The sequence below is a fragment of the Streptomyces sp. 8K308 genome (genome assembly GCF_004348315.1).
Classification (GTDB): Bacteria; Actinomycetota; Actinomycetes; order Streptomycetales; family Streptomycetaceae; genus Streptomyces.
In genome coordinates, this window is sequence record NZ_SMKC01000012.1 from 1 (window position 1) to 47,439 (window position 47,439).

The following is a 47,439-nucleotide window of genomic DNA, read 5'->3' on the forward strand; positions in this document are numbered from 1 at the left end:
CCCGAGCCCCGCCCCGCGCCGGCCGGCGCCCCTGACCCGCTGCCCGAGCCGGCCCGCGCCGAGCTGCGCCTCGAGACCGTGCTCGGCGCGCTCAGCGACCCGCTGCGGCTGCGCATCGTCCGCACCCTGCTGCTGGAGTCCGAGGCCTTCGACCACCCCTGCGGCTGGTTCGGCATCGACCGCCCCAAGTCCTCGCTCACCCACCACTTCCGCGCGCTGCGCGAGGCCGGCCTGATCCGGCAGCGGCAGTACGGGCTCGAACGGCGCAGCCACGTCCGGGTCGACGATCTGGAGGCACGCTTCCCCGGGCTGCTGACGCTCGTCGCCGCCTGGCGACAGCCGGCGCCCTGACGGGTTGACTTGGCGTGTGCTCCAACTCCTAGCGTGAACGCGTTGTCACACCCGCGACGGAGTCTTGGGAGAGAGCCGTTATGAAGACCGTGGAACTCGGCCGCACCGGCGAACAGGTCAGCCAGCTCGCGCTCGGCTGCATGAACATGGGCACCCTGACGGACGAGGCCACCTCGTTCGCGATGCTCGACGACTACCTCGAGGCCGGCGGCACCTTCCTTGACACCGCCAACTGCTACGCCTGGTGGAACGACCGCGGCAGCCACGGCGGGCACAGCGAGGAGCTGCTCGGCCGCTGGTTCGCGCGCGGCGGCGGGCGGCGCGAGAAGGTGTTCCTGGCCACCAAGGGCGCGGCGGCGGTGCCCGACCTGTCACGGGTCTGGGGCGAGGGCGACGAGCCGATCTGGGAGGCCGCGCACGACGGCGGCTTCGAGGGCGCAGGAGCCGAGACGCTGCGCCGGGCCGTCGACGACAGCCTGCGCCGCCTCGGCACCGACCACATCGACCTGTACTACGTGCACGTCGACGACCTGTCGACGCCGCTCGAGGAGACGCTGGAGGCCCTGGCCGGCATCGTGCGGGCCGGCAAGGTCCGCTACCTCGGCTGGTCCAACGTGCGAACCTGGCGCCTGGAGCGGATCAGGCAGCTGTGCGAGCGCCACGGCTGGCCGGCGCCGGTCGCCCTCCAGCAGCAGCACTCGTACCTTCGGCCCAGGGCCGGCCTCGACTCCCGCTCGATCGCGGACGTCGAGCAGTTGGACTACCTGCGCGCCCACCCGGACCTCGGGCTCGTCGCCTACTCGCCCATCCTCAAGGGGATGTACGGCGACCCGGCCAAGCGCCGCGAACACCGGATGATGGCCTCCTACGCCGGGCCTGACGCCGACGCCAGGCTGGCGGCGGTCGACGATGTGGCGGCGGAGGCCGGGGTGACGGGCAACCAGCTGGTGCTGGCCTGGCTGCTGCACCAGGACGACCCGGCGGTGATCCCCCTCGTCGGCCCCCGCACGACCGAGCACTACCGCGCCGCGCTGCCAGCCCTCGACGTGAGGTTGAGCCGGGAACAGCTGGCCAGGCTCGACGCCGCGGGGGCCTGAGCGCTCCGCTGGGAGCGCGGGCAGGCGACCGGGGCCGTCCGCGGTTGGTCGCGCCCACGCGGGCGCAGCCGCCCAGCGTCACGGCCCCGCACCCCGGGGCCCCAGGGCGGCACCGGGACGCGACGGGGCAGCCGGGTCGCCGCGCTGCCCAGCCGCCCGGTCGGGGTTCCGGCGCCGTGTGGGCGCCGGAACCCGACCGGCGGAGGTCGCTCACCCCCGCCGGAGGGTCGGCGTCACGGACGCTGCGCCGGCACGTTCTGGTAGGCCTTGAACCGGTCGGTCTCCGCCACTGGAAGGATCACCTCGTCGATCCGGTCAAGCAGGTCCGCGTCCAGCTTCACGCCGGCCGCCTTGGCGTTCTCGCCGACCTGCTCGGGGCGGGAGGCGCCCACGATCGCCGCCGAGACGTTGGGGTTCTGCAGCACCCAGGCCACCGCGAGCTGCGCCAGCGAAAGCCCGGCCTCGTCGGCCAACGGACGCAGCCGCTGCACGGCCTCGAGCACCTCGTCCCGCAGGAAACGGCTGATCATGTTGGCGCCGCCCTTGGCATCGGTGGCACGCGACCCCTCGGGCGGCTGCTGGCCCGGCAGGTACTTGCCGGTCAGCACGCCCTGGGCGATCGGCGACCACACGATCTGCCCCAGGCCCAGCTCCTCCGAGGTGGGGATGACGTCGCCCTCGATGACCCGCCACAGCATCGAGTACTGCGGCTGGCTGGAGACCAGCGGAATGCGCAGCTCCGTGGCCAGCGCGTGGGCCCGACGAATCTGCTCGGCCGGCCACTCCGAGACGCCGATGTAGTGCGCCTTGCCGGAGTGCACGACGTCGGCGAACGCCGACATCGTCTCCTCGAGCGGGGTGAACCGGTCGTAGCGGTGCGCCTGGTAGAGGTCGACGTAGTCGGTCTGCAGCCGGCGCAGCGAGTTGTTGATGGACTCCATGACGTGCTTGCGCGACAGGCCCCGGTCGTTGCGGCCGGGGCCGGTCGGCCAGAAGACCTTGGTGAAGATCTCCAGACCCTCGCGCCGCTCGCCCTTCAGCGCCCGGCCGAGCACCGACTCGGCGCGGGTCTCGGCGTAGACGTCGGCGGTGTCGAAGGTGGTGATCCCGGCGTCGAGGGCCGCGCGGACGCAGGCGGTGGCCGCCTCCTCCTCGACCTGGGAACCGTGGGTGAGCCAGTTGCCGTAGGCGATCTCGCTGATCAGCAGGCCGCTCCGGCCAAGGTGTCGATACTCCATGGTTCCCAGACCCTATCTTCCCCGTCGGTTAATAGCTCGATTGGCTGGTCATCACGGACGTGAACTGTGTGGTGCGGTGATGTCACGGCCCCCTTCCCCTAACCTCCACGACGATGCGCGCGCTGACGATGTACGAGATCCCCGGCACCCCGGTGGTGGCCGAGCTGCCCGACCCCTCCCCGGCGGCCGGCGAGCTGCTGGTGCGGGTGGCCGCCGCCTCGCTCAACGGCTACGACGCCGCCCTGGCCGGCGGCATGATCCCCCACCCCGACCCGGACTTCCCCTTCGTCCTCGGCAAGGACTTCGCCGGCACGGTGGTCGCCGTGGGCGAGCGGGTGGGGCGCTTCTCGGTCGGCGAGGCCGTCTTCGGGGTGGTGACCGGCGCCTACCCCGGCACCGGATCGCTGGCCGAGTACGTCACGGTCGCCGAGGCGTTCGGGGTGAGCCGGATCCCCGCGGGGGTCACCCCCACGGACGCGGGGGCACTCGGCCTCGCCGGCACGGCCGCGCTCGACGCGATCGAGGCCATCGGCCCGGCGCCGGGCGACGTGGTCCTCATCTCCGGAGCCACCGGCGGCGTGGGCGCGTTCGCGCTCCAGTACGCGCTGGACGCCGGCGCCGAGGTGATCGCCACGGCCAGGCCGGGACCGCCGGCCGACTTCGTCCGGGGCCTCTCGGGCGACCGGGTCAGAATCGTCGACCACGCCGGCGACCTGCTGGCGCAGGTGCGCGCCATCGCCCCCCAGGGCGTCTCGGCGGCGCTGCACTTCGCCGGCAACGGCATGGAACTCGCCGAACTGGTCATGGCCGGCGGCCGGATGGCCTCCACGCTCGGCTTCGGCCCCGAACAGGCCGCCGGCCGCGGCTTCGGCGTCACGGCGGTCACGGCCTCACCCGGCATCGCCACCCTCAACCGCCTCGCCGCCGACGTCGCCTCCGGCCTGATCCGCGTCCCCATCACCCACACCTACTCCCTGGCCGAGGTGCCCCAGGCCCTCACCGACTTCAACCACGGCGCACTGGGCAAACTGGCCGTGGCCCTGCCGTAGCCGCGGGACGCCGGCAACGGAGACGGCCGTCGTCCCAACTGTTCGTGGCCCATCTCGCTGAGCGCCGCACGTTGTTCGGCCGATTCGACGGGCCCCTGTTCCGCTCCGTCTCGAACCGCGACCGCGGCCTACAAGAAGGCCGACTTCTTCGCCAGGTCCCTCACCGTCTGGCCTGCGCACGCCGCCCGTTCTACCTCCCCGAAGTCCACCCTGGGCCAGCTCCTGGCCGTCAAGAACGGCATCGACCACATGCTCGAACGACTCGACCCGACCCCGACGACGAACGCGAAGCTGTCGCCGCCCTCGCCGAATGACTCGCAGACACCCCTACGCCTGCCGGGGCTACCCCGAAGCGAACGTGCTGGCGAGGGCCCGCCGGACCTCCACGGCGGGGAACGGAGTGCGCTTGCCCTGCGTGAGGAGTCGGTGGTGGAAGTCGTCCAGGACGATGGAGTGCTGGGCGTGCCGGTCGATGATCGCACTGATGTCGGATGGAACACCGTCGGGTCGTCGCCCCTTCACCCACTCACGCAGAAAGGCCCCGTGTTCGCTGCCGCCCCGGACGCCGTCTGGCAAATGATGGCGAAGCAGGTGGCTCGGTGCATAGCAGCGGTCGTACACAAGATGATCTGCGAGGAAGTCGGCCTCCTCTGCGGAGAGTTCGAACTCGCGGCTCAACGCAAGGCCAAAGTCGGCGAAGTAGACCTGCTGGCCGTCGGTGAGCAGGTTGGCGAAGTGAGCGTCGAAGTGGACCAGCCCGTGCGCGCTCATGAACTCCGTCCCTCGCAGTAGCTCATCCTCGACCCACCCATAGGACGATGCGCCTGGTGTGTCCGGCTGGGTCGCATCACGCTTTTCGCCGAGCCAGCTGGCGAGCGTCTGAGGCACATGCTCCAAGAAGAGCACCAGACTGAAGGCGGACCGGCCGATGGCCACTAGCCGACGGCGCACGGCTGGTGACCCGTCCCAATGCGCGACGGCCCCGTCGACGCCCCCGAACTCGTCGGCGAAGCCAGCAGGAGGGCAGTCAGGCAAGACCCGCCAGTGATACAGAAGAGGGAAACCCGCGTACTCGTTCTTCAGGACCCAGCCTGTGGTCATGATGTGAGCGGCCAACTCACGCCAGGCGCCGAACCCCGTCGACCCCACCCCGTACTGGTAGAAGAGCGGAAGCTCGAACAGGTTCGCCGTCGACCGCAGGTGCTCCGGTTGCAACTCGATGTCCGTCAGTGGCACCCGCTTAACGAAGACGTGTCTCCCCTCGACTTCCATCTCCGCCGACCTACCGCCAATACCGGAGCGCAGACCAGGCGCGGCAGCCACGGCGTCCGCAAGTTGCCGATCGCTGAACAGGGACAGCCGTGCTCCCACGGTCGCGTAAGCGGACACTCGCGCCGTATGCCCTGATGCGTTCCCATCCATCGGCGGCTCCAGCGGAGCATCAACACGCATGCTGCTGATCATGCCAGGGGCAACCGTTGCTGATACGGCACTAGGCCGGCTCGTCTCCCGTGCGGACCGCGCCCAGGAACGCCTGCCATGCCGCAGGGGGAACGGTGATCACGCTGGAACGGTCCTTGGTGTCACGGACGGCGACAACGGCGGAGCGGGCCGCCTCCACGCAGTCGTCCCCGGAGTAGGAGGACTTCACCCAGTCGAGCTGCTCCATGCCACCACGTCCTCAATGCACTTCCGGCTCTCGTCGAACCTCATCGCCCGGTTCATCATGGCAGTGAAGGCATCGAACGCCCTAGAGAGATACGCATACCTGGTCGAATAGAACACGCCAAGCACGGTCTCGACATAGCCGACGAGGTGGATGACCGGCTCCCCGTCGCCTTCGAGCGCGGGCAACTCCCACAGCAGGCAGTGGTCGTCGAGACCCGGGGCCGCGAGGTGGTCAGGCCAGACCTGGACCCGAATCGTGTCCGGCCACCTGTCGATCAGCGCCAGCACGCACTCCAGTTGGACCCGATGCACTCGGGCGTCGCCACGCCCGGATCCGGCGAGCGGATCGCGCAGAGCGCGCTCGCCGATGATGAGTGCGCCCTGGTCAACGTCAGGCCGTCGCCTGGTGCGCGCTCGGCCTCAGCCGTCAGACGGTCTTCGAAGGCGACGCTGCGCCTGCTCCGCTTGCGCGTGCGCCACTCCACCTCGTAGGGCGGCAGGTACGGCTGAGCCGCGACGATGGCCGTGCTGGCGTAGTCGGCCGTGCGCAGCAGGCCGGGAATGGACAGCAGACTCCAGGACATGACCCCGACCGCGGCCCGGTCGAGCGTCGCCAGCTTGTCCAGGTTCGGGACACCGATCTCGGAGTGCTCGACCATTCCGACGTTCCCTTGGTCTGATGCCTGGATACCGCGAATCAATCCCTGCGCGTCCATGACCGAGCCTCCGAGTTCCATGAGTAACCGCCAGGTGACGCCCAGTATCTCTCTACTCCAGGGCGCAGGTTGGCGATCGGCGGAACTTTCCACACATTCGGTCATCTGGCGCGAGCCGTGCGGTTACCACACCAGGACCGGCTTGACCGTCCGGCCTGAACGCTGGTCGTCCACCGCCTGGTTGATGTCCTTGAAGGAGTAGGTGGTGATCAGCTCGTCGACGGGGAACCGGCCGGCGGCGTGCAGGTCGAGGAGTTCGGGGATGAAGCGCTGCGGCACGGCGTCGCCCTCTATGCAGCCGCGCACCGTCTTGCCGTTGAGCATCAGGTCCTGGAGGTCCAGGGTGAGTTGGGCCTCGCCGAGGCCGACCACCACCAGGGTGCCGGTGGGGGCCAGGGCGAGGGCCGCGTCGGCGACGACGGCCGGGATGCCGGTGGTGTCGAGCGCGTGGGTCGGGCCGCCGCCGGTCGCCTCCCGGACGGCGGCGACCACGTCTCCCGCCGCCGGGTCGATGACGGCCGTGGCGCCGAGGCGTTCCGCCAACGCCCGCCGCTCCGCGACGGGCTCGACCACCACCAGGCTCGCGGCGCCCGCGACCTTCGCGGCGAGCAGTGCGGAGAGGCCGACGCCGCCCGCGCCGTAGACCACGAAGCCGGCGTCCGGGCCAGGGCGCAGCACGTTGAGCACCGCGCCGGCGCCGGTCTGGAAGCCGCAGCCGAGGGGGGCCACGGTGGTCAGGTCGGCGTCCGGAGCGACGACCACGACGTTGTCGGTCGAGGCCAGGGCGTGCGTGGCGAAGCTCGACTGGCCGAAGAACGAGCCTGCCACCGGCACGCCGTCCTGCCGGATGGTGGCCGAACCGTCCACGCGCCGACCCGAGTTGTTCAGCCGCATGCTCTCCTCGCAGTACGCCGGGCGGCCGGCCAGGCACCGGCCGCACCGGCGACAGCTGCGGTAACTGAGGACGACCCGGTCCCCGGGATTGACCCCGGCGACCGCCTCGCCGACCTCCTCGACGACGCCGGCGCCCTCGTGGCCGAGCACCACCGGGCCCTGTTTCGGGGTGATGGCCGATCTGATGGCGAGGTCGGTGTGGCAGAGGCCGCCGGCCGTGATCCGCACCAGGATCTCGTCCTCGCGCGGCGGGTCGAGTTCCACCGTCTCCAGGGTGAAACCGGCTTCCGCGGCCCTCGACACCGCGGCCGTTATCCGCATCGCGGACTCTCCTCAGGCAATCTTCGGACAGCTTCGGATGGCGTCAGACTCGTTCGAGCAGGAAGTAGAAGTGCTGGCCATTGTGCAGGACCAGCTCGGATTTGCCGTTCATGATGCCCATCAGGGTCGTGTCGTCCACCCGCTTGAAGTGGTCGAGGTCCGGCCGGCCGTCGTACACCATGGTGGCCGTCACCTCGCCGCGGAACTCGATGTTCCACAGGCTGGCCTCGCCCCCGCCGAGCGCCACGTTGGAGAACAGCTCGCCGTTCTCGCCGTAGCAGATGAGGGGCTTGGCGTCGGTGACCGAGTTGAACGTCTTGCCGAACCAGCGGATGGCCGCGAGCCGCTGGTAGAGGCCGTGGCCGGTGGCGAACCCCTGCCCCTTCCAACGGCCCAGGATGTTCATGGCGGGCACCGTGTCGAGACAGGACCAGATCCGGTCGAGCTCCGCGCTCGACACCCCGTCGTTCCTCTTCCTCAAGTGGTGGAATCTCACCCGGGCTTCGTCGATGTTCATCAAGCGTCCCTTCCCCACCGGGGCCGGTTGCGGCGCCTTACGAACTCATCTGTTCTCGATCGCGACCGACCGTACGCCGGAGCCCGGGACGCGACAAGGTCGCCTTGGGAACGAGCCGGCGCGCTTCAGCCATCGCTGAAAATCTCGCCGCGCCCCGCCTTCGCCGCCAACAGGGGTGGCGGGGCGAACCGTTCGCCGTGGGTCGCGCTCAGCCGGTCCGCGCGGGTGACGAGGGCCGGCAGGCCGCCGGGGTAGCCGTTGGCGAACTGGAGGGCGCCACCGGTCCAGCCGGGGAAGCCGGCCCCCAGCAGCGATCCGACGTTGGCCTCGGCGACCGAGGCGACCACGCCGTCGGCCAGGCAGCGCACGGCCTCGATCGCGGCGGCGAACAGCAACCGCTCGCCGAGCTCGGCCGGGTCGGCGGGGGCGGCGCCCGCGCTGGCGAAGTGTTCGCGCAGGCCCGGCCAGAGGCGGGTGCGCCGGCCCTCCGCGTCGTAGTCGTGGAAGCCGGCCCCGGCGGCTCGGCCCGGGCGGTCGAAGGCGTCGAGCATCCGGTCGACGACGGCGTCCCCCGGGTGCGGGGCCGCGCCGTCGCGGACGCGGCGGACGAGCGGCAGCGACACCTCGTCGAGCAGCGCCAGCGGCCCGGTCTCGTAGCCGGCCTGGGCGGCGGCCTGTTCGACGCTGGCGGGCGCGACGCCCTCGCCGACCATGGCCGCGCCCTCGGCGAGGTAGCGGACGAGGACCCGGGAGACGAAGGAACCGCCGTGGACGACGATCGGGGTCACGCCGAGCCACCTGGCCAGGTCGAGCGCGCGGGCCAGCGCCGCGTCGCCGGTGGCCGGGCCGCGCACGATCTCCACCAGACGCGCCTGGTCGGCGGGGTCGGGGAAGCGCAGCCCGAGGAGGTCGGCGGGGCGCCGCACCCGCTCGGCGAGCCGGGCCACGGGCACGGTCGGCCCGGTGGCGCACAGCAGGGCGTCGGGCCAGAGGGCGTCCGCCACGCGCTGGAACGCCTTGTGGTCGGGGTCGGGTTCGTCCGGGAGGGTCGCGATGACGACGTCGTGGTCGGCCAGTTCCTCGGGGGCGTCGGCGGCCGCCATGTCGAGGCCGGCGGCGGCGCAGGCCCGGACGATCGCGGCGGCCGGCTCGCCGGCGCCGACGACGGCCACCCGGCGGGCGGGCCGGGCCGGCCGGGCGGCGGCGCTCTGACGGGCCGCGACCGCGCGGGGGTCGAGGAAGAGCCCCTGGATCATGTTCTTCGACGTCTGGCCCGTGACCAGCTCGGTGAGGTAGCGGCCCTCGACCAGCAGCGCGGTCTCCAGGTCGACCTGGGCGCCCTCGACCGCGGCGGCCAGCAGCAGGCGCGGCGCCGGGAACGGGGCGCCGCGCAGCCGCTTCTCCAACTGGGCCGGGAAGGCGATGAGTCGGGGGGCTAGTGCGCGATCGCCGGGGGCGCCGCCGGGGATCCGGTGTCCCTCGGTGTCCCAGGGCTGCCTCGCGTCGGGGTTGGCGCGGACGAAGGCGCGGGCCTTGGCCAGCAACTCCTCGGGGTCGGTGGCCAGTTCGTCGACGAGGCCGGCGGTGAGCGCCTCGCGCGGGGTGTGCCGGCGGCCTTCGAGCAGCACAGTGGGCAGCGCGCCGGCCAGGCCGAGCAGCCGCACGGCGCGGGTGACCCCGCCGCCACCGGGCAGCAGGCCGAGGGTGACCTCGGGCAGCCCGATCTCGGAGCCGGGCACGTCGAGCGCGATCCGGTGGTGGCAGGCCAGGGCCAGCTCGTAGCCGCCGCCGAGCGCGCTGCCGCCCAGGGCGGCGACCACCGGGCGGCCCAGGGTTTCGAGGCGGCGTAGGGTGCGCTTGGCCACCAGGTTGCCGGCGAGGAACTCGGCGGCGCGCTCGCGGGTGACGGCGATCAGCTCGCGCAGGTCGGCGCCGCCCAGGAAGGTCTTCTTGGCGGAGGTGAGGATGACGCCGGTGGTGTGGTCGCGCTCCCGCTCCAGACGGTCGACGGCCCGGTCCAGGGCGGCGGTGAACGCGGCGTCGACGGTGTTGGCCGAGCGGCCCGGCGCGTCGAGGACGAGCGTGACGACGCCCTCCGCGTCCCGCTCCCAGCGGATGAGGTCCGGGGTGGTGGCGCTGGCCATGGCGGGCGGCTCCTGCTCTCTTGGGCGGGTGGTCGGAAAACGCTGTGGTCGGAGACGCCGTGGTCAGACGCGCTCGACGACGGTGGCGACGCCCATGCCGCCGCCGACGCACAGGGTGACGAGGCCGCGCCGCAGGTCCCGCCGCTCCAGCTCGTCGAGCAGGGTGCCGAGGATCATCGCGCCGGTGGCGCCCAGCGGGTGGCCAAGCGCGATGGCGCCGCCGTTGACGTTGACCCGGTCGGGGCCGAGGCCGAACTCGCGCATGAAGCGGAGCACGACGGCGGCGAACGCCTCGTTGATCTCGACCAGGTCGATGTCGTCGATGGTGAGCCCGGCCCGCGCGAGGGCCTTGCGGGTGGCGGGGGCGGGGCCGGTGAGCATGATGGTGGGCTCGGACCCCGAGACGGCGGCCGAGACGACGCGGGCGCGCGGCGTCATGCCGAAGCGCTCGCCGGCCGCCCGGCTGCCGATCAGGGTGAGGGCGGCGCCGTCGACGATGCCCGAGGAGTTGCCCGCGTGGTGGACGTGGTCGATCCGCTCGAGCCAGTGGTACTTCCGCAGCGCCACGGCGTCGAAGCCGCCGGCCTCGCCGAGGGCGGCGAACGACGGCTTGAGGGCGGCCAGGCTCTCGGCCGTGGTGCCGGGCCGCAGGTGCTCGTCGCGCTCCAGGACGGGGACGCCGGCCCGGTCGAGCACGGGCACCACGGAGCGGTCGAAGCGGCCGTCCTTCCAGGCCGCCGCGGCCCTGGCCTGGGACTCGGCGGCGTATTCGTCGACGTCCCGGCGGCTGAAGCCGTCGAGGGTGGCGATCAGGTCGGCGCCGACGCCCTGCGGGACGTAGCCGATGGCCATGCTGGTCATCGGGTCCTCGAACCAGGCGCCGCCGTCCGAGCCGATCGGCACCCGGGACATCGACTCGACGCCGCCGGCGACGACCAGCTCCTCCCAGCCGGAACGGACCTTGGCCGCCGCCAGGTTGACCGCTTCGAGGCCGGAGGCGCAGAAGCGGTTCTCCTGGACCCCGGCCACGGTGTCCGGCAGCCCGGCGGCCAGCGCGGCGACCCTGGCGATGTCGGAGCCCTGGTCGCCGACGGGGCTGACCACGCCGAGCACCACGTCGTCGACGGCCGCCGGGTCGAGGCCGGGAAGGCGGCGCAGCAGCTCGCCGATCAGCCCGGTGACCAGGTCGACCGGCTTGGTGCCGTGCAGCGAGCCGTTGGCCTTGCCGCGTCCACGCGGCGTGCGGATCGCCTCATACACATACGCTTCGGTGGTCACGATCCGCCTTCCGTCTCGTGCTGACCGGCCGGTGGCCAGGCGACGCGCCCGTCCCGCCGCCCTGGTCGGCGCGGCAGTGTGCCGGCGGGCGCCGTCCCGTACTGAACGGTAGTTAACTCCCGCCGAGAACGCCAGAAGCACCCCTCGGGCCGGTCAAGACGCGGACCGGCCGTCGTAGGCCGCCTCCAGGGCCGCGATGTCCAGCTTCTTCATGCCCAGCATGGCCCGCATGGCGTCGGCGACCCTGGCCCGGTCCGGCGAGGAGAGCAGCTCCGTCATCCGCCGCGGCACGATCTGCCAGGACAGGCCGTACTTGTCCCTGACCCAGCCGCAGGGCCCCTCCGCCCCGCCGTCCGCCGTGAGCCTGGCCCACAGGTCGTCCACCTCGGCCTGGTCGGCGCAGTCGACCTGGAGCGAGATGGCCTCGCTGAAGGTGAACTCGGGGCCGCCGTTGAGGCCGACGAAGCGCCGGCCGGCCAGCTCGAACGTCACGGTCATGACCGAGCCGGGCTCGCGGGGGCCGGCCTCGGTGTAGCGGGCGACCTCCACGACACGGGAGTCGGGGAAGATTCCGGTGTAGAAGGCGGCGGCCTCCTCGGCCTGGTCGTCGAACCACAGGCAGGTGGTGATCTTGTCCATGACGGGCTCCCTCGCCGGTCGGTGTCGTGCCGTCTGGTGAGGTAGACCCGAGGGGGCGGCGGAACTCATCGGTGCCGACCGAGGGGGCTCAGCGGGGCACGATCGGCGGGGGCTCGTGGGCCCGCACCGGCGGTGGCGGGCCGGTCAGCCGCTCGACGGCGACCCGGGTGTGCTGGCCGGTACAGCCCTGGGCCAGCCGCGAGGTGCCCAGGTCGGCGGTGAGCGCGTTGGGCCGGGCGAACCTGCGGTCGGCGAGCGGGGCGGCGAGGCGGTCGAGGAAGAGCCGGAACGGGGCAGTGGCGGCGGTGCGCAGCGCGGGCAGGTCGGCGGCGGCGAGCTCGCGGTCCTCGGCGAACACCCGGCGGAACCAGGCGAGTTCGAGGTCGGCGTGGAGCAGCGGGAGGACGTCGGCCCGGAAGTCGAGGCGGGGGCGTGCGGCCAGCTCCGCGACCCTCTCGGGCGTCAGGTGGGCGACCGGGGTACGCGCGCCCGGGGTGTCGACGCGGGCGTGGAACGGGACGCCGCGCCGGCTGGTGATCCAGATCCTGGGCTCCCGGCCGCTCGGCCGGTACCCGGCGGGCGTTAACCGGCCGCCGCGCCCCTCGGTCAGCAGGGCCAGCACGTCGTAGGCGTTGAGCCCGCCGCCGCGCAGCAGCACCTCGGCGCCGGGGGCTACGGCGGCCAGGTCGTAGTCGGTGGGGTGCCCGCCGGGCAGCAGGACCTGGCCCTCGGCGGCGGGCGGGGCCGGCGGCCTGTCGAGGTGGCCGGTGGCGAGGACCACGGCGGCGGCGGTGAGCCGGCCGCCGGAGGCCGGGCGCACGCGGTAGCGCCCGTCGGCGGTGACGGCTATGTCGGTGGCGGAATCGGCGAGCACCCGGAACGGAAGCCGGGCCCGCACGGTCTCCAGGGCCTCGGCGAGATATGCGCCGTAGACGCGGCGCGGCGCGTAGTCGCGTTCACCGGAACGCCGCGCGAACTCCGCCGATGCGGGATCCTATGGCCTTCCACGGCTATCAGGCGCAGCCATTCGAGAAATGTCGGCGACCCGTTTCGCCGGGTGAGTCGAGCCGCACCGAGGCGTCGGGGAAGACGGTGTTGTCGGCGGTCATGGTGTTCGTCAGCAGCTCGGCCGGCTGCCGCTGCCGCTGCCGCTGCCGCCACACCTTGCCGGCGCCCGGCGGATGCGGCTCGACCAGCGCGATGCGCGGGTGGTCGAGCCGCCGGGGCCAACGCGGGCCGCGACGCGCTCCAGCACGGAGAGCCCACGCGGACGTTGCCGACGACGAGATGGACTTCGTCGTCCGGTACGGCAGCTGTATGGGGCATGGTGCTTTCACGGTCAAAGCGGCGGTGTCGGGACGGTCGGGCGGCCGGTCAATGGGGAAAGGCCGGACCGCCCGACCGGGTCTCGGTGATCGGGAAATCTGCCCGGGAGCACGGCCCGCAGTCAAGCCTGTTCCATTCACTGGACAAACGCGGCGGCACATTCTTCCGAAAGTCCCGCGCCTTTTACCGGAAACCTGTTGCATCAGCTTTCGGTGGTCGGGGAACAGGATGCCCGGACCGCGAGTTGGCCTCGTCCGTACGGCACACGCCTGCTGCATCAGGCCCTAAGGTATGTCGTTCGTCACATCGACCGACCGCGACGGGAGCCGCCGCACCGTGTCAGAGACCCCGGCCTATCTGCGGGTGGCCGCCGAGCTGCGCCGTCGGATCGTCGAGGGCGAGCTGCCGCCCGGCGCCCGCCTGCCCTGCAGGGCCGCCCTGGCCGAGGCGCACGGCGTGGGTCCCAACGTGGCGAACTCCGCGGTGCGGCTCCTGATGCCGAGGGCCTGGTGCACGGGCGGGCGGGCAGCGGGGTCCTCGTCCGGGAGCCGACCGCGCTGCGGGCCGTCGTGCGGTCCTGGTATGACGAGCGCCTCGGCGGCACCCTCTACGTGCCGGACGACGGCACGGGGCGGGCGGCGGACGGCAGCCCGAGCCACTCCACCGCCGTGCTGCCGGCGCCGGTCGAGATCGCCGAGCGGCTCGGCATCGACCAGGAAGCGCCTGTGGTGCGCAGCGAGTACACGTTCCTGGCCGGCGGCGAGGCCGGCATGCTCTCCACCAGCTGGGAGCCGCTGGCGCTGACCGAGGGCACGCCGGTGGCGCTGCCGGACGCCGGGCCGCTGGCCGGCCACGGGGTGGTGGCGCGGATGGCGCACATCGGGGTGGCGGTGGACCGGGCCACCGAGTCGGTGACCGGCAGGGCCGCCACCCCGGAGGAGGCCGAGCGGCTCGGCCTCGCGGCCGGCGCCCAGGTCCAGGCCCTGCAGCGCACCTACTACGCCGGGGACCGGGCCGTGGAGACGGCGGACCTGGTCATCCCGGCGAGCCGCTTCCGGCTCGTCTACGAGTTCCCGGTGGACGGCTGAGCCGCCACCGGGGTGGGCAGGGTGGCGAGGAAGTCGGCGAGGGCCGCGTCGACGTCGGCCGGCCGCTCCAGGTTGGGCAGGTGGCCGGCGCCCGGGATGACGGCGAGCCGCGCCCCCGCCACCCGCACCTTGATGTCCTGCGCGTCGATGACCGGCGTGAACTCGTCGTCGGCGCCCACCAGCACCAGCGTCGGCACCGCCACCCCGGCCAGGGTGGCGCGGTAGTCGGGCCGCAGCGCCCGACCGCGCAGGGCGGCCGCGGCGCCCTCGGGGTGGGTGCCGCGCATCATCCGCAGCACGTGGGCGGCGACGGAGGGCAGCGCCTGGACGTTGTAGGGCGCCATCATCCGGGGCAGCGCCTCGTGGGCGTAGCCGTCCATGCCCTCGGCGAGCAGCCGGTCGGCCAGTGCGCGCCGCCAGGTCTTCCCGTCCTCGGTCTCGGCGGCGGCCGAGGTGTCGGCGAGCACCAGGCCCGCGGCGCGTCCGGGGAAGAGCCGCTGGAACTCCATGACGATCTGCCCGCCCATGGAGAGCCCGCCGAGCACGGGACGCTTGACGCCGAGTGCGTCGAGCAGCGCCGCGATGTCCCGCGCGTGGTCGGTGAGTGTGACCACGCCGGGCACCACCGTGCTCTCGCCGTAGCCGCGCAGGTCGGGGGCGATCACCCGGCGGCCGGTCGCGGCGACCGCCGCGAGCTGGGGTGCCCACATCGACCGGTCGAAGGGGTGGCCATGGACGAGCACCAGCGGGGCGAGGTCCGCGCGGTACGCGCCGGTGTCCTCGTAGCCGACGGTGATGCCGTTGACGGTGACTTCGCTGCTCATCGCGGCGTCCTTTCGTTCCGTGCGCCTTGACGCCTCGATGCTATGCACCGCATCATCTCAGTGCAATATCCAGAATGCGCTCGGAGCAATTTCGGGGGAACGGAGGCGGTCTTCGATGGAGGACTACCGGCGGATCGCGGACCGGATCGGCGCCGACATCGCCGCCGGGCGGCTCCGCCCCGGCGAACGGTTGCCGCCGCAGCGGCGGTTCGCGCGGCAGCACGGCATCGCCGGCTCGACCGCGGCCCGGGTCTACGGCGAGCTGGTGCGGCGCGGGCTGGCCGTGGGCGAGGTCGGCCGGGGCACCTTCGTCAGGGCCGGCGCTCCGGCCCCCGAGCCGGCGCTGGCCGAGCCGGGCGCGGCCCGCGTCGACCTGGAGGTCAACTTCCCCGTGCTGCCCGGCCAGGCGGCGCGGCTGGCCGCCGGCCTGGCCCGGACGGCGCGGCCCGACGTGCTCGACGCCGGCCTCAGGCCCACCACCGCGGCCGGCACGGCCCGGGCGCGGGAGGCGGCCGCCGCGCACCTGTCCCGCGCCGGCTGGGCGCCGGAGCCCGAGCGGCTGCTGTTCGCCGGCAGCGGCCGTGGCGCCCTGGCCGCCGCGCTCGCCGCGCTCGTGCCCACCGGCGAACGGCTCGGGGTCGAGCGGTTCACCTACCCGCTGGTCAAGGGGATCGCGGCCCGGCTGGGCATCACCCTGGTGCCGCTCGCCATGGACGAGCACGGGCTGCGGCCCGACGCGCTGTCCGCCGCTCCCCCGCTGCGCGCGGTGTACCTCCAACCGGCCGTGCACAACCCGTTGGGCATCACGATGCCGCCCGAACGCCGCGCCGAACTCGCCGCCGCCCTACGGCGGTCGGGCCTGTACGCGGTCGAGGACGCCGTCTACGGCTTCCTCCGCGCCGACCTGCCGCCGCTGGCCGCCCTGGCGCCGGAGCGTGCGGTGGTCGTCGACAGCCTCTCCAAGCGGCTGGCCCCCGGCCTGACCGCGGGCTTCCTGGTCGCCCCGCCGGGCGACGCGCCGCGCTTCGCCGCCGCCCTGCGCTCCGGCGCCTGGTCGGCGTCCGGCTTCGCGCTCGAGGCGGCCACCCAGTGGCTGACGGACGGCACGGCCGCCACCATCGAGGCCGCCAAGCGGGCCGACGCGGCCGAGCGCCAGCGGCTCGTCGCCGACCGGCTCGCCGGCCTCGCCGTCCACGCCGACCCGCACTCCTACCACTGTTGGTGGGAGCTGCCCGCGCCCTGGCGCGCCGAGACCTTCGTCGCCGCCGCGGCCCGCCACGGCATCGCCATGGCCCCCGGCGCGGCCTTCACCGTCGACCCTGCCCACGCCCCCAACGCGGTGCGCCTGGCCCTGGGTTCGCCACCGCACGACGTGCTGACCGGTGCCCTCGACACGCTGGCGACGCTGGCCCACGGCACGCCGGAGGACCTCACGCCGGAGTGACGCCGGCCGCCCGTCCTCGCCCGGTTCACCCCCGGGTCCGACGGTGCCGCCACCATCGCCCCAGGAACTCGATGTTGAGGAACAGCACCACGACGCCGACCATCAGGGCGGTGACGAGGAGCTCGCCCGAGCCGCCCCGCCGCAGGTCGAGGACCCCCGCGTAGCCGAAGCAGGCGAGGACGCCGTCGAAGACCACGACGAAGATCCACTCGGCCGCCCTGGGGCGGCCCGTGGGATCGGGTTCCGGCGCCCGGTGGCCCCGCCACTCCCGGACGTCCGCGACCAGCAGCACCACGAGCGGCCCCAGGAACACCACGGCGGACAGGACGGCGAGCGACCCCGTCACGGGGTCGTCGGCGTGGCCGGCCAGCACCACGGAGCCCACGCCCGCCGCGGCCACCCCCAACCGCAGCCCGATCTCGCTCGCCGGCAACATCGGCGCTCCCCCCTTCCGGTGGCCGTCCGCTCGGGCCATGGAAGCCGCCGCGCGCCGGGACCCCTCCCCACCCGCCGGCGGCCGGGTCAGATCACGCGGAAGAGGTCGGCGGCGGCGTGGACGTCGGTGAGGTCCTCGATGGAGCGCAGGTTGTCGCACAGGGCCTCGAGGACCGAGTCGGCCGCGGCGGCGCGCGGGGCGCCGACGGCCACGCCGAAGACGCGGAAGCCCAACCGGCGCTTGGCGTCGTTCCAGCCGCGCATCCAGGTCTCGGTGACGCCGCACTCGTCGTCGGTGATCAGCACAATGTCGCCGCGCGTGCGGGCGGCCTCGTCGAACTCCGCGGCCAGCAGCTCGCCGGCCGCCGTCAGCGGCGTCTCGTAGCTGGTGCCGCCGCCGAGGAAGGTCTCGGCGAAGTCGAGGACCCGCGCGATGCCGGCGGGCTGGCCGGCCGGGAAGCGGAAGACCCGGATTTGGTCCTCGGCGGAGAACAGGATGCCGACGAACTCACGCCTGGCGTGCCGGGCCTGGTCGAGCAGCGCCAGGGCGCACGCCTTGGCCCACGCCTCCCTGCTGACGCCGCCGGGCCCCGCCTGGTACATGGAGTGCGAGGTGTCCACGCACGCGATGACGGCGCCCTGGCCGGGGGTCAGCTCGCCCTGGCTCTCGTAGAGCATCAGCTCCCCGGCGGCATAGCGGGCGGCGAACACCGCGCGCAGCTCGGGCAGGCCGAGGTTGGCCAGCTCGGAGGGGATGACGCGGGAGAGGTCGTCGCCGAGCGTGACGCCGACGAGCTCCCTGGCGGCGTTCTCGACCCTGCGGGCCCGCTCGCCGCTGGCCATCTGCCGGAAACGGCCGATCAGCTCGGCCCACCGCGCGAGCCGGCCGGTGCGCAGCCGTTCGGCCAGCCGGGCGCGCCGGTCGAACGGCATCCGCTCCAGTTCGCCAGGCGCGACGCCCCAGGCCCGCATCAGCGCGGCCTCCTCCCGCACGGCCTCGGCGGCCGTCGCCGCCGCGTTCCGCGCGGCGACGCGGATGCCGGGGGCCGCCGCGGCCAGCGCCCGCGCGGCGGCCTCGGCGGCCTCGGCAAGGTCGGCGGCGTCCCGCTGGGCCCGCGCCGCCCGTTCGGCCCGTTCGGCCCGTTCGGCCCGCTCCTGGGCCTCCCGGGAGCGGTCCAGCATCCCGCGCAGCGCGGCGGCCTTGGCGAGCACGGCCATGGCGGCGGCGTAGGGATCGCCGGCCGTCTCCCGGCGCAGCTCGGCGAACTCGGGCGACTCCACGAGTGAGGCGATGACCTCGTGGTTGACCAGCCGGGAGGTGGCCATCTCCGCGCGCTCGCGCAACCGCGGGCGGACCTGGTAGGCGGCCAGGAACACGTCGGTCAGGAGGTCGGTGGCATGGCGGTGACGCCCGGTGAGTTCCGCCGCGAGATCGCGCAGTCCGGCCGACTGCTCGTAGGTGTCGTGCCACGTGATCCGGTCGAACCGGTCGGCTACCACGGCCGCGGTGTGCCGCTCGGGGGCGGCGGCGGACGGGCCCGGCCACTCCCCGGGCCGGCTCGGCGGCTCGTCGGCCTCGTGCGGTGTCCTGCCCATGGTCGTGTCCCCCCGGGTGTTCAGAGCTGGTGCCGCACCGTGCTCGCGTCCACGCCGAGTGCCTCGGTGAGCACGCGGGCGCGGACGGCGCGCTGGCGGCCGGTGACCCGGTCGATCGCGGCGGTGGAGCGGCCGGCGCTGACCGCCTCCGCGCGCAGCCGCTCCAGACGCTTCCCCGCCATGGCCAGCCTGTTGTGGGCCTTCTTGATGACCCACTCGCTCAGCGCCTCGCGGGACTGCCCGGCCATGGCGTCGAGCTGGGCCTCCAACTCCTCGATCGCGTCAGCCAGGTCGAGCGCCTCCCGGGCGTCCGGGTTGACCAGGTGCAGCACCTCGCGTTCGACGGTGGGGCGTTCGGCGGGCGAGTCCCACAGCACGTGGGTCAGCACCGACAGGTCGGTCTCGGTGACCGCCGGGCGGCCGTCGAGGTACGCGGACGCCTGGAGCAGGCGGACCGACTGCCGCCAGCGGCGGTCGGAGGCGACGAGTTCCCTGCGGCGCAGGGCGGCCCGCAGCGTGCACACCGCGTCCACGATCGGGTCCGGGACGTCCACGGCCGGGACGGCCTCGGTCACGGCGTGCCGCAACGCGGCCAGCTCGACCGTGGTCCTGGTCGGTGCCTCCGGGCGGCGGACGGCGGAGCGGACCAACGCGGCGAAGTTCGAGGGGTCTTCCAGGTATCCGACCTCGATCCGCACCAGCAGCCGGTCGTAGATCGCGGCCGAATCCTCGCCGGCGGGCAGCTCGTTGCTCGCCGTGATGGCGCCGATCAGGGGGCAGCGGATCGGCTCGCCGCCGCTCTCCGGGTGGTAGATCCGCTCGTTGAGGTAGCCCAGCGTCTCGTTCAACGCCGCCGTCGAGCACTTGAAGATCTCGTCGATGAACGCGACATGCGCGGTCGTGGCGCGGCCGTCGTAGACCTGGCGGTACTCGCCCCGGGCCAGGGCGGCGACGTCGACGGGGCCGAACATCCTCGTCGGCGCGGTGAACTTGGACAGCAGGATCTCCCAGTAGGCGGCCCCCTCGATCCGGCCCGTGAGTTCCCGGGCCATCGCGGACTTCGCCGTTCCCGGCGGGCCGAGCACCAACGAGTGCTGCCCGGCCAGCAGCGTCACCACCAGCGTCCGCACCACGTCGGCCCGCTCGTAGAAGCGGTCCGCCAGCTCGTCGCCGATCGCCCGCAGCCTCCTGGCCGTGTCCCGCGGGTCCTGTGCGTTCATCTTCAACTCCTTGCCCGGGCCGACGAGATGACAAGGTAGCTGAGGGTGATATCCGCATCCGCCGGGCCGCCGTCGAGGCCGCGCCGACCGGTTGGGAGGATGGGCGCGTGCGGATCCTCAGGGAAGCGGCCAGAGTCGCGGTGCTGGCCCCCGACGGGGCGGTGTTGCTCCTCCGGTACGACAACGAGGAGGTCGGCGTGCACTGGGCGATGCCGGGCGGCGGCCTCGACCCCGGTGAGTCGCGGCTCCAGGCGGCCGCGCGCGAGCTCCGCGAGGAGACCGGCTGGGCCGATGTCCCGCTCGACGGCGACCGCGTCCTCTGCACCTGGATCCACGACTTCACGCGGGCCGGGGTGCCGGTGCGCCAGCACGAGGTCATCTTCCTGGCCCACGGCCCGCGCCGGGAGCCGATCGGCGACCTGACCGCGTCGCACGCCGGCGACGGCATTCTGGCCTGGCGCTGGTGGTCGCCGACCGACCTGTCCGACCCCGCGGCCGAACCCGTGTGGCCCCCGCGGCTCCGCCAACTTCTGGCCGAGGGGCCGCCCCGTCCCCCGGTCGACCTCGGCTACGTGCCGGTCGCGTCGCCCGGCCCGCCGCCCGCGACGCCTCCGGGGTGACCCGAGGGCCTCAGTCGTGCGTGCCCCGCCACTCGTAGTGCCGGTTGTCGATCTCCGGATTCGACCCGAGGGACGAGGTGTGGACGTCCTGGCTCACCGGGCTGGTCCGCAGGTAGGTGCCGTAGCTCATCTGCCGGATGGTCCCGTTCTCGGCCTCGTAGTGCCAGAGTTGGCCGAGACCACCGCACGAGGACAGCCAGACGGAGTTGGTCGCCGTCTCGTTGTCGGTCGTGAGGCACTCACCGGTGGCCCGGTTCTGGATCCTGCTGTAGTCGCCGCTGCTGCTGAGGAAGTCCCACTGCTGACGGCCACCGTTGTCGGTGTCGCACCTGCTGATCCAGACGTTGCCGCTCGGTTCTCCGGTGAGACACATGCCGTACTCCGCGACGTTCTCGAACTTCCAGTAGGTCGCCGCCGCCGCGGTGGACAGGGTGCCGCTCACCGTGAGTGCCAGTGCGGCGCCGGCGGCGACGAACGCCGACCGCCTGGCCCACCCGCGCCGCGAAGCAGCGGCCGAACCGGTCGCGGACACCTTCTTCATACTGATCACATCAAGCCCCTTCCGTCGCCAACGACCGTAGAAAGGGCCCTGCCCGCAGACCACCGCGCACGGTGCTCAGTTCGGTGCGCCGCCTGTGCACGGTGCTCCGGTCGTGCCCAGGCGTGGCCGGACCGCGGCCGGTCCTGGGCGGAAGCCGCCCTCACGTCACGGCCGGGTCCGGTTCCGCGATGTCGACGGGGAGGCCGCCCGCAAGGGAGCGGGTCGCGGCGATGGTGATCGCCGCGGCGTCGAGGCCGGCCGCCACGTCGGGGGCGCGGGGCGCCGGGGGGTCGGTCTCGTGAGGGCGGAACAGCGCGTGGAAGAGCCGGGCGTCGGCGTCGGTCGAGGGTCCGGGGATCGGCAGGTCCCTGGCCTTCCGCTCGCCGCGCCGTCGGAGGGTCAGCCGGTCGTCGCCCGTCAGCTCGGCGGTGCCCTCGGTGCCGTCGATCACCACCCGACGGCGTTCGCCCTCGGGGAGGCGGGTGTAGCGGAGCGTGGCGCCGCCCCGGTAGGTGACGGCCACGGTGAGCGGGAGGTCGTCGCCCGCGGTGGCCGACACCCGGGCCGGGACGTCGTCGAGCCACCAGTTGACGAGGTCGAAGTGGTGGGAGGCCTGGCCGAGCAGCGGGTCACGGCCCGAGGGCCAGTCGGCGCGCACGGCGGTGACCTCGCCGAGGCGGCCGGCGGCGATCAGTTCGCGGAGGGCCGCGTGGGCCGGCGCGTGACGCTGGTCGAAGGCGACCACGACGTCGCCGCCGCTCGCCTGGAGCGCGGCGGCGATGGCCCGGGTGCCGGCGGGGTCCATGGCCAGCGGGGGTTCCACGATCACGTCGGCGCCGGCGAGCAGCGCGCGGCAGGTCAGGTCGGCGTGGGTGGCGTCGGGGGTGGTGAGGATGACGCGGTCGATCTTCTGCTCGCCGATCATGCGCTCGAGGCCGCCGGCGCCATACCGCACGGGGGATCTGCCGTCCACGGCCAGCGCGCGGATGTAGTCCTCGAAACGGTCCAGGTGGAGGGAGACGGCGTCCAGCAGCGCGACGAGCTCGGCCGTCTCGCGGTGCTCGCGGAGCAGGGCCCGCACATAGGCGCGCGCCCGGTCGCCGGTGCCGATCAACGCGTACCGGGTCCTCCTCGTCACTGTGCGCCCCCTGGTCGGTGTGGTCGAACGGGTCGAGCTGGCCGTGTGCCGTTGGTCACGGTGCGGACGGCTGTCACCACTCTAGGCAACTTCGATAGCTTAGTGAAGTAACTCTGGGGGAAAATATGCGACGTTGACGGAGCGCGGCCCGCTCCGCCGTGCAGCTGGTGGCGATTTGTCCGCTTGGCACCGGCCGCGCGGCGGGGCAGGCTTGCTACTCGGCCAGCGTCGCCTCGATCGCGGCCAGCTCCTCCTCGCTGAAGTCGAGGTTCCGCACGGCCGCCACGTTGTCCTCCAACTGGGCCACGCTGCTCGCCCCGACCAGCGCCGAGGTGACCCTGCCGCCCCGCAGCACCCACGCGATGGCCAGCTGGGCGAGGCTCTGGCCGCGCTCGGCGGCGAGGTCGTTGAGCTTCCTGACCCTGGCCAGGTATTCAGGGGTGATGCCAGCGCGGGAGAGGAAGGGGCTGTCGCCCGCGGCGCGCGAGCCCTCGGGGACGCCGGTCAGGTAGCGGTCGGTCAGCAGGCCCTGGGCCAGCGGCGAGAACACGATGGAGCCGGCGCCGACCTCGTCGAGCGCGTCCAGCAGGCCGTCGTCCTCCACCCAGCGGTTGAGCATCGAGTAGGAGGGCTGGTGGATCAGCAGCGGGGTGCCGAGCTCGCGCAGGATGCGGGCGGCCTCCCGGGTCTGGGCCGCCGAGTAGTTGGAGATCCCGACGTACAACGCCTTACCCTGTCGGACCGCGGCGTCCAGCGCGCCCATGGTCTCCTCGAGCGGGGTGTCGGGGTCGGGCCGGTGCGAGTAGAAGACGTCGACGTACTCGAGGCCCAGCCGCCCCAGGCTCTGGTCGAGGCTGGCCAGCAGGTTCTTGCGGGAGCCCCATTCGCCGTAGGGCCCGGACCACATGTGGTAGCCGGCCTTGCTCGAGACGATGATCTCGTCCCGGTAGCGACGCAGGTCGGAGGCGAATATCCGGCCGAAGTTGCGCTCGGCGGCGCCGGGCGGCGGCCCGTAGTTGTTGGCCAGGTCGAAGTGGGTGACCCCGAGGTCGAACGCGCGCCGCAGGATGGCGCGTTGCGTCTCCAGTGGGTTGCCGTCCCCGAAGTTGTGCCACAGACCGAGGGAGACGGCGGGCAGCCGCAGCCCCGACCTGCCGCTTCGCCGATAGGGCATGTCCTCGTAGCGGGCCTCGACGGCGACGTAGGTCACGGGAGCTCCAGTCGATGTGCGATCGAATCGCGGCATCCTGTCATACGCCGTGTCAGCAACACAACCGGTTACGGGACCCTCGCGACACCCACGTCTCGATGGCGCAATCGGGTGGATATCCGGCATAAGTCGGTAAATATACCCGGAACGGGAAACTGACCCTGAGACACCCGAAGGGAAGGGGCCAGAGATGGGCACGCGGCGCTGGATCCAGGAGTGGCCGGTGTACCGGCAGCTGACCGGCGGTGATCCGCTCGGTCGCGGCGCCGCCGCGAAGTCCCGGGCGACCGAGCGGCTGCGGCCCCGCACCGCCACGGCCGACCGGGTGGTGTCGTCCGTCTGCCCCTACTGCGCGGTGGGCTGCGGCCAGCAGGTCTACGTCAAGGATGAGCAGGTCACGCAGATCGAGGGCGACCCCCACTCGCCGGTCAGCCGCGGCCGGCTCTGCCCCAAGGGCGCGGCCACCCTCCAGCTGGTCACCGGCGAGGCCCGCCGCCACCAGGTGCTCTACCGGCGCCCGCACGCCACCGACTGGGAGCCGCTTGACCTGGACACGGCCATGGACATGGTGGCCGACCGGGTGATCAGGACCCGCCGCGAGACCTGGCGCTGGGAGGAGAACGGCGACCGGGTGGCGCGCACCCTCGGCATCGCGAGCCTGGGCGGCGCGGTGCTCGACAACGAGGAGAACTACCTGATCAAGAAGCTCCTCACCGGCCTCGGCGTGGTGCAGATCGAGAACCAGGCCCGGGTCTGCCACAGCGCCACGGTCGCCGGCCTCGGCACCTCCTTCGGCCGGGGCGGCGCCACCACCTTCATGCAGGACCTGCAGAACTCCGACTGCGTGGTGATCCAGGGCTCCAACTTCGCCGAGTGCCACCCGGTCGGCTTCCAGTGGGTGATGGAGGCCAAGGCGCGCGGCGCCACCATCGTCCACGTGGACCCCAGGTTCACCAGGACCAGCGCCCTGGCCGACCTACACGTGCCCATCAGGGCCGGCAGCGACATCGCCTTCCTCGGCGGGCTGATCAACCACGTGCTCACCGAGGGCAAGGACTTCCGCGACTACGTGCTCGCGTACACCAACGCCGCCACGATCGTCGGCGAGGAGTTCCAGGACACCGAGGACCTGGCCGGCGTCTTCTCGGGGCTCGACGAGGAGCGCCGGCACTACGACCCCACCAGCTGGCGCTACGCGGGCGACACGGTGCGGGCACCGGCCGGCAGCCAGCAGGCGCAGCCGGGCGACGCCTCGGAGCTGGCCGCGCAGCAGCGGGCCGGCGGCGCCGAGTCGCACGGCTCCGGCGGCGCCCGCGTGCATCCGCACGTCGAGCGGGACGAGACGCTGACCGACCCGCGCTGCGTCTACCAGATCCTCAAGCGGCACTACGCCCGCTACACCCCGGAGATGGTCGAGCGGGTCTGCGGCGTGGACCGCGCCACCTTCGCCCGGGTCTGCGACGCGCTCACCACCAACTCGGGCCCGGAGCGCACCAGCGCCTTCGCCTACGCGGTCGGCTGGACCCAACACTCGGTCGGCGCCCAGTACATCAGGGCCGCCTGCGTGCTCCAGCTGCTGCTCGGCAACATCGGGCGCCCCGGCGGCGGCATCCAGGCGCTGCGCGGCCACGCCAGCATCCAGGGGTCGAGCGACATCCCGACCCTGTTCAACCTGTTGCCCGGCTACATCCCGATGCCGCAGGGGCACCTCCACCCCGACCTCGACTCGTTCGTGGACACGGTGCGCACCCGCAAGGGCTTCTGGGCCGAGGCGCGGGCGTACGTGGTGAGCCTGCTGAAGTCCTACTACGGCGCGGCCGCCACCGCGGAGAACGACTACTGCTTCGACCACCTGCCGCGGATCACCGGCTCGCACAGCACCTACGACACGGTGCTCGCGCAGCTGGACGGCGTCTGCAAGGGCTACTTCCTGCTGGGCGAGAACCCGGCGGTCGGCTCGGCCAACACCCGGTTGCAGCGGCTCGGCATGGCGAAGCTCGACTGGCTGGTGGTCAGGGACTTCTCGCTGATCGAGTCGGCGACCTGGTGGCGGGACGGCCCCGAGATCGAGAACGGCGAGCTGCGCACCGAGGACGTGGCCACCGAGGTGTTCTTCTTCCCGGCGGCCGCGCACACCGAGAAGTCCGGCTCGTTCACCAACACCAACCGCTGGCTGCAGTGGCACCACAGGGCGGTCGAGCCGCCGGGCGACGCGCGCAGCGACCTGTGGTTCGCCTACCACCTGGGGCGACGGATCAGGGAGAAGCTGGCCGGCTCCACCGACCCGGCCGACCGCCTCTTCCTCGACCTGGCCTGGGACTACCCGACCGAGGGGCCGACCCAGGAACCGATCGCCGACGCGGTGCTCGCCGAGATCAACGGGCGGGGCCCGGACGGCGCCCCGCTGTCCTCGTACACCGAGCTGCGAGACGACGGCTCGACCAGCTGCGGCTGCTGGATCTACTGCGGGGTCTACGCGGACGGTGTCAACCAGGCGGCGCGGCGCCGTCCTGGCGACGAGCAGGACTGGGTGGCGGCCGAGTGGGCCTGGGCCTGGCCGGCCAACCGCCGCGTGCTGTACAACCGCGCGTCGGCCGCGCCTGACGGCCGGCCGTGGAGCGAGCGCAAGGCGTACGTGTGGTGGGACCCGGCGGCCGGCCGGTGGACCGGGCACGACGTGCCCGACTTCCCCGCGACCCTGGCCCCGGACCACGTGCCGCCGGACGACGCCACGGGCGTGGCGGCGCTGCGCGGCGACGACGCGTTCGTCATGCAGGGCGACGGCAAGGGCTGGCTGTTCGCCCCGGCCGGGCTCGCCGACGGGCCGCTGCCGACGCACTACGAGCCGCAGGACTCGCCGTTCGCCAACCCGCTGCACCCCGAGCACGACCGCTCGCCGGTGCGGCTGACGTTCGCCCGCGAGGGCAACGAGTACCACCCGACGCCCGGCGAACCCGGCGCGGCGGTCTTCCCCTACGTGGTGACCACCTACCGGCTGACCGAGCACTTCACCGCCGGCGGGATGACCCGCTGGTCGCCCTACCTGGTGGAGCTGCAGCCGGAGATGTTCTGCGAGGTCTCCCCCGAGCTGGCGGCCGAGCGCGGCCTCGCCCACGGCGGCTGGGCCACCGTGGTCACCGCGCGCGGCGCGATCGAGGCCCGGGTGCACGTCACTCCCAGGATGGGCCCGCTGCGCGCGGACGGCGGGACGATCCACCAGATCGGGCTGCCCTACCACTGGGGGACAAACGGGCTCAGCCGGGGCGACGCCGCCAACGAGCTGACCTCGATCGTGCTCGACCCCAACGTCCACATCCAGGAGGTGAAGGCGCTGACCGCGGACATCCGCCCCGGCCGGCGCCCGCGCGGCCCCGAGCTGCGCGCCCTGCTCGACGACTACCGGCGGCGCGCCCGCGTCTCCCCGCGAACCGGACTGGAGGTCTGACCCATGACGACGGCCGAACGCGAGGGGCGGTGGCGCCGGCTGCTGTCCGGTCCCGAGCCCGAGGTGGCCGCGGACGCCGGGCACGCCGAGGCGCCGCCGCGCGTCGGGTTCTTCACCGACACGTCGGTCTGCATCGGCTGCAAGGCGTGCGAGGTGGCGTGCAAGGAGTGGAACGCCGTCCCGGCGGACGGCGGGCCGCTGACCGGGATGAGCTACGACAACACCGGCGGGCTCGGCGCCTCGACCTGGCGGCACGTGGCGTTCATCGAGCAGACCAGGCCGCTCGGCGGCCAGCGGTCCGGGGTCGAGCATCCGGACCTCGACGTGCTGGCGCTGGCCGCCCAGGGGCCCGACGGCGGCGACGCCGACGGCGGGCTTCGCTGGCTGATGGCCTCCGACGTGTGCAAGCACTGCACGCACGCCGCCTGCCTCGACGTGTGCCCCACCGGATCGCTGTTCCGCACCGAGTTCGGCACGGTGGTGGTGCAGGAGGACGTCTGCAACGGCTGCGGCTACTGCGTGCCGGCCTGCCCCTACGGAGTGATCGAGCAGCGGGAGGGCGACGGTCGGGCCTGGAAGTGCACCCTCTGCTACGACCGGCTCGGCGCCGGGCAGGAGCCGGCCTGCGCCAAGGCCTGCCCCACCGACTCCATCCAGTTCGGCCCGCTGGACGAGCTGCGGGAGCGGGCGGCGGCCAGAGTGGCGCGGCTGCGGGAGACCGGGGTGCCGGACGCCAGGCTCTACGGGGCCGACCCGGCGGACGGGGTGGGCGGCGCCGGCGCGTTCTTCCTGCTGCTCGACGAGCCGGAGGTGTACGGCCTGCCGCCGGATCCGGTGGTGACCACGAGGGACTTGCCGGTGATGTGGCGGCACGCGGGGACGGCGGCGCTGGCCCTGCTCGGCGGCCTGGCGGCGGCCTTCGCGGGCCGCCGCCGGGCGGCGCGGCCCTGAGGGTTGAAGGACAGGAGACGGAGGACGGCATGAGTGAGGCGGAAGTCAGGCGCGACGGTCTCGCCGGGGTGCGCCCCGGGCGGGAGGCGCTGTTCGCGTCGGATGCCGTCGGCCGCGCGGCGCCGCGGCGGGCGCCGCGCGGCCGACGCCCGCCGAGTCCTACTACGGCCGGCCGGTGATCAAGGCGCCGGCCTGGGAGCCAAGGGACATCGCCGGCTATCTGTTCCTCGGCGGGCTCGCCGGCGCCGGCTCGGTGCTGGCGGCGGGGGCCCAGCTGACCGGCAGGACGGCGACCGCGCGGGCGATGAAGCTGAGCTCGCTCGGCGCGGTCTCGCTGTCGGTGGTGGCGCTGGTCAACGACCTGGGCAGGCCGGAGCGGTTCGTCAACATGCTGCGGGTGCTCAAGCCGACCTCGCCGATGAGCGTCGGCTCCTGGCTGTTGGCGGGCTACGGCCCGCTGGCCGGCGCGGCCGCCCTGAGCGAGCTGACCGGCCGGGCGCCCCGTGCCGGTCGGGCCGCGACCGCGGGCGCCGCCTGCCTCGGCCCGGCGGTGGCGGCCTACACCGGGGTGCTGATCGCGGACACGGCGGTGCCGGCCTGGCACACGGCCCACCGCGAGCTGCCGTACGTGTTCGTCGGCTCGGCCGCGGCCGCCGCGGCCGGGATGGCGCTGATCGCAGGACCGCGCGCCGAGAACCGGCCCGCCAGGCGGGCCGCCGTGCTGGGCACGGTGACCGATCTCGCGGTGCTGCGGACCGTCCGGCGCCGGGCCGGCGTGGTGGCCGAGACCTACGAGGGCGGCACGGCCGGTCGGCTGCTCGACGCGGCGCGGCGGCTCGGCGTGGCGGGCGCGGCGGCCGGCTGGCTGTTCGGCGGCCGGAGCAGGACCGTGGCGGCGGTGTCCGGGGCCGCGCTGCTGGCGGCCTCGGCGTGCACCAGGCTCGGGATCTTCCACGCCGGCCTGGCCTCGGCCCGTGACCCCCGGTACACGGTGCTGCCGCAGCGTGCGCGGATGGCTGCCAGGACCGGCCTGGCCGAGCAGGCGGCCGGGGTGCGGCGGGCGGCCGGCGACGGTGAGGTCGCCGGGCCGAACCCCGGCGCATAAAATAGAACAAAGTACTTATATCGAACCCCACGCCCGGGGAGGTAGCTGATGAAGGCGGTCGTTTACCACGAGCCCTACTCGGTGTCCGTCGACGAGGTGGCGGACGCGCGGGTGGAGGCCACGACCGATGTGGTCATCCGCATCACCACGAGCGCGATCTGCGGCTCCGACCTGCACATGTACGAGGGCAGAACGGGCGCGGAGTCGGGCATCGTCTTCGGCCACGAGAACATGGGGATCGTCGAGGAGGTCGGCTCGGGCGTGGCCACCGTCAAGAAGGGCGACCGCGTGGTCCTGCCCTTCAACGTGGCGTGCGGGTTCTGCAAGAACTGTTTGGCCGGGAGAACCGGCTTCTGTCTGACCGTCAACCAGGGCTTCGCCGGCGGCGCCTACGGCTACGTCTCGATGGGGCCCTACCGGGGCGGCCAGGCCGAGTACCTGCGGGTACCGTTCGCGGACTTCAACTGCCTCCAGCTGCCCAAGGGCAACGAGCACGAGGACGACTTCGCGCTGCTCGCCGACATCTTCCCCACCGGCTACCACGCCACCGAGCTGGCCGATGTCCAACCCGGCGACTCGGTCTGCGTTTTCGGCGCCGGCCCCGTCGGACTGATGGCCGCGTACTCGGCGCTGCTGCGCGGCGCCTCGCGGGTGTTCGTCGTGGACCGGCAGCAGGACCGACTGCGGCTCGCCGAGCAGATCGGCGCCACGCCGATCGACTACTCGCGCGGCGACGCGGCCGAGCAGATCAAGGAGCACACCGGCGGCGAGGGCACCGACAAGGGCATCGACGCGGTGGGCTACCAGGCCACGGTGCGCGAGGGCGAGGAGCAGCCGGCGATGGTGCTCAACACCTTGGTCGAGGCCGTCAGGCCGACCGGGATGCTGGGGGTGGTTGGGCTCTACGTGCCCGCCGACCCCGGCGGCCCGAATGAGAGCGCCAAGCACGGCGAGTTGCTGTTCGCGATGGGCCACTTCTTCGAGAAGGGTCTGCGGATGGGCACCGGGCAGGCGAACGTCAAGGCGTACAACCGGCAGCTGCGGGACCTGATCATCGCCGGTCGGGCGACCCCGAGTTTCGTGGTCTCCCACCGGCTGCCGCTCGATCAGGCGCCGCTGGCGTACGACCGGTTCGACAAGCGGGTGGACGGCTGGACCAAGGTCCTGCTGAAGCCGGACCTGCACGGCTGACCCGCCCCGGGAGGAGGCGAAATGTCGAGCACGCCGGAGGACGAAATGGGCGACGAGGTCTACCAGCCGCCGCGAGCCGACGACGACCAGGACGACAACCCCGTCGACGTCGACCTGGACAACGCGCTCGACGAGCCGCAGCAGGACGAGACGCTGGACCAGGGGTACTCGCCACCGGAACGGCCGTTCGCGGCGAGCCGGTACGGCACGACGGCCAGGGAGCAGCACGACCGCGAGTCGCTCGACCAGCGGCTCAACGAGGAGCTGCCCGAGGTCGCGGAGCCCGAGGGCGACGGCATCGGCGACCAGCCGGGGATGGCCGGCGAGCCGGTGGACGACGAGGTCGGCGACGCGCGCGCGGGGCGTCTCGTCAAGGTGGACGAGCGCTACCCGCTGCGTGGCGGCGACGGCCCCTCGGCCCAGGACATGGGCATCGACGGCGGCGCCGCCTCGGCGGAGGAGGCGGCGGTCCACGTCATCGCGGAGCTCGGCCCCGAGCAGTCGCCGGAGGAGGGCGACTAGGTCGTCCCGTCCGGTCGGCGAGGCGCTCGCGGCTGCGAACGATGCGCAGCTAATAGATGCATGCGTGCGCTCATATGCACATAATGGGAGGGGCACGCCCGGTGTCCACCTCCGCCGAGCAGGGCGGCGCGTCGAAAGGGCTCGCTGTGAGCGCATCGCACACCCATGACCACGCACATGACCACGACCACGAGCACGGCGGTGGGCGGCTGACCCGGCTGTGGCACGAGCTGACCCACCTGGTCACCCCGCACTCCCACGAGTCCGCCGACAAGGTCGACCACGCGCTCGAGTCCTCGACCCGCGGCATGCGCGCACTGTGGATCTCACTGGTCGTACTCGGCGTCACCGCCGTCTTCCAGGTCGTCATCGTCGTCATCTCCGGCTCGGTCGCGCTGCTCGGGGACACCATCCACAACTTCGCCGACGCGCTGACCGCCGTGCCGCTTGGCATCGCCTTCCTCCTGGGCCGCCGCGCCGTCACCCGCCGCTTCACGTACGGCTACGGCCGCGCCGAGGACCTGGCCGGCATCGTCATCGTGCTGACGATCACCGCCTCGGCCGCGCTCGCCGCCTGGACCGCGATCGACCGACTGATCGACCCGCGGGACATGGACCACGTCCCCGCGGTGGCGGCGGCCGCCGTGGTGGGCTTCGTCGGCAACGAGTGGGTGGCCCGCTACCGCATCCGGATCGGCCGGGAGATCGGCTCGGCCGCGCTCGTCGCCGACGGGCTGCACGCCCGCACCGACGGCTTCACCTCGCTCGCCGTGCTCCTGAGCGCCGGCGGGGCCGCGATCGGCTGGCAGCTCGCTGACCCGATCGTGGGCCTGCTGATCACCGCGGCCATCCTGCTGGTCCTGCGCGACGCCGCCCGCGAGGTGTTCCGCCGGATCATGGACGCCGTCGACCCCGAACTCGTCGACGCCGCCGAGACCGCGCTGCACGAGGTGCCGGGCGTCGTCGAGATCGGTGAACTCCGGATGCGCTGGATCGGCCACCGGCTGCGGGCCGAGGTCGCCATCGTGGTGGACGGCCAGCTCAGTGTCCGCGAGGCGCACCGGGTGGCCGTGGCGGCGGAGCACGCCCTGCTGCACGCGGTCCCCCGACTCACGGCCACCCTGGTGCACGCCGACCCCACGCCGACGCCCGGCGTCCCCGACCCGCACGCGGAACTGGCACACCACGCGGAGGCACGCCGCTGAGGGCGGGGGAGCCGCCGGGTGGTCGGCCCGGGCCCCGCAGGGGGGCGCGGGCCGACCAACGCCGGCGAGCGACGCATCACCGCACCGGAGAAAACTCGACAATCAGTATCCTTTCCGTCATGACCCCACAATTCCGGCACGCGGGGTACGGCGCGCAGGCCGGGAGCCGACCCGGAGAGACGCCGCCCATGACGACACACGAGTACACGCCCACCACCGGGGGCTCGCCGGCCACGCTGGAGGAGGGCTACCACCGCGGCCTCGGGAGCCGCCAGGTGCAGATGATCGCCATCGGCGGCGCCATCGGCGTCGGTCTCTTCATGGGTGCCGGGGCCAACATCGCCAAGGCGGGGCCCAGCCTCGTCCTGATGTACGCGCTGGCCGGCTGCGTGGTCTTCGTGATCATGCGGGCGCTCGGCGAGCTGTTGCTCTACCGGCCGGTCTCCGGCAGCTTCGCCGAGTACGCCAGGGAGTTCCTCGGCCCGTTCTTCGGCTACGCCACCGGCTGGACGTACTGGCTGCTGTGGGTGGTCACCGGCATGGCCGAGCTGACGGCCGCCGCCATCTACGTCCACTACTGGTTCCCCGAGATCCCCCAGTGGGTGAGCGCGCTGGTCTTCCTGGTGCTGCTCTTCGGGGCCAACCTGCTCTCGGTGCGCCTCTTCGGCGAGATCGAGTTCTGGTTCTCGATGGTCAAGGTCACCGCGATCATCGGCATGATCGTCGTCGGCCTCGGGGTGCTCACGTTCGGCTTCTCGCAGGCCGGCGAGACGGCCACGGTCTCCAACCTCTGGTCGCACGACGGCTTCTTCCCCAACGGCATCGGCTCCAGCCTGATGACCCTGCAGGGCGTGATGTTCGCCTATATCGCGATCGAGCTGGTGGGCGTCACGGCGGGCGAGAGCGCCGACCCGCGGCGCTCGCTGCCCCGGGCGATCAACACGTTGCCCTGGCGGATCGCGCTGTTCTACGTGGGCTCCCTCACGGTCATCCTGGCCGTGGTCAGGTGGACCGAGTTCGACGCCGGGATCAGCCCCTTCGTCGCCGCGTTCGCCGCGATCGGGCTGCCCTTCGGCGCCGCCCTGGTCAACTTCGTGGTCCTCACCGCGGCCCTCTCCTCCTGCAACTCCGGCATGTACTCGACCGGGCGGATGCTGCGCGACCTGGCCGCCAACGGCGAGGCCCCGTCCCGCTTCGGCCGGCTCAACGGGCGCCAGTCGCCGGCGTTCGGGATCACCGTCTCGGTCGCGCTGATGGGCATCGGCGTGGTGCTGAACTACCTGGTGCCGGAGAAGGCCTTCGGCTATGTCACCTCCGTGGCCACCGCCTGCGGCCTGTGGACCTGGTCGATGATCCTGGTCAGCCACCTGCGCTACCGGCGCGGCGTGCTCGCCGGCCGGCTGCCCGTCTCGTCGTTCCCCGCCCCCGGCGGCGCGGTGGCGAGCGTGGTGGCGCTGCTCGCGCTGCTGCTGGTGGGCGTGTTGATGGGCGTCGACAAGGACGCCAGGATCTCGCTCTACGTGGGCGCCGCCTGGGCGGGCTGCCTGCTGCTCGGCTGGGGTGTCATGCGGCGCGACCCACGCCTGCCGACCGCCGGCGACCCACCTCAGGCAGAACTGGCCGCAAGGTAGGGGAAGTTGGGACCGCGGATCGCGTTGTTCCAATTTTGACGAAAGTCTGAGACCGTTCAGAGCGAGCCATGAGGCTACCCATGGGGCTGGGTGGATCTGTGTGATCTACGGCGGAGGAAAGCCATTCCCGCCGGTGCGTTTCGGGTTGTGACACGTTGTGACACCAGGAAGGCATTCCCACCATGGACCATCGACAGGTGCCCGAGATCCGGGCCTTATCGCACGCTCTGCGCCGTCTTGACGGCCACGACCGCCGGCTCTTCCGGGCCTTCGGTCAGGGCCCGCTGCGGCCCGTGCCCCACACGCACATCCACCACGCCTTCGAGGAACAGGCGGCGCTGCGGCCCCTGGCCATCGCGGCCGAACACGAGGGCGCGACCATCAGCTACGGGGAGCTCAACCGCCAGGCCGACCGGCTCGCCGCCCTGCTCGCCGGGCACGGCGTGGGCCCCGGCGACCGGGTCTGTCTCTTTCTGCGCCGCTCCGTCCCGATGCTGGTCGGGCTGCTCGCCACGCTGAAGGCTGGCGCCGCCTACGCGCCGCAGGACGTCGGGACCACCCCGGCCGCCCAACTCGCCCACGTGCGGCGGGCCACCGGGGCCCGGGTGGTGTTGACCGAGTCGCGGTACCGCGAGCTCGTGCCCGCCGACGGCGACGACCACACGGTCGTCGCCGTCGACCACGTGATGGCCGACGTCGTCTGCCGGGACCTCCCGCCACGACCGGCCGCCGACCCCGACGCCGGCTGCTACGTGCTCTTCACCTCGGGGACCACCGGCCGGCCCAACGGCGTGACCGTCACCCACCGCAACGTCTGCAACCTGCTGCTCACCCAGCCGGGCGACCTCGGCATCCGGCCGGGTGACCGGGTGGCGCAGATCCTCAACATCGCCTTCGACATGGCCGCCTGGGAGATCCTGGGGGCGCTCAGCCACGGCGCCACCCTGGTCATCAGGGGCCGGGAGATCGCCCGCGCCGTCCGGGACTGCCACGTGGTCATCGCCACCCCCACCATCCTCAGCGCCCTCGACCCCGACCGGTGCCGGCGGGTCAGGACCGTGGCGGTGGCCGGCGAGCCCTGCCCCCTGGCGCTCGCCGACCGGTGGGCGCGGACCTGCGCCTTCTACAACGGCTGCGGGCCGACCGAGACCACCATCGTCAACACGATGCAGCTGCACCGGCCCTCGGCCGCCCGGCTCACCATCGGCCGGCCGACCCCGAACAACACCGTGTACGTCCTGGACGAACGGCGCCGCCCCTGCCCGATCGGCGAGATCGGCGAGATGTGGGCCGGCGGCGACGGGATATCCGCCGGCTACCTGGACAACCCCGAGCTCACCGCCGAGCGCTACGCCCCCGACCCCTTCCTCGGCGCCGGGCGGCTGATGTTCCGCACCCGGGACCTGGGCCGCTGGACGTCCGACGGCGAGCTCGAACACCTGGGTAGGACCGACGACCAGGTCAAGGTCCGCGGCTTCCGGGTGGAGCTCGACTCGGTCTCCGCCGTGCTCGAGTCGATGCCGGGATGCGCCAGGGCCGCCACGGTCAGGCTGGACGACCGCACCCTGGTCTCCTTCGTCTCCCCCGGCGGGCTCTCCCCCGCCGCGGCCCGCCGCGCCGTGGCGGCGGCCCTTCCCTACTACTGCGTGCCGGAGGCCGTGTACGCGCTCGAAGCGCTCCCGCGGACCAGCCGGGGCAAGATCGACAAGACCGCGCTGCTGCGGCTCGCGGCGCACCTCGCCGATCCGGCCGCCCACCCCGCCGAGCTGCACGGGGCAGCGTCGTGACGGCCCCGGTGCGCGACGCCGCGGTCGTGACGCTGCCGCCGCTCATCCCCTGGCCGCGGCGGATACTCAAACACCCCCGGCTGATGCACTACAACCGGCTGGTCGCGCTGGTCTGGGCGGTCAACCTGGCGGCGCTCGGCCTCGGGCTCGCGGACGGCGACGGCCTCTCGGCCCGTTCGCTCTCCTACGCGGCGCTGGCCAACCTCACGCTCGGCGTGGTGGTGCGCCAGCAGTACGTCATCAACGCGCTGTTCAGGATCGCCACCAGCGCCCCGGTGACCTGGCCGCTCAGGATCCGCTGGACGCTGGCGAAGGTCTACCACTTCGGCGGGCTGCACGTCGGCGGCGCCACGGCCGGCACCGCCTGGTTCCTCGCCCTGCTGCCGGTCCTGGTGATCGACGGGGCGCCGGCGGCCACCGTGGCGGTGTCGATCGCGCTCAGCGCGCTGCTCGTGCTGCTGGTGGCCACCGCGCTGCCGCCGTTCCGCTCCCGCCACCACGACCGCTTCGAACTGATCCACCGCTTCGGCGGCTGGGGCGTGCTGCTGCTGTTCTGGGCACAGACCGCGCTGGTCCTGCGGGAGCGCGGCGGATCGCCGCTCGCGGCGCCGGAACTCTGGGCGCTGGCGCTGGTCACGGCGAGCGTGGCGCTGCCCTGGCTGCGGCTGCGCCGGGTGCCGGTGGCGATCGAGCGGCCCTCGAACCACGTGGTGCTGGCCCGCTTCGACCACGGCGTGACGCCGTTCGCCGGCTCGTCGACGACGATCAGCCGCCGCCCACTGTTCGAGTGGCACTCGTTCGCCAACGTGCCGTCGCCCGGCCGCAGCGGTTTCCGGCTGACCATCTCCCGGGCCGGTGACTGGACCGGCTCCTTCATCGACGACCGGCCCGACCGCGTCTGGGTGAAGGGCATCACCACGGCCGGGGTCGCCAACATCGAGACGCTGTTCACCCGGGTCGTCTACGTGGCCACCGGCAGCGGCATCGGGCCCTGCCTGCCGCACCTGCTGGCCCGCGAGGTGCCGTCGCTGCTCGTCTGGGCCACCCGCACCCCCCGGCTGACCTACGGCGACGCGCTGGTGGACGAGATCCTGGCCGTCCAGCCGGAGGCCCGCGTCTGGGACACCACCGAGCGCGGCAAGCCCGACATGGTGGCCCTGGCCTACGCCGCCTACCGCGACTTCGGCGCCGAGGCGGTCATCTGCATCTCCAACAAGAGCCTCACCTGGCGCGTCGTGCACGGCCTGGAGCGACGCGGCATCCCGGCCTACGGCGCGATCTGGGACTCCTGACCCGCACCCCCACGGAGGTAACCCTCATGCACCTCAACCACCTGAAGGTGGAACGGGACGAGCGCGTCGTCACCGTCCGCCTGCACCGCCCCGCCGTGCTCAACGCGCTCAACAGCGAGCTGATGAACGAACTCACCACCCTGCTCACCTCGTTGGACGACGACCCGGACGTCGGCTGCTTCCTGGTCACCGGCTCGGAACGCGCCTTCGCGGCCGGCGCCGACATCCGGGAGATGGCCGAGCGCACCGCGCCCGAGATGGCCGCCGACGACTACTTCGCCGGCTGGGAACGGCTCGGCGCGCTGCGGACCCCGAAGGTGGCGGCCGTCGCCGGCTACGCGCTGGGCGGCGGCTGTGAGCTGGCCATGCTGTGCGACACGGTGATCGCCGCCGACACGGCGGTGTTCGGGCAGCCGGAGATCAGGCTCGGCGTGATCCCCGGCATCGGCGGCACCCAGCGGCTCACCCGCCTGGTCGGCAAGGCCAAGGCGATGGACCTCATCCTCACCGGCCGCACCATGGACGCCGTGGAGGCCGAACGCTCGGGTCTCGTCGCCCGGGTGGTGCCGGCCGACCGGCTCCAGGCCGAGGCGTTCGAGATGGCCCGCACCATCGCCGCCCACAGCCGGCCGGCGGTGCGGGCGGCCCGCGAGGCCGTCGACCGGGCGCTGGAGCTCGGGCTCGCCGAGGGCGTCCGCTACGAACGCCGGGTGTTCCACGCGCTGTTCGCCACCGAGGACCAGAAGGAGGGGATGCGGGCGTTCCTGCAGAAGCGCCCGCCCGAGTTCACCGGCCGCTGAGCGGCCCGCCGGCCGGGCGCCGAGGGGCGCCCGGCCGGCGGCTCAGCCCTTGAGCCCGGTGAGCGTGATGCCCTCCAGGATCTGCCGCTGGGCCAGGAAGAACATCGCGATGACGGGGGCGATGACCACCGTTGAGGCGGCCATCAGATAGCCCCACTGCGCGGTGTAGACGCCCTGGAAGGCGGCCAGGCCGAGGGCGAGGGTGTAGCGGTTGCTGTCGGCCAGGTAGATCAGCGGGTTGAGGAAGTCGTTCCACACCCCGATGAAGGTGAACACGCCGACCACGATCAGCACCGGCTTGGACAGCGGCAGCACGATCCGCCAGAAGACGGTCAGCGGTCGTGCCCCGTCCATGTAGGCGGCGTCGTCCAGCTCGCGCGGGATGGAGAGGAAGAACTGCCGCATCAGGAAGATCGAACCGATCTGGCCGGCGCCGAGCCAGGCGGGCAGGGTGAGCGGCACATAGGTGTTGACCAGGCCGAGTTGCTGCCAGCCGATGAAGGTCGGCACCAGGGTCACCGTGTAGGGCAGCATGAGGCCGCTGAGCAGCACGGCGAACACCACGTTCCGGCCGCGCCAGCGCAGCCGCGCGAAGGTGAACGCCGACAGCGCGCCGACCAGCAGCACCCCGGGCACCACCACGGCCTCGATGGTGAGGGTGTTGAGGAAGTAGCGGCCGAAGGGGCGGGCCGTGAGGGCGCCGGTGAAGTTACCCCAGGCGAAGGGGTCTGGCAGCCACTCGGGCGGGGCGGTGAAGATCTGCCCGTCCTCCATCAGCGCGCTGCGCACCAGCCAGACGAAGGGGAAGAGGGTCACCAGGGCCCCGCCACACAGTACGGCGTACAGCAGGGCGCGGGCCGCCGGCCGGCGCCGCCGGCGCGTCGACACGGTCGTCGTGGTCATCGGCCGTCTCCCGTCTCGTAGTAGACCCAGCGGCGGGCCGAGCGGAACACCAGCGAGGTGGCCACCACCACCAGCAGGAACAGCACCCAGGCGAGGGCGCTCGCGTAGCCGAGGCGGCCCTCGGTGAAGGCGGTGCGGTAGAGGTAGAAGTTGTAGAAGAGGGTGGCGTTGTCCGGGCCGCCGGAGGTCATCACATAGGCCTCGTTGAAGACCTGGAAGGTGGCGATCAGGCTCATCACGAGGTTGTAGAAGATGGTCGGGGTCATCATCGGCAGCGTGACGAAGCGGAACCTGGCCCAGGCGCCGCCGCCGTCAACCTCGATGGCCTCGTGGAGGTGGCGCGGCACGCCCTGGAGGCCGGCCAGGAAGATGACGGCCGCGTTGCCGAAGCCCCAGGCGGACATGATGGCCAGCGATGGCACGGCGGATGACGAATCGTAGATCCACTGTCCGGTGGGGAGCCCCGCGCCGCGCAGCAGCTGGTTGAGCAGGCCGAAGTCGGGGTTGTAGATCCAGGTCCACAGCACGGCGCTGGCGACGCTCGGCACCAGCACGGGCAGGTAGTACAGCACGCGGAACACGCCACGGCCACGGACGTCGCGGTTGAGGAGCAGCGCCACGACGAAGCCCACGGCCAGGCCGAGCGGCACGGCGAGCAGGGTGTAGTAGAGGGTGACGCGCAGCGACTTCCAGAAGAGGTCGTCGTCGCCGAACATCACCCGGTAGTTGTCGAGACCGACCCAGTTGGTCTTGCCGCCGATGGTCCAGTCGGTGAGGGAGACGACGAACGAGGCGAGCATCGGGCCGGCCGTGAACAGCAGGAAGCCGACGATCGCGGGGAGCGCCAGGGCCACGCCCCAGCGCTGTTCCATGCGGGCGAGCCCGCCCCTGGCGGTGGTCGCGGCCATCACGCCTCCCTCCGCACGTCCGGGTAGACCCCCTGGAGGTAGGGAGTGACGCGCTCGGTGACGGCGCGCAGGTGGCGGGCTATCTCGTCCCTGCCGCGCACGTGGCCGAGCCAGATCGGGTCGAGCGCGGGGTCGAGCCGGGAGAACACCTGGGCGCTCTCCCTGATCCGGTAGGTGGGCTCCTGCACGGCGTGGTTGAGGAGTGGCTCGACGACGCTGTCCACGAAGTTGGGCGGGTGGATGTCGGTGTCGCTCCACAGCGCGAGGAGGTCGGGGTCGGTGTAGTAGCGGCGTTGCAGCGGCATCCACAGGCCCTGGGCGTAGAGCGGGCAGAGCTCGGGGTCGGCCATCTGCAGGTAGAACTCGACGGCCTGCTCCTGGTGGCGGCCGCGCCGGAAGACGCCGGTGGCGCCCGAGGTGATGGTGGTCAGCGGCTCGTCGCCGAAGCGGGGCATGACGCCCACGCCGTAGGGGAAGTCGGCGGCGGATAGGTCGAGCAGGTTCCAGTAGCCGTCGATGGCCATGGCGACCCGGCCCGAGCGGAGCATCAGCGAGAGCCCCGAGTTGAAGGAGGCCAGCTCGGTGGGGCTCGGCGCGACCCGGTGCTCGTAGATCAGGTCGGAGACGGCGGTGAAGACCTCGACGGCGGCGGCCGAGTCGACCACGCAGCGAGTGCCTGCCTCGTCGAAGAGGTCCGCGCCGTTGCCGCGCAGCAGGGCGTAGAGCGGCACGGACGACCAGGTCGGCGCGAGGGTGCCGAACTGCCGCACCTGGTCCGGGTCGAAGCCGGGCTCGGTGGGACGGCGGCCCTCGTGGTCGAGGGTGAGGCGCTCGGCGGTGGCCACGAACTCGTCCCAGGTCCAGGCGTCCGGGGAGCGACTCGGTGGCGCCGGCAGGCCGGCGGCGTCGAACAGCTCGGTGTTGTACCAGATGCTCATGACCTCGATGGCCGTCTGGAAGACGGCTGCCTCATCGTTCCAGTAGTGCACGGCCTCCGGCAGGAAGTCGTCGAGCTGCGGGAAGCGGTCTCGGTGGTCGAGCATGTTGACCAGCAGCCCACCCTCCCCCAGGCGCATGGACATGCCCATCTGGAGGTAGGCGATGTCGGGCTCCTGGCGGGCGGCGATCAGGGTGTTCATCTTGGTCTGGTAGCTGAAGTGGCTGACCAGTTCCGGATCCACCTCGCGGCCACCTGGCTGGCGGGAGAAGTTCTCGCTGACGGCTCGGACGCCTGCCTCCTCCTGGATCGACCCCCAGAACATGAAGGTCAGCGTGTCGGAGCGGTCGGCCGGCAGAAAGCCGCAGGAGGCCAGCGGCGCGGCCAGGGCCGCGCCGCCCAGGCCGCGCAGGAGCGCGCGGCGGCTGGGCGGCCCGGCGGATGGACCGGTCTTCCGTGGTCGGGTGGTCGGGATCGTCGGCACGGGCACCTCGCGGGTCATGGGGCGTTGTCGGGCGGGCCGCCCGCGCCGCGCCGCCGGCTATCCGGCGGTGGGCAGGAAGACGCGCATGGCGCGGTTGTCGCGGTTGGCCCAGGCGTAGTAGGGGATGGCGGTGAGGGTGAGGGGATCGCCGGCCGGTGCCGGGGTGCCGGCAGTGGCGGAGCGGTAGGGCCACCAGGGCGCGGACGCGGTGGCGTCCGGGCGTGGGCGGCGGTGGGCGGTGGCGGTCACGACCGTGACGCCGCCGAGGAGTTCGGGTCGGTCGACGGTGGAGAGGCCGGCGGTGAGGTCGACGGCCAGGTCATCGAGGCCGCTGCCGTCCGGCAGCGCGGGCTGGTCGTGGGCCTCGACGCAGTAGACGAGGGGGCCACGCTCAATGGCGGCGCAGCCGCGGACGGCGTCCACCCGGGGATCGGCCAGGGTGAACCTGGGTGTCAGGTCGAGGTCGATTACGACGGTGTCGCCCTCGGCCCAGGGCCGGTCGAGGCGCAGCCAGCCGTCCGCGAACTCGGCGACGCCGTCGGCGGGTTCCGTGCCGTTCACGGTGATGGGCCAGGCGTCGGCCGACCAGTGCGGGACGCGCAAAGCCATGGTCCAGGGGGCCTCGCCCGTGGCGGTGACGGTGAGGGCGATCCGGCCGTGCCTGGGGTAGTCGGTCTCCACGCGCAGCGCGACCTGGCCGCCGGTCAGCGGGGCGGAAACGGTGCCCTCGGCGTACTGGTGGACCTGGAGCGCGGTGCCGTCGGCCGAGGCGGTGGCCAGGTAGTGGGGCAGCGAGGCGAGCAGCCGCATCAGGTTGGGCGGGCAGCAGGCGCAGCGGAACCAGGGCACCCGGCGAGGCTTGTCGCCCTCCTGGTCGGCGTGGCCGTCGCGGACGTGCAGCGGGTTGTCGTAGAGGTAGCGGTCGCCGGAGAGCGAGACGCCGCACAACACGCCGTTGTAGAGGGTGCGTTCGATCAGGTCGGAGTACTTGGCCTCGCCGGTGAGCAGCGCGAGCCGCCAGCTGAACTGCACGGAGGCGATGGCGGCGCAGGTCTCGCAGTAGGAGCGGTCGGCGGGCAGTTCGTAGGGCTGTCCGAACGCCTCGTCGGTGTGGTGCGCGCCGACGCCGCCGGTGATGTAGGTCTGCCGGGCGGCCATCTCGGCCCACAGCCGCTCGACGGCGGCCCGGAGTTCGGCGTCGCCGGTCTCGGTGGCCACGTCGGCGGCGCCGGCCAGCAGGTAGAGCTGGCGGACGGCGTGTCCGGTGACGGCGGCGGCCTCGCGCACCGGCACGTGGTCCTGGAAGTAGCCGGGGCGGTCGAACCCCTTGTCGCCGGTCAGGCCGAGGGCGCCGCCGTGCCGGTCGACGAAGTAGCCGGCCAGCTCGGCGTAGCGTGGTTCGCCGGTCTCCCGGGCGAGTTCGACCAGGGCGGTCTCGATCTCCGGGTGGCCGTCGACGCTGTCGTGCGGCCGGCCGGAACCCTCGGGGCCGAAGCTGTCGCCGATGTGGTCGGCGAACCGTACGGCGATGTCGAGGAGTTCACGCTCCCCGGTGACCCGGTGGTGGGCGACGGCGGCCTGGATGAGGTGGCCTGCGGTGTAGAGCTCGTGGCCCCACTTCAACTCGGTGAAGTGCGGCACCTCGGGCTTGGCCACCTGGTAGTAAGTGTTGAGGTAGCCGGAGTCCTCCTGGGCACCCGCCAGCAGCTCGGCGAACTCGCGGATGTGCTTGGTGAGTTCGTCCCGGCTTTCGGCGTCCGTCGCCGGGTCGCCGAGCTGCCAGGCGGCGGCCTCGAGCCACTTGTGGACGTCCGAGTCCTGGAAGGGGAAGGCGCCCTGGAAGCCCTCGGTGGCCCGCTCGGCGGCCAGCCGGAAGTTCTCCAGGTTGCCGGCCTCGGCGAGCCGCTCGGGCCCCTGCGGGATGCTGACCTCCGCGTTGACCCGGCGGCGTTCCGCCCAGAAGCCGGCGGTCACGGTGGCCCGCGCGGTGGCGTGCAGCGCGGCGTGCGCGGCCGGGCCCGGGCGTACCGGGCCCCCAGGGAGGGGTGCTGGGGTCTTGGCGGACTGGGCGGCTGTCATGCGTGACTCCGTTTACGGGGTGGGAACTGACGTCAGTGGAGCTTGCGGGTCGCGCCGAACGCCGGGTGCGGCGTTGGGAAACCCTTTTCCCGGCCGCTGACGCTAGGAGGCGGGGAGAGGACCGTCAAGACCTCGGACCGCGTCGTTTTCGACCACTCCTACCCCTGGTCCCATGGTCGCCGGCGTGGCATGATGACCGGCTCGGGGCGGCCGGGCCGCCTGAAGTCGAGTAGGGCCGAGAAGAGGCAAAGGGTTTCCCAATGACCGTGACGCCACGCGGAGAGGCCGGGGCAAGGGCCGTCACTATCAGCGACGTCGCCGCGCTCGCCGGGGTCTCGCCCGGCACCGCCTCCAAGGCGCTCAACGGGCGCGGCCGGCTGCGCCCCGAGACCAGGGAGCGGGTGCTCGACGCCGCCCGCAAGCTCGACTTCCGGCCCAACGCGATGGCGCAGAGCCTGCTGTCCGGGCGCAGCTTCACGGTCGGGCTGATCACCACGGACAGCGTGGGCCGGTTCAGCCTTCCGGTGCTCCTCGGCGCCGAGGACGCGCTCGGCGCCGGCCGGATGTCGGTGTTCCTGTGCGACACCCGGGGCGACCGGATCCGTGAACAGCACTATGTGCGCACCCTGTTGGAGCGCCGGATCGACGGCCTGATCGTCACCGGCCGCCGCACCGACCCGCGCCCGCCGCTCCTCCTGCCGTCCCCGGTGCCCGTGGTCTACGCGCTCGGTCCTTCGACCGACCCGGCGGACGTGTCGCTGGTCCCGGACGACGCGGGCGGCGCCCGGCTCGTCGTCGACCACCTGCTGGCCACGGGCCGGCGCCGCGTCGCCCATCTGACGGGCCCCGCCCACCACGCGGCGGCGGCCGTCAGGGCCGAGCACACGAGGCGCGCGCTGCGCGAGGCGGGGGCCGAGCTCTCGGGTGGCCGCGTCTACTTCGGCGAGTGGAGCGAGGCGTGGGGCCGGCAGGCGGCGCTGGTGGCGCTGCGCGCCGACCCCGAGGTGGACGCGCTGTTCTGCGGCAACGACCAAGTCGCCAGGGGCGCGGCGGACGCGCTGCGCGAGGCCGGGCGCCGGGTGCCGGCCGAGGTGGCGATCGCCGGCTACGACAACTGGGAGGTCATGGCCGAGGCATCCCGCCCCCCGCTCACCACCGTCGACATGAACCTCACCGAGCTGGGGCGGACGGCGGCGCTCCGCCTGATGGACGCCATCGACGGCCGCCCGGCCAGCGGCCTCGAGGAACTGCCCTGCCGGCTGGTCGTCCGCGAGTCCACGGGCGCCCCCACGTCGGACGGGCGGCCGCGATGAACCCCGAGGCGCCGCTGGCCCGCCTGCTCACCAGGCTCGCCGACCTGGTGGCGGCAGGGCTGCTGTGGACGGTGGCCAGCCTGCCGCTGGTGACCCTGCCGGCCGCCACGACCGGCCTGTGCGCGGTGGCCGACGGCTGGGCGCGCGGCGAGAGCCCGCCGGTGCTCCGCACCTTCTGGGAGGCGTTCCGGCACCGGCCGGCGCGCGGCCTCGCGGTGGGCGGCGCGCTGGCCGCGGGCGCGCTCGTCGCGGTGGTCGACGTCTCCTTCGCCCTCGGCGCGGACGGCGCGCCGCTGCGCACCGCGGTCCTCGCCACGGCCGCCGTCCCGGCCCTGGCCACCGCCCTGGCCGGCGCGTTCGCCTTCCCGCTGCTGGCCCGCACCGACGACGCGCCACGGCCGCTGCTGCGCAACGCCGTGCTGCTCGCGGCCGGCAACCCGCCGCTGACCGTGGCGGTCTGGGCGACGCTCGCCGTCGCCGCGGTGCTTTCCCTCATGGCGCCGCCGGCGCTCCCGCTGCTCGCCGCCCTCGCCGCGACCGCCACGGCCCGGCTGGCCCGGCGCGCCGTCGCGCGTGCCGAGCGGGCAGCGGCCGGCGCCCGCTCGGCGCGCCCGGCGCGGGCCTGAGACGGCCGCCCGGGGCTCAGGCCGGTTGCAGGCCCGCCCGACCGGCCTCCAGGGCGAAGCGGGCGCGGGTCTCCAGCGGAGCGCCGGGCGTGGTGACGTAGGGCACGACACGGTAGCTGGTGAGCCAGGTACGCCGGTCGACGTCGCAGCGTAGCCGCGCCGGTTGAGGGAGTACCGCAGGTGCGGGTTGGAGGGCAGCGTGCTGGTCGGCGCGTCGCCGCCGTTACGGCCCGAGGTGATCGAGGTGCACACGAAGTCGGCGGCGACCGGCCTGGCGTCCGGGTCCTCCAAGTCGAGGGTGAGGTCGTGCGCCATGTGCCAGTGCACGTCGCCGGAGAGCACCGCCACGTTGTCGATGTCCCGCTGGGCGATGAACTCCAGGATCCGCTGGCGGGCGGCCGGGTAGCCGTCCCAGGTGTCCATGTTGCGCCGCCGGATCGCGGGGTCGTTGTCCAACTCCCACTGGCCCATGGGCACCTGTTGCGGGATGGCCTTCCAGGTGGCGGTGGACCGGGCGAGCCGGTCGAGCAGCCAGCGCTCCTGTTCCGGGCCGAGCATCGTGCGGTCCGGGTCGTCCCACCCCTCGCACACCGGCTTGTTGAAGTCCCCGCACGCCTGGTCGTCCCGGTACTGGCGGGTGTCGAGCAGGAACAGGTCGGCGGTGCGGCCCCAGCGCAGGCCCCGGTACATCGCCGCGTCCGGGCCTGCTGGCACCTGGGCCCGGCGGACCGGCAGGTGCTCGTAGTACGCCTGGAAGGCGGCGGCGCGGCGGGCGGCGAAGTCGGGCGTGGGGTTGGGGCGGCCGGCCGGCTCCGTCATGTCGGCCCAGTTGTTGACGACCTCGTGGTCGTCCCAGGTGGGCAGAAACGGCAGCCGGGCGGAGGCGAGGCGCAGGTCCGGGTCGAGGCGGTAGGTGGCGTGCCGGTGCCGGTACTGCTCCAGCGTCATCGGCTCGAAGTCGCCCTGCGGGCGGATCACCCCGCCGGTGAACCAGGAGTCCGGGTCCTCGTAGATCCAGTCGCCGAGGAAGGCGACCAGGTCCACGTCCTCCTCGGCCAGGTGCCGGTAGGCGGTGTAGTGGCCGTCGACGTACGACTGGCAGCTGGCCGCGGCGAACCGCAGCGGGCGCGTCGCCCAGGGCTCGGGAGCGGTCCTGGTCCGGCCCACCGGGCTGATGTGGTTCCTGGCCCGGAATCGGAAGTGGTACCACCGGTCCGGGGCCAGGCCGCGCGGCTCCACGTGCACGCTGTGCGCCAGTTCGGGCCGCGCCCAGGCGGTGCCCCGGGCGGCGATCCGGCGGAACGCCTCGTCGTGCGCCATCTCCCACTCCACCGGCACCGCCCGGCTCGGCATGGAGCCCGGGTCGAGCGGGTCGGGCGCGAGCCGGGTCCACAGCACCACGCTGTCGGGCAGCGGGTCACCCGAGGCCACGCCGAGGGTGAACGGGTACCCGAAGGCGCCCGAGGTGCGGGCGGACGCGCCGGCCAGGCCAGGGACGGCCAGCAACGCCGACGCGCCGAGCGCCCCGCTAAGCAGCGCCCTCCTTGACGCCTGACTCCGCATCGCAGCCTCCCCGTTCACGGCCTTCGCGGCCCGCCGTTCCGTGGTCGCCGGGGAGACTAGCCCGCGCCCGCCCGACGCCGGGTGGCCCCGCGGTGAACACCGATCGGCCACCTCGACCGCCGTCTCCCTCCGGGAGTTCACCGCGCCGTGCTGTCGCCCCGGGGTCGGCCCCGGTCGGCTGCCGAAACGTGGCCGGCGTCAGCACGTCGCCGCCTCTCCCCCGACCGCCGTCCGTCACCTCCTCGGCCAGGAGGCGAACGGCATGGCGGTGCTCCTTCCGAAGGTGTGGTGGCGCGGGCGGCCGTCAGATGCCGCCGCGTTGGCGCGGATGACCTGGCCGTTGATCCAGTGGCCGGCCGGGGAGGCGAGGAAGGCGACGGCCCCGGCGATGTCGTCCGGGGTGCCGAGGCGTTCCAGCGGGGCCATGGCCGCGAGCCGGTCGATGGTCTGCTGGTCCTTGCCGTCGAGGAACAGGTCGGTGGCGGTGGCCCCGGGGGGCACGGCGTTGACGTTGACGTCCCGCCCCGCAGTTCGCGGGCGAGGACCGTGGTCATCCCCTCGACCGGGCCACCGTGGCACGGTCGATGCCGGGCGAGCCGCCGGCGAGGACGTCGACGCGGAGCCGGTCGGTGGTGAGCTCGGGCATTGCTCCCCGCTGGGGCGGGGTGGCTCCTGTGGCCCGGCCGCCCCGCCGCCGCGGGCTCAGGGGATGATGGGGCGATGAGTTTCCGGCTGGCGGCCTATGCCGTGTGCGTCGAGGAGGGGCGGGTGTTGCTCGCCCACCACCGGTCGACCCTGTGGACGCTTCCAGGCGGTGGGGTCGAGCACGCGGAGGATCCGTTCGACGCGGTGATCCGGGAGGTCGCCGAGGAGACCGGCTACGACGCGGTGGTCGAACGGCTGCTTGGCGTGGACTCACGCGTGATCCCCGCGGCCACCGCGCGGGCGGGCGTCGAGCACCAGAACGTCGGCGTCTTCTACCAGGTGCGCGTCACCGGCGGCCGACCGCGGCCCGAGGCGAACGGCGAGACGTCCGAGTCGGTTTGGACCCCCGTGGGGGAGGTCGCCGGCCTGCGCCGGGCGTCGCTTGTCGACATCGGTCTCGCGCTGGCCAGGACTCTTCCGCCCACCGGCCACGTCGCGCCCGTCCCGGTCGGCGGCCTGATCGAGCACTGAGGTTCGCGACGCCGGTGGTTGCGAGCGGGCGGGGTCTCCCGGCTGGGCGCGGGCTACGATGCGCCCGCTTTCCGAAACCGCGTGTGGTCGGGGGGACTTGACCGTGGAAGAGCAGACACTCGGTGGCCGTTACCGGCTCGTGCGGCCGCTCGGGCAGGGCGGGATGG

At 73.1% G+C, this 47,439-nt stretch carries 40 protein-coding genes and 4 pseudogenes; 20 read left to right on the forward strand and 24 right to left on the reverse strand.

The annotated features are described in order from the left end of the window. Both E1265_RS03570 and E1265_RS03575 read left to right on the forward strand, forming a co-directional pair. On the forward strand, positions 1–351 hold a 351-nt coding region (locus tag E1265_RS03570), incomplete at its 5' end, for a helix-turn-helix domain-containing protein (protein ID WP_207930940.1). Between the two features lie 80 nt (positions 352–431). Beyond that, complete coding sequence (locus E1265_RS03575; RefSeq protein ID WP_132928724.1) at positions 432–1,448, forward strand: aldo/keto reductase; 1,017 nt, start codon at positions 432–434, stop codon at positions 1,446–1,448. A 233-nt stretch (positions 1,449–1,681) separates the two neighbouring features. Here E1265_RS03575 and E1265_RS03580 read toward each other — a convergent pair whose 3' ends face one another. Beyond that, entirely contained in the window at positions 1,682–2,686 is a 1,005-nt protein-coding gene (locus E1265_RS03580; RefSeq protein WP_132928725.1) for an aldo/keto reductase family protein, read from the reverse strand. Positions 2,687–2,799: 113 nt separating this feature from the next. Here E1265_RS03580 and E1265_RS03585 point away from each other — a divergent pair, with 113 nt between their 5' ends. Next, positions 2,800–3,735, forward strand: a complete 936-nt coding sequence (locus tag E1265_RS03585; RefSeq protein ID WP_132928726.1) for an NADP-dependent oxidoreductase — start codon at positions 2,800–2,802, stop codon at positions 3,733–3,735. Between the two features lie 342 nt (positions 3,736–4,077). Here E1265_RS03585 and E1265_RS03590 read toward each other — a convergent pair whose 3' ends face one another. From E1265_RS03590 to E1265_RS40190, 10 genes and pseudogenes are all read right to left on the reverse strand, one after another. Next, the gene (locus E1265_RS03590; RefSeq protein ID WP_132928762.1) at positions 4,078–5,157 is read right to left on the reverse strand and encodes a protein kinase family protein; all 1,080 of its coding nucleotides are present in this window, start codon (positions 5,155–5,157) and stop codon (positions 4,078–4,080) included. Positions 5,158–5,227: 70 nt separating this feature from the next. Continuing rightward, on the reverse strand, positions 5,228–5,404 hold the full coding sequence (locus tag E1265_RS03595; RefSeq protein WP_132928727.1) for a DUF397 domain-containing protein: 177 nt from the start codon (positions 5,402–5,404) through the stop codon (positions 5,228–5,230). Beyond that, positions 5,383–5,775 (reverse strand): Scr1 family TA system antitoxin-like transcriptional regulator, encoded by a 393-nt coding sequence (locus E1265_RS03600; RefSeq protein WP_347877150.1) that lies wholly within the window; start codon positions 5,773–5,775, stop codon positions 5,383–5,385. Before E1265_RS03600 ends, E1265_RS03595 begins: the two co-directional genes overlap by 22 nt. Further along, positions 5,679–6,119, reverse strand: a complete 441-nt coding sequence (locus E1265_RS03605; protein WP_132928729.1) for a Scr1 family TA system antitoxin-like transcriptional regulator — start codon at positions 6,117–6,119, stop codon at positions 5,679–5,681. Before E1265_RS03605 ends, E1265_RS03600 begins: the two co-directional genes overlap by 97 nt. A gap of 123 nt (positions 6,120–6,242) precedes the next feature. Further along, positions 6,243–7,334, reverse strand: a complete 1,092-nt coding sequence (locus E1265_RS03610) for an NAD(P)-dependent alcohol dehydrogenase (RefSeq protein WP_132928730.1) — start codon at positions 7,332–7,334, stop codon at positions 6,243–6,245. 43 nt (positions 7,335–7,377) lie between these two features. Then, positions 7,378–7,851, reverse strand: a complete 474-nt coding sequence (locus tag E1265_RS03615; RefSeq protein WP_132928731.1) for a DUF4334 domain-containing protein — start codon at positions 7,849–7,851, stop codon at positions 7,378–7,380. 125 nt (positions 7,852–7,976) lie between these two features. Continuing rightward, the gene (locus tag E1265_RS03620) at positions 7,977–9,995 is read right to left on the reverse strand and encodes an enoyl-CoA hydratase-related protein (RefSeq protein ID WP_132928732.1); all 2,019 of its coding nucleotides are present in this window, start codon (positions 9,993–9,995) and stop codon (positions 7,977–7,979) included. 63 nt (positions 9,996–10,058) lie between these two features. Beyond that, complete coding sequence (locus E1265_RS03625; protein WP_132928733.1) at positions 10,059–11,273, reverse strand: acetyl-CoA C-acetyltransferase; 1,215 nt, start codon at positions 11,271–11,273, stop codon at positions 10,059–10,061. Positions 11,274–11,426: 153 nt separating this feature from the next. Then, positions 11,427–11,912 (reverse strand): VOC family protein, encoded by a 486-nt coding sequence (locus tag E1265_RS03630; protein WP_132928734.1) that lies wholly within the window; start codon positions 11,910–11,912, stop codon positions 11,427–11,429. Between the two features lie 88 nt (positions 11,913–12,000). After that, positions 12,001–12,870: pseudogene (locus E1265_RS40190) on the reverse strand (FAD/NAD(P)-binding protein); the annotation flags it as partial. A 659-nt stretch (positions 12,871–13,529) separates the two neighbouring features. Here E1265_RS40190 and E1265_RS38595 point away from each other — a divergent pair. Together E1265_RS38595 and E1265_RS03645 are read left to right on the forward strand one after the other, a co-directional pair. After that, a pseudogene (locus E1265_RS38595) lies at positions 13,530–13,673 on the forward strand (hypothetical protein); the annotation flags it as partial. Between the two features lie 74 nt (positions 13,674–13,747). Then, positions 13,748–14,326, forward strand: coding sequence for a UTRA domain-containing protein (locus E1265_RS03645; protein ID WP_243740510.1), 579 nt, complete (start codon positions 13,748–13,750; stop codon positions 14,324–14,326). On the opposite strand, the gene E1265_RS03650 is transcribed toward E1265_RS03645, so the two are convergent. Beyond that, the gene (locus E1265_RS03650; protein ID WP_132928737.1) at positions 14,302–15,150 is read right to left on the reverse strand and encodes an alpha/beta fold hydrolase; all 849 of its coding nucleotides are present in this window, start codon (positions 15,148–15,150) and stop codon (positions 14,302–14,304) included. The genes E1265_RS03645 and E1265_RS03650 overlap by 25 nt on opposite strands. Positions 15,151–15,265: 115 nt before the next feature. On the opposite strand from E1265_RS03650, the gene E1265_RS03655 reads away from it, so the two are divergent. Continuing rightward, positions 15,266–16,594 carry a PLP-dependent aminotransferase family protein gene (locus tag E1265_RS03655; protein WP_132928738.1) on the forward strand — a complete coding sequence of 443 codons (1,329 nt, stop codon included), beginning with the start codon at positions 15,266–15,268 and terminating at the stop codon, positions 16,592–16,594. 25 nt (positions 16,595–16,619) lie between these two features. On the opposite strand, the gene E1265_RS03660 is transcribed toward E1265_RS03655, so the two are convergent. The 3 genes from E1265_RS03660 to E1265_RS03670 form a co-directional block, all read right to left on the reverse strand. Beyond that, positions 16,620–17,030, reverse strand: coding sequence for a hypothetical protein (locus tag E1265_RS03660; protein WP_132928739.1), 411 nt, complete (start codon positions 17,028–17,030; stop codon positions 16,620–16,622). Between the two features lie 86 nt (positions 17,031–17,116). After that, entirely contained in the window at positions 17,117–18,625 is a 1,509-nt protein-coding gene (locus tag E1265_RS03665; RefSeq protein ID WP_132928740.1) for a VWA domain-containing protein, read from the reverse strand. 20 nt (positions 18,626–18,645) lie between these two features. After that, the gene (locus E1265_RS03670) at positions 18,646–19,845 is read right to left on the reverse strand and encodes an AAA family ATPase (protein ID WP_132928741.1); all 1,200 of its coding nucleotides are present in this window, start codon (positions 19,843–19,845) and stop codon (positions 18,646–18,648) included. 107 nt (positions 19,846–19,952) lie between these two features. On the opposite strand from E1265_RS03670, the gene E1265_RS03675 reads away from it, so the two are divergent. After that, positions 19,953–20,465 (forward strand): NUDIX domain-containing protein, encoded by a 513-nt coding sequence (locus E1265_RS03675; RefSeq protein WP_132928742.1) that lies wholly within the window; start codon positions 19,953–19,955, stop codon positions 20,463–20,465. A 10-nt stretch (positions 20,466–20,475) separates the two neighbouring features. On the opposite strand, the gene E1265_RS03680 is transcribed toward E1265_RS03675, so the two are convergent. From E1265_RS03680 to mgrA, 3 genes are all read right to left on the reverse strand, one after another. Then, positions 20,476–21,006 carry an RICIN domain-containing protein gene (locus E1265_RS03680; protein ID WP_243740514.1) on the reverse strand — a complete coding sequence of 177 codons (531 nt, stop codon included), beginning with the start codon at positions 21,004–21,006 and terminating at the stop codon, positions 20,476–20,478. Between the two features lie 160 nt (positions 21,007–21,166). Beyond that, the gene (locus tag E1265_RS03685; RefSeq protein ID WP_132928744.1) at positions 21,167–22,144 is read right to left on the reverse strand and encodes a Gfo/Idh/MocA family oxidoreductase; all 978 of its coding nucleotides are present in this window, start codon (positions 22,142–22,144) and stop codon (positions 21,167–21,169) included. A 214-nt stretch (positions 22,145–22,358) separates the two neighbouring features. Beyond that, positions 22,359–23,354 carry an L-glyceraldehyde 3-phosphate reductase gene (gene mgrA, locus E1265_RS03690; RefSeq protein WP_279571399.1) on the reverse strand — a complete coding sequence of 332 codons (996 nt, stop codon included), beginning with the start codon at positions 23,352–23,354 and terminating at the stop codon, positions 22,359–22,361. Between the two features lie 190 nt (positions 23,355–23,544). On the opposite strand from mgrA, the gene fdh reads away from it, so the two are divergent. The 11 genes from fdh (at position 23,545) to E1265_RS03740 (ending at position 37,283) form a co-directional block, all read left to right on the forward strand. Continuing rightward, positions 23,545–26,799 carry a formate dehydrogenase gene (fdh, locus tag E1265_RS03695; RefSeq protein ID WP_132928746.1) on the forward strand — a complete coding sequence of 1,085 codons (3,255 nt, stop codon included), beginning with the start codon at positions 23,545–23,547 and terminating at the stop codon, positions 26,797–26,799. 3 nt (positions 26,800–26,802) lie between these two features. Then, positions 26,803–27,750, forward strand: a complete 948-nt coding sequence (locus tag E1265_RS03700) for a 4Fe-4S dicluster domain-containing protein (RefSeq protein WP_132928747.1) — start codon at positions 26,803–26,805, stop codon at positions 27,748–27,750. 29 nt (positions 27,751–27,779) lie between these two features. After that, on the forward strand, positions 27,780–27,929 hold the full coding sequence (locus tag E1265_RS36805; RefSeq protein ID WP_165953636.1) for a hypothetical protein: 150 nt from the start codon (positions 27,780–27,782) through the stop codon (positions 27,927–27,929). Beyond that, complete coding sequence (gene nrfD / locus E1265_RS03705) at positions 27,926–28,855, forward strand: NrfD/PsrC family molybdoenzyme membrane anchor subunit (RefSeq protein WP_132928748.1); 930 nt, start codon at positions 27,926–27,928, stop codon at positions 28,853–28,855. The genes E1265_RS36805 and nrfD overlap by 4 nt, the downstream gene beginning before the upstream one ends. A 48-nt stretch (positions 28,856–28,903) precedes the next feature. After that, the gene (locus tag E1265_RS03710) at positions 28,904–30,046 is read left to right on the forward strand and encodes a glutathione-independent formaldehyde dehydrogenase (protein WP_132928749.1); all 1,143 of its coding nucleotides are present in this window, start codon (positions 28,904–28,906) and stop codon (positions 30,044–30,046) included. Positions 30,047–30,067: 21 nt separating this feature from the next. After that, a complete protein-coding gene (locus E1265_RS03715; protein ID WP_132928750.1) occupies positions 30,068–30,568 on the forward strand; it encodes a DUF5709 domain-containing protein in 501 nt (166 codons plus the stop codon). Positions 30,569–30,714: 146 nt separating this feature from the next. Then, entirely contained in the window at positions 30,715–31,773 is a 1,059-nt protein-coding gene (locus E1265_RS03720; protein ID WP_243740511.1) for a cation diffusion facilitator family transporter, read from the forward strand. Positions 31,774–31,961: 188 nt separating this feature from the next. After that, on the forward strand, positions 31,962–33,404 hold the full coding sequence (locus E1265_RS03725; protein ID WP_132928763.1) for an amino acid permease: 1,443 nt from the start codon (positions 31,962–31,964) through the stop codon (positions 33,402–33,404). Between the two features lie 182 nt (positions 33,405–33,586). Continuing rightward, the gene (locus tag E1265_RS03730) at positions 33,587–35,191 is read left to right on the forward strand and encodes an amino acid adenylation domain-containing protein (RefSeq protein ID WP_132928752.1); all 1,605 of its coding nucleotides are present in this window, start codon (positions 33,587–33,589) and stop codon (positions 35,189–35,191) included. Beyond that, positions 35,188–36,483, forward strand: coding sequence for a hypothetical protein (locus E1265_RS03735; RefSeq protein WP_243740512.1), 1,296 nt, complete (start codon positions 35,188–35,190; stop codon positions 36,481–36,483). The genes E1265_RS03730 and E1265_RS03735 overlap by 4 nt, the downstream gene beginning before the upstream one ends. A gap of 26 nt (positions 36,484–36,509) precedes the next feature. Further along, positions 36,510–37,283, forward strand: coding sequence for an enoyl-CoA hydratase-related protein (locus tag E1265_RS03740; RefSeq protein ID WP_132928753.1), 774 nt, complete (start codon positions 36,510–36,512; stop codon positions 37,281–37,283). Between the two features lie 42 nt (positions 37,284–37,325). Here the strand turns inward: E1265_RS03740 and E1265_RS03745 are convergent, their stop codons facing one another. From E1265_RS03745 to E1265_RS03760, 4 genes are read right to left on the reverse strand one after another with little or no spacing between them, the layout of a single operon-like run. After that, positions 37,326–38,186: a carbohydrate ABC transporter permease gene (locus E1265_RS03745; RefSeq protein WP_132928754.1), complete on the reverse strand. Its 861-nt coding sequence runs from the start codon at positions 38,184–38,186 to the stop codon at positions 37,326–37,328. Next, entirely contained in the window at positions 38,183–39,094 is a 912-nt protein-coding gene (locus tag E1265_RS03750) for a sugar ABC transporter permease (RefSeq protein WP_132928755.1), read from the reverse strand. The genes E1265_RS03745 and E1265_RS03750 overlap by 4 nt, the downstream gene beginning before the upstream one ends. Continuing rightward, entirely contained in the window at positions 39,094–40,533 is a 1,440-nt protein-coding gene (locus E1265_RS03755; RefSeq protein ID WP_132928756.1) for an extracellular solute-binding protein, read from the reverse strand. The genes E1265_RS03750 and E1265_RS03755 overlap by 1 nt, the downstream gene beginning before the upstream one ends. Positions 40,534–40,572: 39 nt before the next feature. After that, entirely contained in the window at positions 40,573–42,594 is a 2,022-nt protein-coding gene (locus E1265_RS03760) for a beta-L-arabinofuranosidase domain-containing protein (RefSeq protein ID WP_132928757.1), read from the reverse strand. A 260-nt stretch (positions 42,595–42,854) separates the two neighbouring features. On the opposite strand from E1265_RS03760, the gene E1265_RS03765 reads away from it, so the two are divergent. Further along, positions 42,855–43,907 (forward strand): LacI family DNA-binding transcriptional regulator, encoded by a 1,053-nt coding sequence (locus tag E1265_RS03765; RefSeq protein ID WP_132928758.1) that lies wholly within the window; start codon positions 42,855–42,857, stop codon positions 43,905–43,907. An 827-nt stretch (positions 43,908–44,734) separates the two neighbouring features. Here E1265_RS03765 and E1265_RS03775 read toward each other — a convergent pair. Next, positions 44,735–46,096, reverse strand: a pseudogene (locus E1265_RS03775) (alkaline phosphatase D family protein); the annotation flags it as partial. Positions 46,097–46,414: 318 nt separating this feature from the next. After that, positions 46,415–46,665, reverse strand: a pseudogene (locus E1265_RS03780) (SDR family oxidoreductase); the annotation flags it as partial. A gap of 151 nt (positions 46,666–46,816) precedes the next feature. Between E1265_RS03780 and E1265_RS03785 the strand changes: the two are divergent. Beyond that, positions 46,817–47,272, forward strand: a complete 456-nt coding sequence (locus E1265_RS03785) for an NUDIX domain-containing protein (RefSeq protein WP_132928760.1) — start codon at positions 46,817–46,819, stop codon at positions 47,270–47,272. Positions 47,273–47,439: the final 167 nt, after the last annotated feature.

Coding starts and splice junctions, on each gene's coding strand:
- E1265_RS03575 (WP_132928724.1), top strand. CDS start 432: ATGAAGACCGTGGAACTCGGCCGCACCGGCGAACAGGTCAGCCAGCTC.
- E1265_RS03580 (WP_132928725.1), bottom strand. CDS start 2,686: ATGGAGTATCGACACCTTGGCCGGAGCGGCCTGCTGATCAGCGAGATC.
- E1265_RS03585 (WP_132928726.1), top strand. CDS start 2,800: ATGCGCGCGCTGACGATGTACGAGATCCCCGGCACCCCGGTGGTGGCC.
- E1265_RS03590 (WP_132928762.1), bottom strand. CDS start 5,157: ATGGATGGGAACGCATCAGGGCATACGGCGCGAGTGTCCGCTTACGCG.
- E1265_RS03595 (WP_132928727.1), bottom strand. CDS start 5,404: ATGGAGCAGCTCGACTGGGTGAAGTCCTCCTACTCCGGGGACGACTGC.
- E1265_RS03605 (WP_132928729.1), bottom strand. CDS start 6,119: ATGGACGCGCAGGGATTGATTCGCGGTATCCAGGCATCAGACCAAGGG.
- E1265_RS03610 (WP_132928730.1), bottom strand. CDS start 7,334: ATGCGGATAACGGCCGCGGTGTCGAGGGCCGCGGAAGCCGGTTTCACC.
- E1265_RS03615 (WP_132928731.1), bottom strand. CDS start 7,851: ATGAACATCGACGAAGCCCGGGTGAGATTCCACCACTTGAGGAAGAGG.
- E1265_RS03620 (WP_132928732.1), bottom strand. CDS start 9,995: ATGGCCAGCGCCACCACCCCGGACCTCATCCGCTGGGAGCGGGACGCG.
- E1265_RS03630 (WP_132928734.1), bottom strand. CDS start 11,912: ATGGACAAGATCACCACCTGCCTGTGGTTCGACGACCAGGCCGAGGAG.
- E1265_RS03650 (WP_132928737.1), bottom strand. CDS start 15,150: ATGAGCAGCGAAGTCACCGTCAACGGCATCACCGTCGGCTACGAGGAC.
- E1265_RS03655 (WP_132928738.1), top strand. CDS start 15,266: ATGGAGGACTACCGGCGGATCGCGGACCGGATCGGCGCCGACATCGCC.
- E1265_RS03660 (WP_132928739.1), bottom strand. CDS start 17,030: ATGTTGCCGGCGAGCGAGATCGGGCTGCGGTTGGGGGTGGCCGCGGCG.
- E1265_RS03665 (WP_132928740.1), bottom strand. CDS start 18,625: ATGGGCAGGACACCGCACGAGGCCGACGAGCCGCCGAGCCGGCCCGGG.
- E1265_RS03670 (WP_132928741.1), bottom strand. CDS start 19,845: ATGAACGCACAGGACCCGCGGGACACGGCCAGGAGGCTGCGGGCGATC.
- E1265_RS03680 (WP_243740514.1), bottom strand. CDS start 21,006: ATGAAGAAGGTGTCCGCGACCGGTTCGGCCGCTGCTTCGCGGCGCGGG.
- fdh (WP_132928746.1), top strand. CDS start 23,545: ATGGGCACGCGGCGCTGGATCCAGGAGTGGCCGGTGTACCGGCAGCTG.
- E1265_RS03700 (WP_132928747.1), top strand. CDS start 26,803: ATGACGACGGCCGAACGCGAGGGGCGGTGGCGCCGGCTGCTGTCCGGT.
- E1265_RS36805 (WP_165953636.1), top strand. CDS start 27,780: ATGAGTGAGGCGGAAGTCAGGCGCGACGGTCTCGCCGGGGTGCGCCCC.
- E1265_RS03710 (WP_132928749.1), top strand. CDS start 28,904: ATGAAGGCGGTCGTTTACCACGAGCCCTACTCGGTGTCCGTCGACGAG.
- E1265_RS03715 (WP_132928750.1), top strand. CDS start 30,068: ATGTCGAGCACGCCGGAGGACGAAATGGGCGACGAGGTCTACCAGCCG.
- E1265_RS03725 (WP_132928763.1), top strand. CDS start 31,962: ATGACGACACACGAGTACACGCCCACCACCGGGGGCTCGCCGGCCACG.
- E1265_RS03730 (WP_132928752.1), top strand. CDS start 33,587: ATGGACCATCGACAGGTGCCCGAGATCCGGGCCTTATCGCACGCTCTG.
- E1265_RS03740 (WP_132928753.1), top strand. CDS start 36,510: ATGCACCTCAACCACCTGAAGGTGGAACGGGACGAGCGCGTCGTCACC.
- E1265_RS03745 (WP_132928754.1), bottom strand. CDS start 38,186: ATGACCACGACGACCGTGTCGACGCGCCGGCGGCGCCGGCCGGCGGCC.
- E1265_RS03750 (WP_132928755.1), bottom strand. CDS start 39,094: ATGGCCGCGACCACCGCCAGGGGCGGGCTCGCCCGCATGGAACAGCGC.
- E1265_RS03755 (WP_132928756.1), bottom strand. CDS start 40,533: ATGACCCGCGAGGTGCCCGTGCCGACGATCCCGACCACCCGACCACGG.
- E1265_RS03760 (WP_132928757.1), bottom strand. CDS start 42,594: ATGACAGCCGCCCAGTCCGCCAAGACCCCAGCACCCCTCCCTGGGGGC.
- E1265_RS03765 (WP_132928758.1), top strand. CDS start 42,855: ATGACCGTGACGCCACGCGGAGAGGCCGGGGCAAGGGCCGTCACTATC.
- E1265_RS03785 (WP_132928760.1), top strand. CDS start 46,817: ATGAGTTTCCGGCTGGCGGCCTATGCCGTGTGCGTCGAGGAGGGGCGG.